The following is a 57,671-nucleotide window of genomic DNA, read 5'->3' as shown; positions in this document are numbered from 1 at the left end:
GCTATCGAAGTTATTGAAAATGGAGCTCCAAAAAGTAATTTTTACTCTTTAGAGACCAATTTAAATAAAATCAATACTCTGGCGCTGAACTGGACGGTTGTACATGAGATCAAAGAAGATTCACCATTCTACGGATTTTCTGAAGATGATTTTAAGAATACAGATATTGAAATAATAGTGCAGATCCGCGCATTTGATGAGGTTTTCTCCAATACTGTGGTTCAAAGATCATCCTATGTTTCGGCGGAAATTGTTTATGGGGCAAAATTTACCCCGATGTATTATGCGAACAATAATGACCTTACAACGATATTGGACCTTGATAAAATTAATGAATATCAAAAAGCTGATCTTCCGGCTATAGCTGAGGATAATGAATAAATGAATTTAGACCTTTATAAAAAGCAGGCTTTACAGAAGCAGAAAGAACATAAAAAATTCCTGGACGGGCTGAAAAAAAAACCGCCCAAAAATCTGGATTATGTAGTTCAGGAGACTCATGATGAAGTTTTTAATGAAGTAGACTGTCTTCAGTGTGCCAATTGCTGTAAAACAACCGGACCTTTATATACTGAAAAAGATATTGAACGTATCTCAAAACATTTGCGGATGAAACAGGCTGATTTTGAAGCCAAATTTTTAAGAGTGGATGAAGACAATGACAAAGTACTCCAAAATCTTCCCTGTTTTTTCCTTAATAATGACAATACCTGCTCCATTTATGAAGTAAGACCGAAAGCCTGCCGGGAATACCCACATACAGACCGTAAAAAGATCTATCAGATCAATAATTTAATGCTGAAAAACACAATCATATGCCCTGCTGCCTATGAATTTGTGGAAAGAATGATGAAGAATATTTCGAAATAAACCTACTTTGTAAAATATCTTAAATAATTATAAAGTACGTTAAATAAGACCGTTACGCATAATTTAATAAAAAGAGTGTCGTTTAAGTTAAACAATCATTTAAAATATTACATTATGAAAAAGTTAGTTTTAACAGCAGCGTTTACTTTAGTCGGCGTAATCGCAGTATCGGCTCAGACACAGACACAGCAGCAGAAGCCTGCCGATACATCTAATAACCAGACCACTCAAATTCAACAGAGCACACAGACGAGCACTTCTACAGATGCAAGCGCTCAAAAACAAAATACCACAGCAACTGCTACGGTAGATGCAGCAGCTCCGGTTGCAGCAACTGAAGCTACAGCAACAGTAAGCGCAGAGGCTACAACAGATGCTGCAAAACCTGCAGAGGCAACCAAAGAAGAAAGAAAAGCTAAGAAAAAAGCAAAGTCCTCTAAGTAAATATTAAACAAAGTAGAAAGGGAATCCTGGGGTGTAATGTCTCAGGATTTTTTCTGATCTATCTCCTGAGCTCTGAACTGTACTATTTTTTTCACAAGTTCAACAGGCATATTCTGGTCCACCGGAAACTGAACTGCTCCTTTTGAAAATTTGTAGTGATTTTTCTCAAAATCTTTTTCAAAAGCCCTTATACCTTCAGCTCCCGGATAAAATCCTATGTGTTTTTTGTATCCGGCAAAGTAAACCAGAGGTTTCCCTTTATACCTGAATGCAGGCATCTGGTAGCCAATGTATTCTTCCAGTTCCGGAATTTCGGCATGAATGGCCTCTCTTAATTCAATAAGCTTCTGCTGAACTTCATCAGGAAACAAAAGAATATACTCATTACTGTTTTTGAAGGTGTTTTTCATCTTATAAAAATAAAAAAAGCGCTGTACAAATACAGCGCTTTCTCCTTTCACTTTTTACTTTTTTCCCATTATCCCGGGAACAGGCTATATCAAAAAAGGCTGGGAATTTTCCCAACCTTTGTTTATTTTTATACTACTCCCTGAGCCAGCATTGCTTCTGCAACTTTCACGAATCCGGCAATATTTGCCCCTTTCACGTAGTTTACATAGCCATCTTCGTCTTTTCCGTAGTCTCTACAAGCTTTGTGGATGCCGATCATAATCTCTTTTAGTCTTGCATCAACCTCTTCAGAAGTCCAGTTAAGACGAATAGAGTTCTGTGTCATCTCAAGACCTGAAGTAGCAACACCTCCGGCATTGGAAGCTTTACCTGGTGAGAATAATACTTTATTATCTAAGAAATAGTTGATGGCATCTAGTGTAGAAGGCATATTTGCAGCTTCAGTAACACAGATACATCCGTTTTCCACCAAAATTTTAGCATCTTCAAGATCTAGTTCATTCTGGGTTGCAGATGGGAATGCTACATCACATTTTACACTCCAAGGACGTTTTCCTGCGTGGAATTCTGCAGAAGGATATTTTTTAGCATAATCTTCAGCTCTGTTGTTTCCTGAAGATCTTAATTCCAATAAATAATCAATCTTTTCGCCGCTGATACCGTCTTTATCATAGATATATCCATCAGGACCGGAAATGGTTACAACTTTAGCACCAAGCTCAGTTGCCTTTTTAATAACTCCCCAGGCTACGTTTCCGAAACCTGATACTGTTACTGTTTTTCCTTTAAAATCCTGTCCGATTGATTTAAGCATCTGCTCGGCGAAGTATACTACACCATATCCTGTAGCTTCAGGACGGATCAGTGATCCTCCGTATGCAAGACCTTTTCCTGTAAGTACCCCTGTAAATTCGTTTCTGATTTTTTTGTACTGGCCGAAAAGATATCCGATCTCTCTGGCTCCAACACCAATGTCTCCTGCAGGTACGTCTGTTTCAGGACCGATATGTTTACATAATTCAGTCATGAAAGCCTGGCAGAAACGCATCACTTCCATATCAGATTTACCTTGCGGGTCAAAATCTGAACCACCTTTTCCTCCACCCATCGGAAGAGTTGTCAGTGAGTTTTTAAATACCTGCTCGAAAGCTAAGAATTTAAGAACGGAAAGGTTTACTGTAGGATGGAAACGGATTCCTCCTTTGTATGGTCCAATCGCAGAATTCATCTGGATTCTGAAACCTCTGTTTACCTGGATCTCTCCTTTATCATCAACCCATGGAACTCTGAAAATGATAATTCTTTCAGCTTCAGCCATTCTCTCAAGAAGTTTCATTCCTGTATATTCCTTCTTTGTCATAATAAACGGAATTACAGTCACAGCTACTTCTTTTACGGCTTGTAAAAATTCTGGTTCATTAGGATTTTTTGCTTCAATCTTGGCAATAAACTCCTGGATTTTCTGGTCAATATTATATTGTTCCATATATTAGGGTTGAATATTATTGTCAACAAATTTAATTTTTTTTTCAAGATTCACAATACTGTATTTCAACATTGCTGAAAATTAAATAATAATGTGTCGAAATATTATTAAATTGATAATTTGTGTGTAAATTTTGTTAAAAATTAAAAGTTAGGTCTCAAATAATGCAATATTAAGAAATCGTTAATTCTCAAATTGTCACGAATTGCCTCCCGGAAAATGATTTTACTTTCCCCAAAAGCTCCAATTCCAAAATTATGGGAAGAATTTTATATGAAGGTACCGAAATCATCTGGGCAAGATCGTCCAGAGATACCTGAGGATGGGCTTTGATCGATTGAAATACGGTTTCCTGAGTGTCAGTAAGTTGTACATCTGTCTCGTCATAAGGAAACAGTTCTGCAACTTTTTCTTTTGAAAGATTGAAGCCGAGAGAATCTATAAGATCTTTAACAGAGGAAATAGCCGCTGCTTTATTCTGGAAAACCAGCTGGTTGCATCCCTGGCTATATGGATCTGTTATCTTTCCGGGAAGGGCAAATACTTCCCGATTATAGTCATTGGCGAAAGATGCAGTGCTTATTGAGCCACCTCCAAATCCAGTTTCTACCACAATTGTTGAAGGAGAAATTCCTGCTATGATCCTGTTTCTTTGTATGAAATTTTCCCGGTCCGGTTTTCGGGAAGAATTGAATTCTGTAAACAATGTTCCGCCTTCCTCCAGAATTCTTTCGGACAGCTTTTTATTTTTTGAAGGATACAGCGTGTGAAATCCATGGGCAAGAACAGCTGCCGTTGGAATTTTATACTGAATAGACTGTTCATGGACCTCCTTGTCAATGCCAAGAGCTAATCCGCTGACAGATATGTATTTAGAAAGCTTTGCCGCTTCAAAGAAATCTCCAATGAATTGTTTGCCATATGAAGTCATATTTCGGGTTCCTACAATGCTGATTTTCTGTAAATTGTCATCAAAATTTCCTTTCTGATAAAGAATAGCGGGAGCATCATCACATTCGCTAAGTAGAAAAGGAAGTTCTTTAAGGTGTCGCAGATTAATCCGGATACTGTTCTTTTCACAGAATTTTATTTCTTTTTCTGCAAATTTCAGATATTCCTCGTTTCCAATATCGCTTACAGTTTTTCGGCCTATACCTTCTGTTCCTGAATATTCTTTTTTTGCTTTTTTCCATGCTTCTTGAGCACTTCCGAAATTTCGTATAAGTTTTTGAAAATTAATATCGCCGATCAGGCTGCATTCGCGCAGAGCAATTGCATAGAGGTGTTCTTCAGTGATCATGTGTGTTTTTTTTCAAATGTAATGAAATAAGATTTATCTTTTTCTTAATTCATCCAAATGATCCCAGATGTCATCACTTTTTTTGTAAGGTAGCTCCAGAAAGTCTTCGGGGTGATTTTCTTTGTATTCCTGCCAAAGTTTATCATCTTTTTCGCTGTAATAGTTTGGAAATTCCCAGATATATTTCTTTTTCCTGTCACCCACGTTCTTAAAAGCAAAAGCAATAATACTTCCTACAACTGCCCCCGAAAGATGAGCCTGCCATGAAATTTTACTCGGTTCCTGAAGGTTGTAAAATAATTCCTCGGGAAACATGCCCCAAACCAAACTGCCATAATACAGAACAACAAGCATTGATATGGTTAGCAGCTTCATATTCCATTTAAAAACTCCGCTGAAGAACAGGAAAAATGCAAGAACATATACCACTCCGCTCGCCCCAATGGTACAGGTATACATATAATCGCCGGTGAGAATGTCTATAGGAGGTAAAAGCCAGACCAGCAGTCCTGTAGCCAGCCAACCGATAATAAAGACCTTGTTGGCAACCAATGGGTAAAACTGGTACAAAAGAAACAGAAGAACCGCTACCGGAATAGAGTTGCTTATGATATGATCGATATTTCCATGCAGAAGAGGAGAGGTGATGATTCCCAGTAAGCCTTCCGGCAACAGAGGTATGATAGCCCCAAAACAGCTTTGGAAAAAACCCTGCATCTGCAGAAAGTAGCCGAGCCACATTGCGGAAAGCATCAGCAAGGGCATTATAACAGCTCTTTTGGAAATTATATTTTTAAACATGTTGATCTTACGTCAAATCAAAAGCCAATGATAAATTTCGGAAAATTTGTCGATGTATTGAAAGGAGAGGAGTGTATTTTAAGACAAAAGGTTTCAATTTTAGTCTTTTAAGCTTAATATTTTGAAAGAGAATGTATTAAAGTGACCTGTTTTTATCTGTTTTAAGAAAATTTATCCTGTTTTTAAGGCTTTTTATAAGTCAATATTCGCTTAAAAAAAATTATATTAATATTTTTGCAGTGAAAATCATGTGAAGTAATGAAGAAGTTTTTATTGATTCTTTCCTTTTCTATAGGGATTTTTGCAAGCGGACAAGAAGAATTGAAAAAAGATTCAGTAGTTGTAGATACTATAAAATACTGGTCGGTATTAGGGAAAAATACGCTGATGATTAATCAGGCCTCCTTTTCAAACTGGGTAGGTGGAGGAGCCAACAATGTAGGATGGCTCGCCGGGGTAAATTATAATCTTACCTATGAAAAAGACAATGACCTTTGGGAGAATATTATCGTTCTGGATTATGGTCAAAATGATACCAAAGGACTTGGTGTAAGAAAAACACAGGATGTAATCAATGTTTCAACCAACTACGGGCGGAAATTTTCAAAAAGCTGGTATTTCTCTTTAGGCGCAGGTTTGCAATCGCAGTTTGCTGCCGGATATGAGGACGGAAATAATCCCGCTGCAAAAAAGATCTCCAATTTTATGGCTCCCGGTTATCTGAATCTTGGTATGGGTATCACGTACAGACCAAATGACAATCTGACGGTAACATTACGTCCTACCAACGCCAGATGGACTTTTGTTCTGGATAAAGAGCTGCAGCTTGCCGGAAATTATGGTTTAAAGAATGATGGGGACAGATCGCTTATACAGTTTGGTTTTTTGGGAACGGCTTTATACAAAGTAAAATTGATGGAGAATGTTCACATAACCAATACTGCATCTGTATTCTCCAATTATCTTGATCATCCGGAAAGACTGGTTCTTGCTTATGGGGCAGTTTTAAACTTTAAAGTCAATAAATTTATATCATCCAATGTTACTTTAGACCTGCTTTATGATCATAATCAGATCCAGAAAACGCAGCTGAAACAGACGCTTGGGATAGGATTTGCCTATACATTGAATAATGGAGTAAAACGTTCTGACCGTAAAGACAGTCAGTGGTGGATTAAAAAATAGACTGTATTATTCGGTCAACAGAATAAAAGCGCTTCAATATGAGGTGCTTTTTTATGAAAAAACGGTAAAATTTTAAGTAGGGATAAGTTCATTCAGCCTGTTTTTTCAATGTATTTTCCAGTCTTTTAATGTATTAAATAACAATTTAATATTTCAAATGAGGGTGATTAGTTTTTTAACAAAAATTATATGTATATTTTTGTACCGAAAATCCTTTACTTATGAAAAAACTTTTATTGGCTGCTTTCATTTCTTTTGGAATCAGCGCAATGGCTCAGGAAGCCAAAACTGATGCTGTCGCTACAGATACCGTAAAAGCATGGTCTATCCAGGGCCAGAATACCTTAATGCTTAACCAGGCTGCATTCTCTAACTGGGTTGGCGGTGGAGCCAATAATGTTGGGTGGCTTGCCGGAGTTAATTATAATCTTACTTATGAAAAAGGTAAAGATCTGTGGGAAAATATCATTATCCTTGGATACGGGCAAAATAATACAAAAGGTATCGGAACAAGAAAAACACAGGATGTAATTAACCTGTCCACCAATTACGGGCGTGAATTCGCCAAGAACTGGTATATTTCCGGCGGAGCAAGCTTGCAGACCCAGTTTGCAGGTGGCTACGAAGACGGAAACAATCCGGATGCGAAAAAAATCTCCAATTTTATGGCTCCGGGATATCTTAATATCGGCGCAGGGGTTACTTACCGTCCGAATGATAACTTTACAATGACGCTTCGTCCTGCTAATGCGAGATGGACATTTGTTCTCGATGAAGATCTGCAAACTGCAGGAACTTATGGACTTAAAAATGATGGAGATTCTTCCCTGTTCCAGTTCGGTTTCTTGGGAACGGCTATCTATAAAATCAAGATTATGGAGAATATCAACCTGACGAATACAGCTTCGGTATTTTCAAACTATCTTGACCATCCTGACCATTTGGTGCTTGCATACAGCGGAATCCTTAATATGAAGATTAATAAGTTTATTTCAACGAATATTACACTGGACCTGCTGTATGATCACAATCAAATTCAAAAGACCCAGCTTAAACAGACTTTGGGAGTAGGATTTGCTTATAATATCGATAACGGGAAAAAACGTTCTGATAAGAAAGAAAACCAGTCCTGGATGAAATAATTCACGAGAGACTATCAAAATAAAAAAAGCACTTCAATTTGAAGTGCTTTTTTGGTATCAATTTATATTAGTCTTAAAATTCTATATCAACCTGAAGCTTTTCAGCTAAAAGTTTTGAGATTTTTTCTTTAAGCGGTTCAATATCAATGTTCTGCATTGCATCATTGGCAAAAGCATATAAAAGTAGCGCCTGAGCTTCTTTTTTGGAGATACCCCTTGCTCTTAGATAGAACAGGGCGTCTTCATTAAGCTGGCCTACTGTACAGCCGTGAGAGCATTTTACATCATCAGCAAAGATCTCCAACTGAGGTTTTGTATCAATAGTAGCTCCTTCGCTTAGCAATACGTTGTTGTTCTGCTGATAAGCATTGGTTTTCTGGGCAACTTTATCTACGAAAACCTTCCCGTTGAAAATACCGTGAGCATTTCCGTCAAAAATACCTTTGTAATTCTGATAGCTTTCACAGTTCGGGAAATTGTGGTGAACTGCTGTATGGTGGTCTACCAACTGATCTTTACCAATAATGGTGATCCCGTTCATAAATGAATTGATATTGCTTCCGTTATGAATGAAATCCAGATTATTTCTTATCAGTTTTCCTCCGAAAGAGAAAGTATTCACAGTCGTTAAGCTGTCTTTTTCCTGTCTGGCGAAAGTACTGTCGATAAGATATGACGTGTTGTTGTCATTCTGAAGTTTGTGCCAGTCTGCTTTTGCATTCGGATAAGTAAAGATCTCCGTCACAGAATTTGTCAGCACATAAGTACTGTCGAAATTGTGGTGGCTTTCTATAACCTCTACTTTTGCTCCTTCTTCCACAATCAGTAAGTTTCTTGTATTGTAGAAGGTATTTTCTTCCTGATTCTGGGAAATGTAGAAAATGTGGATCGGTTTTTCGATCACAACATTTTTAGGAACCTTCAAAAAGAAACCATATTTGCAGTAAGCAAGATTTAGGTTTGTAAAAGCAGCATCTTTGGAAGCGATAGTATTAAAATACTTATCAAATACTTCCTTATGCTTCTCATCATTCAAAGCATAGTTGAATGAAAGAAACTCTACATTTTCGATAGAAACCTTTGAAAGTTCTTTATGAAGTTTACCGTTCACAAAAACGATCCAGTCAAAATTTTCTTCACCCAGATGCAGCTGGTCCAGCTGTTCTTTGGTAATATTATGACTTTCTTTAGGGAAAAAATTATAGTTTTTCTCTGTGATCTCTTTTAGGCTGGTATATTTATATTCTTCGTCTTTTTTTGTCGGAAAACCTAAGTTTTCGAAGTTCTGAAGAGCAGATTTTCTTTCTTCATCCAGAAATCTGTGACGAAGGCTCTCCAAAAATTCACCGTGATTGTCAATAATCTGATCGTATAAAGCCATTACTGATATTTCGGCCATCACACCTTATTTTATATATTTAAAAATAGTAATTACTGCGGGTTTTCCGCAACTTCAGAAAAGATTGATAAAATCCTCCTGAAAAAAAATCTTCTTAGTTAAGAAGCCAGTCGTAACCCTTTTCTTCAAGTTCCAGGGCAAGAGATTTATCACCGGTTTTGATGATTTTCCCATTAGCAAGAACGTGAACAAAGTCAGGCTGGATATAGTTAAGCAATCTCTGATAGTGAGTAATCAGAAGAACTGCATTCCCTTCGTTTTTAAAAGCATTTACACCGTCTGCAACGATTCTTAACGCATCAATGTCCAGTCCTGAATCTGTTTCATCAAGAATGGCCAGTTTAGGGTTAAGCATCATCATCTGGAAAATCTCGTTTCTTTTCTTTTCACCTCCGGAAAAACCTTCGTTCAGTGATCTTGAAAGGAAATCTTTTTTTATACCCAATTGCTCGGATTTTTCACGGATAAGAGCAAGCATTTCTTTAGCCGGCATTTCTTCCAGCCCGTTTGCTTTTCTTGTCTCGTTTAAAGCAGCCTTAATGAAGTTCGTTACAGAAACCCCCGGAATTTCCACAGGATACTGGAAAGAAAGGAAGATTCCTTTGTGAGCTCTGTCTTCAGGAGCATCTTCAATGATATTTTCACCACCAAAAATGATTTCTCCGTCCGTTACCTCATAATCCTCTTTTCCTGCAATTACGGAAGAAAGAGTAGATTTTCCAGCTCCGTTAGGACCCATGATCGCATGAACTTCCCCCGGTTTTATTTCAAGATTAATACCTTTTAAAATTTCTGCGCCGTCTTCAATTTTGGCGTGCAAGTTTTTTATTTCTAACATTTTTATTTGCTAAACAAATTATTTTTGAATTCTATATACTAAACTGTCAGGTTGACCAGGAACATCATGAAGAGTTCCGATTTGCGTCATTCCCGCCTTTTCCAAAACTTTAATAGAAGCTATATTATCAGGACGAACAACTCCGAATATTTCTTCTTTACCAATATTGTTAAATCCCAGATCTACAGCTTTCCTTGTAAATTCTGTCGCATATCCCTTTCCCCATGCTTCCACTGCAAAGCGATATCCAAGATTTAGTTTTTCTTCATCTCCGTACATTTTATAGCTCAGACCTCCAAAGCCGATAATGCTTTTATTTTCTTTTGCTATAATGGTCCACCCTCCAAAATTATATTGTTCCCAGTGGTTCAGCATTCTTTTGAATGTGTTTTCTGCTTTCGCAAAATCCATTGGCCCGCCTGGATTATACAGGTTCGTCTGCGGATCCTTATTAATTTCAAAAAACCTTTCAAAATCTTCTTTTTCAGGTCTTCTTAGAATTAAATTTTCTGTGGTTTCCATAACCGGATTATCCTACAGAGCCTTCAAGAGAGATCTCCAGTAATTTCTGAGCTTCGATGGCAAATTCCATAGGAAGCTTATTCAGTACTTCTTTGCTGAAACCATTTACAATCAGGGCGATAGCTCTTTCTGTATCAATACCTCTCTGGTTGCAGTAGAAGATCTGATCTTCTCCGATTTTCGAAGTGGTGGCTTCGTGCTCCAGTTGTGCAGTAGGATCTTTGATTTCAATGTATGGGAAAGTATGTGCACCACATTCATTGCCCATAAGAAGAGAATCGCACTGGGAGAAGTTTCTTGCCCCTTTTGCAGAAGGCATTACTTTTACCAGTCCTCTGTAGGAATTGTTGGATTTCCCTGCAGAAATACCTTTTGAAATAATCGTTGATCTGGAATTCTTTCCGATGTGGATCATTTTTGTTCCGGTATCTGCATATTGGTGGTTATTCGTTACAGCAATAGAGTAGAACTCCCCGATAGAATTATCTCCTTTCAATATACAAGAAGGATATTTCCATGTTACAGCAGAACCTGTTTCCACCTGCGTCCATGAAATTTTTGCATTTTTTTCGCAAAGTCCTCTTTTCGTCACAAAGTTGAATACCCCTCCTTTCCCTTCTTCATTCCCCGGGTACCAGTTTTGAACGGTAGAGTATTTAATTTCTGCATTATCCATTGCAATCAGTTCCACAACCGCGGCGTGAAGCTGGTTTTCATCCCTTGACGGAGCTGTACAGCCTTCAAGATAAGAAACGTAGCTTCCTTCATCAGCAATCACAAGTGTTCTTTCAAACTGACCTGTTCCTGCCTGATTGATACGGAAATATGTGGAAAGTTCCATTGGACATCTTACGCCTTTTGGAATATAGCAGAAGCTTCCGTCAGAAAATACTGCGGAATTCAGTGCTGAATAAAAATTATCTCCTCTCGGAACTACTTTTCCAAGATATTTTCTTACTAAATCAGGATGGTTTTTAATAGCTTCAGAAATAGAACAGAAAATAATTCCTTTTTCCATTAGAGTTTCCTGGAAAGTGGTCTTTACAGAAACTGAATCTATTACAATATCTACAGCAACTCCTGAAAGTCTCTTTTGTTCCTCGATATTGATTCCTAATTTCTCAAAAGTTTTCAGTAATTCAGGATCTACCTGATCAAGGCTTTCCAGTTCAGGTTTTGCCTTTGGCGCAGCATAATAACGAATTGCCTGAAAATCAGGTTTTTCGTATTTGATGTTGGCCCAGGTAGGTTCTGCCATTTTCAGCCAGATTCTGAAAGACTCCAAACGCCATTCTGTCATCCATTCAGGCTCTTCTTTTTTTGCAGAGATAGCACGGACGATATCTTCGTTTAATCCGGTAGGAAAGTCCTCATAATCGATCTTCGTTTCCCAGCCGAATTCATATTTTTTATTTTCTAGATCGACTCTTAAATCGTCTTCAGTGTATTTACTCATTATTTTTTTTGATTTCAGAATGTAGATTTTTCAGATTCAGAACGCGTCTGATGTCTGATATCTAGTATCTAATGTCTTTTTATAAAGAAAAACTCTCTCCGCATCCACATGTTCTGGATGCGTTAGGATTGTTAAAAACAAATCCTTTCCCGTTTAAACCTCCTGAGTATTCAAGAGTTGTTCCTGCTAAATAGAGGATAGATTTTTTATCTACAACAATTTTGATTTCATTATCTTCAAAAACCTGATCTGCATCTGTTTTTTTATTATCGAAACCCAAAACATATTCTAAACCAGAGCATCCTCCACTTTTCACCCCTACTCTTATATAATCCTCAGCAGCATTGAAACCATCCTCTGTCATCAGCTGAATGGCTTTTGCTTTTGCTTGATCTGATACTTTTATCATTGTATTTATTTAGAATGATTTAATGATGCAAAAATACGAACTAATTTCCGCAATCTCAAATTGATGGTGTCTATTTTCATGATTTTATATGTCTGCTGAAATCCAAGTGTTAAAAATTAGCCAATATATCTTTTAAAAATAAGATGATTCTGTTTTAGATTTAACTTTGAACCCTATTTTTTATCCTAATGAAACAACCGCAAGAAGTAGTAATGAAGAATAAATTAGTGGTCTTTTTTTTGTTGCTTTTAGTAACAGCTACCTACGGCCAGACCATAAGATATGTCTATGAGACTTCAGTAAATCCGGATTCGATTAATCTGGTAAGTATGAAACATGAAAGAACGTTTCTGGATGTAAAAGGAGATAAGTCTTTGTTTATCAGTGAGAATGAGCTAATTAAAGATTCTTTGCATACAGCTTTCAAGGCGGAAGACAAGGAGGATCATAAAAAACGGGAAAAGGATTTTAAAAATATGAGTATGAAGAAAGAGCTTGCACCTGCTTTTTTTGAAAATTATATTGTTAAAAATATTCCTCAGCAAAAAGTCTATTATTACGATAAAGTGGCCGGAAGGGAAATTTACTATGAGGAAGACAGGTCTTTGAAATGGGAAATAACTGATGTTAAAGAGAAGCAGAACGGATATCCTGCACAAAAAGCGATCACCAGTTTTGGAGGAAGAGTCTGGACGGCGTGGTTCACCAAAGATATCAGTATTTCTGACGGGCCGTACAAATTCTCCGGACTTCCGGGACTGATTGTAAAACTTGAAGATGAAAACGGAGACTATAAATTTGATCTTACCAAAAAAATCAAGATTCAGAATGCGTTTGAAAAGCCTGATGATCCTAATGCAAAACAGAGCACAAGGATTGCTTTCAACGGAGATAAAGCGGCATTACTGCTTGAAGCAGGTAAAAACAGAAGGCTGCCGGAAGGAGGTGAAAAAGGCGGAATGAATTTTGGAGGTAATGAACATGGCGGAATGAGAGGCGGCGGAATGGGCAAAATGGGTGGAGGAAGAGGAATGCATCAGGGCAGAAGTACTGAAGGTGGAACTTTTCCAGTACGTGATGCAGGTTTTGGAGGTAGTCCCTTAAAAAATAATGAAAGTCAAAATCCAATTGAATTAAAATAAAAATCCAGAAATGAAAAAAATAGGAATTCTTGCTTTAGCGTTGTTTATGCAGCATATTTCTGCACAGAACAACCGGTTTGTATATCAGGTAACAATGAAGCCGGATGCAGAAAACAAAAGCGATATTAAAACTGAAAATGCATATTTAGATATTTCTGCTGAAAAATCTCTTTTCTACTCTGAAAACAGGTATAAGAGAGACTCTGTCATGCAGAAGGCTTTCCAGAGTGGAGGAGGAAGAGGCTCTGTCAATAGAGATCAGATGGAGGGGATGAGAACCAATATCAATTATTCCGTTGAAAAAGATAAGGCGAGTCAAAAGACCTACTTTAAGGACAGAATAGGGAGAGATCTTTATTCTTATGAAGAAGACCGTCCTTTGAACTGGAAAATGTCTTCTGAAACAACAAAGATAGGAGAATATAAAGTACAAAAGGCAACAACTGATTTTGCCGGAAGAAAGTGGACTGCCTGGTTTACAACGGATTTACCTTACCAGGATGGACCTTATAAATTCGGTGGGCTCCCAGGATTGATCGTGAAAGTGGAAGATGATCAGGGCGATTATTCTTTTGATTTAATGAAGAACTATAAAATTGGTGAAATTGCCACCTTGAATCAGTTCGGAAATACTTTAAAGGTAAAAAGAGCAGATTACCTGAAGCAGCAGGACAAATTTAAAGCAGATCCTATATCATTCATGCAGAATAGCGGCGGAGGTGGCGGAGGATTTCCGGCGGCACCCAGATCCAACAGAGGAGGAGGGAATCAGAATCCTGCAGATATGAGAAAACGAATGGAAGAAAGAGTGAAAGAGGAAGCTAAGAAAAACAGCAATCCGATTGAGCTGCAATAAAAAAATTAAGCCATTCTTTTTAAGAATGGCTTAATTGAATTAGTCAATACACTTAATCTGACGGTTGTCATCAAATTAATAACTTTAAAATAAATTAAGTATTATGACCACAAAACACAACAAGAAAATAATCACTTTATACTGATTTTCTTTATTTTAAATATAGATCTGGAGATTCTGCCGTAGTAATGGCAAATGATGTATATCCTGAATTGGAACCTCCTAATAATTTCACACTTTTAACTAGTCCGTCATTATCCACCAATCCTTCCATCCTTAAAGATAAAGTAAACGTTTCGCCTGCCTTTCCGGAAATAAAGAGTGTGCTCGCCGGACGGGAAAAAAAGTCATTACCAGATATTGCAGAAAAAGGGCGGATATAAAACGAATTTCTAAAATAATCAAACACTGTAGTAACATTGTTCAAATTGGTTTTGTTAACTACAAACTGGATATTTAAATATGCATTCGAGGTTGCTTTAGTTGCAATACTATTATAATTCACCTCAAATACAGGCCTTACCAAAATGGAATAAATACCATCTTTAGGCAATGTGATTTTTGTAGAATGTATTGGGTTTACGAAGCCTTTAAGCTCAATAGTTTTATATGTATATAAAGGAATTGTGGGACTGTAAATTACATATTGATCAGTATTTCCTGCTGCTTCATATGCCATCATATAAGCAGGATTCGTTAAAACCTCATCGGTTTTTTTTGTATTGGTAGTCATATCCCATTTAGGGTTTGATGGCGTTCCTACATTTACGTACAGGCCTTCTTCTATGTTTGTGGAAGATGGCTTGTATATCATCAATCCTTTTGCAGGATTGGGAATAGTAACTGCATCTGTGAAAGAAGTAATTTCAACTCTTGGGAAAAGAGTTCCTTTGTTATTGGAATAAATATCCAGGGCAGAGCTTGGGTCTGGAGTTGCCGTATTGATACCAACCTGGCTGAACATTAGATTGCAAATTAATGTGCTCGAAATAATAAATAATTTTTTCATTGTTTTTTCTTTCATGTTAAATTGTTCGATTTTTTAACTTGCTTTGGGATGGGAATAAATTTTTTTTCATCATAGATTTTATAGCTCTTAAAATATTTTCCTCATAATCTATTATTAAGTTTTTTCTTTCATGTTAAATTGTTTGACTTTCTAACTTGCTTTTGGGATGGGAATAAATTTTTTTTCATCATAGATTTTTATAGCTTTTAAAATATTCTCTTCGCAATGCATCATTAAGAGTTTTGTTTAAATATTTTAATTGGGATTTTATCAGCCGTATTGTCTTGATTTCTGAGGCAAAATTACTTTCAACGTCGTTTTATGGCAAATAATATATTGATAATATTCTGGAATACTATCGATAACAAATACGTAAAGTGTTGATAATTAGCTGTTTGATTTATCGTGTGAGTGTGGCTGCTTTTTTAAAGAAGAAATAAATTTCGAAGGAGAAAGACCTGTTTCCTGCATAAAGATTTTAGCAAAATATCCACTGGAAGAAAAGCCTGCCAAATCTGAAAAGTGTTGGATTTTATATTTCAAATGTACAGGATTTTCATAGATATACTCTAAAATATAACGAATTTTCAGGCCATTGATATAATCGCTAAAGTTTTTTTCCCGATACTTTTTTATGAGATAATTAGTATATTTTGTATTGGTATTGAGGAAATGGGCAAGATCGCTCAGAGTAAAGTTTTTTACGGTAAACTCTTTTCCTTTTTCAAATTCATTCAGATTTTGTAAAAGCTCAGCTTCCTTTTGTTCAGACATTATTCTTGAGTCTGTTTTGTTGCTTATTTCGTTTACTGGCAAAATGTTCACAGGATGATTCGGTATGTCTGCAAAATCTTTCTTTTTTTTGAGGCTTTCTTCTAATTTTTTAATAATGTCATTAAACTTTTTCCTGTTTTTTTTTTCCTTTTTCCTGTAAAAAAAGACCAATGTAAAAATACCAAATGTCAGTAGGCCAACTACGGTTAACAAAATATTTTTAGATTTTCGTACAGATTCGGTTTTTTTATTTTGTATAGTACTTTCCAGAGAGATTGTTTGGGTTGCCTGTTCTTTTAAGCTATCTTTCAATTGTACAAAATGATCAAAAAGCTTATTCTTTTCTTCATTGTTATCAATACGGGCTTTCAGTCGCTGCTCTAGTATGAGGAGATGTATAGATTTATATTTGCGTTCTTCTGCAGCATTTTCTGCTTTGTCAAAATTTGCTTTTGCATTACTTATCCTATTTTCTTTAGCATCGATTAATGCCTTAGATAAAAAATACAGCTCAAATTTTTCCTCAAGGTAAGGCTTAGTATCTTCATCTTCATACATTTTTTCATAATATAGAATCTGCTCTTTAGCCGATATAAAATCTCCACAGGCAATAAATTCAAACGAGAGATAGGCTCTCTGTTTTGAAAGAATCATATGCATCGCAGTGAGAATGTTTTTTGGCTCTTTATTTTTCTTAGCATTTTCAATATTGCTAAGATAGTCTTTAATGATATTCTTTCTTATCGGTATATCTTCGCAGTATTTCTTATCATCAAATAAAAGTAGCGATTCGAAAAGTAAAACTTTAGAATAATAATCTGACTTATTAAACTGTCTTGTCATTTCCTTTAGCTTTGCCAGTTGCTCATAGGCTTGAGGCATTAATCCCGTTTTTTTATAACCAAGCCCTATAAGATAATTCATTGAAAAACGTTCTTTTTCTATATTTAGCTTTTGGAGTATAGAATCCGATTTCTTTGCAAAAAAAATAGCTTTTGCAAAATCTTCTTTTCTTCCGTATCCGCTGGCTATGTTAAAATAACCCACAGAAAAGTCATATTCGTTCTTTGAAACTTTAAGTATTTGTTCTCCCACAATAATCATTCTATCTGGATTTGAAAGTCTTTCTTGATTTAAATTAAAAACGTCTTTACTTAAAAATTTAGAATATGATTGTGCAAAACAAAAAATAGTAGACAAACAAACTAATAAGGTAATAATTTTTTTCATGATATAATCTTCCTTGGTTTGGAAACACTTAAAATAGAACTTTTTCGTTAATAATTTATTGTTATTGTGCTGGTTTTGTTGAAATATGAAAAATTTGGCTTCTGTTTTGGGAAATTGCCTAACGAACAAATTAACATCTAAACTTACGGTCTGCCTAACGCTAAATCACTAATATTCCGGAATATCATTTAACTGTAAAAGAAAATAACTGAAATCAATCCTCTTAAAAATCAAACAATAGAATTGGGACTTTTAAAAGAAAATATATTATGAATGAGGGAAGTCGGAAACAAAAATTGACTTATTCTACAAGCCTTTCGATTCGTTTCATTTATGCGACTAGTGTATCAAAGTGTAAATTACAGAGCTAGATTAAGCAAATCTGGGAATTTAATGAGATAGTAGGTAAACTGGGACGAGCCACTAAATAATGAATATTTTGGTATAGGTAAGAAATTCTGATTGATAGAAAAAAATTCACTTTTATTAGTATAAGCTAATGAATAGTCAAATTAAAAGGCTCGGATTACAAAATCCAAGCCTTATTTTTTTAATTACCCGCTTTATGGGCTTAAAAACCTCATACATGTATATTTGAGACAGTTTTTTATTTTATTTCAAGAGCTGGTTGAAAGTATCTCCCTGCTTAATGTCGCCTGTATTGTAGCCTTTCATAAACCATTCTTTACGCTGGGCAGATGAGCCATGGGTAAAGCTTTCCTGGTTTACATAACCCTGAGATCTTTTCTGAATATTGTCATCCCCTACAGCTTCAGCTGCTTCTATAGCGGATTCGATGTCGCCCGGTTCCAGAATATGTTCTCTGTTATCAGTCTGTTTAGCCCAAACACCGGCATAGAAATCTGCCTGCAGTTCTGTCGCTACAGAAACCCTATTCAGATCTGCTTCAGAATATCTTCCGCTTCTTCTTAACGCATCTACCTTTTGGGTAGTTCCCAAAAGAGTCTGTACATGGTGACCCATTTCGTGAGCCATTACATAAGCAATGGAAAATTCTGTAACCTGTGCACCAAATCTCTGCTGAAGCTCTTTAAAAAAGCTCATGTCCATATAAACCTTCTGATCTGCCGGACAGTAGAAAGGTCCCATGGCAGCTTCAGCTGTTCCGCAGCCTGATTGTGTGGTACTTTCAAATAAAACAACTATAGCAGGTTGGTATTGCATACCGTTCTCAGCAAAAATTTTAGTCCAGGTCTGCTCATTTTCAGCAGTAACCATTTTTACAAATTCACGGATCTGAAGTTCATTGGAACTTAATTCTCTCTGTTCGGTAGGAGAAGAACTTCCGCCTCCGGAAGAAAGTAAAGATGAAGGATCTCCCCCCAAAAAGAATATAATTGCAGCAATGATCAGGGTTCCCAATCCACCGCCTACAAGAGCGCCACCGCCACCGCCGCCAGATCCGCGTCTGTCGTCTACGTTGTCGCTTCTATCGTCTGTCCATTTCATAAATAAATTTTTTTGCTTTGTAAATTTAAAATAATATCATTACTAAATGACTACTTTTGTGAAAAATTACTATTTACGTGAAAAAAATTAAACTTTCCTTTTTGTTAGTTGGACTAATGGCATTTACAGCCTGTGAAAAAGAAAAAGAAGATGAAGTAAAGAATGTGGATAAAAACGGATCCATTGAAACGGTTCTTTCCGTTGAACATCTGGATGCCGCGGATATTCTTATTACCAAGCACAAAATCTGGAAAAACAAAAAGCTTTTTAAAGAAATCGTTAAAAAAGATACTATTCCGAGTTTAGGAGATACACTTGTAGGTGGAGAAGACAATGATGGTAACAGTCATATTGTGAAAACGAAAAAAGACTATGAATTTTTTATAACGGTTCAATAATGAAAAAGTCCAGTTCTATAAAATTACTTTTTGTAACAGGAGTATTGGCTGCCTGTTCTCAGGAAAAACCCAAGGTTCAAAACGAAAAGAAAGTCTATATGAGGTCTGATACTACGGCTTCTTATACACGGTCACATGGTTTTATGACGGGGCTTCTCCTGTATCATGCATTCAGGCCGTACGGAGCTTACAGCTATGGTGCTTACCAAAAAGCAGGCTATTACAGTGATGCAATAAGCACAAAGTCTAATATCGGAAGAAATAATTTCAAAGGAAATGTGGTAAGGGGACAGCTGGGAAGAAGCGGTTTCAGTGCATCATCGTAGATTATGGAAAGAATTCAGTCACAGTTCAGGAAAAACTGGCAGCATAAGCTTGAGAATTTAGGATTCGGATATCACTCTCTGGATGGTCTTTACTGGGATGAAAGCCATTATTACCAGTTCAGCACAGAAGAAATCAATAAAATAGAAAGTGCAACTGCAGAACTCTGGCAGATGTGCCTGGAAGCGGTAGATTATATTATTGAAAAAAATCTTTGGGATAAATTCAATATTCCTGAATGGTTCCGGAATTACATCATCACAAGCTGGGAGGAAGATCATCCTTCCATTTATGGAAGATTTGATTTCGGTTTTGATGGGAAAAACCTGAAACTGCTGGAATTTAATGCTGATACACCTACATCACTGTATGAAGGTTCGGTTATCCAATGGTACTGGCTTCAGGAGCTGTTTCCGTATAAAGACCAGTTTAATTCAATTCATGAAAAACTGGTGGGTTACTGGAAGCATCTTAAAAATTATATGAATCCGCACCACATCTATTTTGCTTCGCTTACCAATATTGAAGATGTTACCAATGTGGAATATATGCGTGATTGTGCTTCGCAGGCTGGTTTTGATACAGAATTTATTCCTGTTCAGGATATTGGCTGGGCTGAGGATATTTCAGAGTTTGTGGCCGGTGATCAGGCGATCATGGAATATATTTTCAAGCTTTATCCTTATGAATGGATTCTTGCAGACGGTTTCGGAGAGAAACTTGTGAAAAACGGGTTCAGATCTCAATGGATTGAACCGGCATGGAAAATCCTGCTTTCATCCAAAGCTATTCTGCCTGTCCTTTGGGAAATGTACCCCAATCATCCTTATCTGCTGGAATCTTATTTTGAACCTAAGCATCTGAAAGATTTTGCAAAAAAACCGATCTATTCCAGAGAAGGAGCAAACGTGATTCTTCACAAAAACAATATTCCGGTTGAGGAAAATGAGGGTGTGTATGGCAAAGAAGGTTTTATTTACCAGCAATTATTTGATCTTCCGAACTTTGAGGGAAATTATCCGGTCATTGGCAGCTGGGTAATCGGGCAGGAGCCTGCAGGTATCGGGATCAGGGAAAGTGTTCATCTGATCACCAATAACCAGAGCCGTTTTGTTCCCCACCTTATCGGTTAAGCTTCTTTTCTTTAAGCCAGAATGAAGTGGACTGATAGGCGGAAATAGCATCATTCACCAGTTTCTGTTCTGGATTTTTGATCAGATTTTCATCATAATACAGTTTGAATTCAGGAGCAAGACTGCTGGATTCAAGCTGTAAAGAATACTGCTTTACTTTTTTAACAGGTGAAATGATTGTTAAATGGCCGTCCTTTACGAAGCCAAGATCCTGATAAGTTGCGATATAAGCTTTTGGCTGGAATTCTTTTTTGAGAACATCCTGACCCAGGAATTTAGATTGATAACTGAAATTTAATAATCCAAATAAGGTAGGCATTACATCGATCTGAGACATCAGTTTATCAAATTTCTGAGGCTCAATGAAACCTTCCGAGAAGATCATTGCAGGAATTCTGTATTTATCCATCGGAAGCTCTGTTTTTCCGGCGCTGGATGCACAGTGGTCAGCAATGATTACGAAGACTGTATTTGTGTACCAATCCTGTTTTTTAGCCATTTCAAAAAACATTCTGAGTGAATAGTCTGTATATTTTACACCTCCGTCACGAGATTTTGCGGTTCCGGGGATGTCAATTCTTCCATCAGGATAGGTAAAAGGCCTGTGATTGGAAACCGTCATCCAGTGATTGAAAAACGGCTTTCCGGATTTAGCTTCGGCGTTCATGGTCTGGATCGCTTTTTTAGCCATATCTTCATCAGCAACACCCCAAACGTTGGCGAAAGTGATTTCTTCCGGTTTAAAATTATTTCTGTCCACAATATCATAACCGTTTCCGGCGAAAAAGTCCTGCATATTGTCGAAATAACTATACCCTCCATACAGAAATTTCACATCATATCCTTTGGATTTGAATACACTTCCTGTTGTAAATTTATTTTTGTTGTCGTCTCTTTTAATGATACTTTCTCCGGCGGTAGGAGGAATACATAGCGTTAATGCCTCAAGTCCCCTTACGGTTCTGTTTCCGGTAGCGTAAAGATTGGTAAACATCATTGAGCGGTCTGCCAGACTGTCAAGGAATGGAGTTATTTTTTTAGTTCCTCCGTAATGCTCCATGAAATCGGCGGATAAACTTTCAATAGATATTAAGACTACATTTTTCTTAAGTTCCGGCTGGTCGGAGATTACATTTCTTGGTAAGGCAGGGTCTGAATATTGGCTCAAAAAATTCTTTTCAGCTTCATGCTGTCCAATTTTAGGATAGAATTTGAAATAATCCAGTTCATTGTGGGTAAAAGCCCAGTAGAACTTCGGAAGTCCATTGCTTTCTATCTCATCAGCAAAGACATTGTTTGATCTGATCTCCATTAATGAAGATACTCCTAAAAGACTGAGGCTGACCATAACAATAAAAGTTCCCAGCAGTACCATTTTCTGTTTAAAATTTGGCAGATCTAAAAGCTCGTCTTTTGTTTTTTTATAAATAAACCATGTAATGGCTAAAGTGACAATAAGGATGGCGGAAAATAAAGGAACGACAGGATAGCTTTCCATAATGTTTCCGATAACTTCATTCGTATATATCAAATAATCTACAGCTATGAAATTATAGCGTACTCCAAATTCGTTATAGAAGAAATATTCACTTACTGCATTGAAGATAATCAGAAGGACATATAATAACAGTGTGATAAAATACAGCACATTGCGGATTTTGATTCTCCTGGATGGGAGGAAAAGCATCAGGCCAAAGAAAATGGTTTTGATACCTACAAAAGCCAAAGCTATTTCTGAAACAGATCCTCCGTACTGGTTGAAAATATTATTCGGAACAAGCAGAATATAAAGGAAAAACAGTACTAAAGCTCCGAAAATAATATATCCGTAAGGCTTTTGATATTTGGAATCCGACAGAAACAGAAAGTAAACGGCCAGTAGTGTACTGGCTAAAGTAAAAACAAATATGTCATTCAATAAACCAATGGAGAGGACTTTTATCACTTCAAAAAATCCAAAACCGGCTGTTGTAATAGGGTGGAAAAAAAATACAATCCGTATAATCAACGAAATGATAAGATAAAAAATCCCTAAATACAAGAATGGTTTTATTTTACTTGAAAGCATATACGTTATGTATTGATTAATTTTCGCAAAGATAGTTTTTGTATACAACTTTTAGAGGAAAAAAATAAAAACATGATGTTTCTTATATTTTTTTTGAATTATCATTGAATAATTAACTTATTCTATAATCTTGTAAAGTATTGGGAAGATGTTTAAAAGCTGTATAAATAAAAAAGGACTATTAAAAAATAGTCCTGTATATTACTGTTAAGATGTATTAAAATCTAAGAGTGTCCGAAACCGATATTCCCTTTTTTATCTGAAAGTTTCTTTCTGAAATCAATCATTCTCAAGGCTGTTACGGCTGCTTCCACCCCTTTATTCCCCAGATCTCCACCGCTTCTTGCTATGGATTGTTCTTTATTATCATCTGTAAGAACACAGAAGATTGTTGGGGTATCTGTTAGGACATTGCAATCTTTAATTCCCTGTGCTACTGCTGAGCATACAAAATCAAAATGAGGAGTTTCACCACGGATCACACATCCGATGGCAATTACTGCATCATATTTTCTTTCTTTGCATAATTGCATGCTTGCATAGTTCAGCTCAAATGCCCCCGGAACCGGGAAAAGTTTAATGTTTTCTGGTTTTACACCTTCTTTTTCAAGAATTTCCAAAGCTGCATCACGAAGATTGTAAGTTACAAAATCATTCCACTCAGAAAAAACAATGCCGATAGAAAACTCTTCGGCATTTGTTATATGAAGTGGCTTGTAATCGGAAAGATTAACTGTTGCCATGTTTTAATTTAAATATTTAGTCATTTCAATATAAGAATCAGACATTCCGTTGTCGTAGTCCTGATATTTCTCGTCAATTGCAGAGAAGTATTTCTTAGCTTCAGCATTTTTCTTTAATCCTAATGCTACGATACCTGCTTTTCTTGTAAAATAATAAGTTGTATAAGGATCATCAGAAGCAGTTGATGCTTTGTCCAATAAAGACAGAGCCTCGTCATTTTGGTTAAGACCTGATTTTGCATCAGCCATTGCACCATATTTTAACGCTACCAATGTTTTATTATCAGATGAGAATTTATCTAAAAGATCATAGGCTTCCTGGAATTTTCCTTCTTTGAACTTTAATAAACCTGCATTGTAAGCAGAAAGTTCGCCAACCTTTGTTCCTGAATAATCGTTATATGTTCCTACAAAACCCGGATTAGCTGCAGATTTTCCGCCTAAAGCTTCTTTATCTTTACCTTCTGTCTGCTTTTTCTGTGCAGCAAGGAAACTTTTTACAGCTTCAACATTCTTAGGAGCCACTACAAACTGTTTGTAAGCAAAGAATCCTAAAACGCCTAAAACCAATACCCCAAATACAATACCCAATTGTTTTGAATATTTCTCAAGGAATCTTTCAGTGTTTAAAGCCTCTCTGTCAAGGTCTTTAAAGAACTCAACCGTTTCTTTACCTTCTTGCTCATTCGGAGCATTCTTTCCCAATTTTGCCATAAATTCTTAAAAATTGAACTGCAAATTTAATTGTTTCTGAATGATTTACAAAATACTTTGAAGTATTATTGTGAAAATGTTGTGAATTGCCATATACTAATGCCAAAAACGCTTCGACTCCGCTCAGCGTGACATCTTTAATACTAATATTTTTATAGTTCTATTAGCCTTGTCATGCTGAGCGGAGTCGAAGCATTTTTTATATTCCGTGAAATTAAAATTCTAAAATGTGATAGATTTCAGCATTGAACTGTTTCAGTTTCTCATCACCGTTTAATCCCTTTAATGCTGTTAAGAAACTGAACTGGGCTACGGTTGCTCCCTGTTTTTCCACAAGTTTGGCTGCAGCCTCTGTCGTTCCGCCTGTTGCCAGAAGATCATCATGAATCAGTATTCTCTGTTCTTTTTTGATCTGGCCTTCGCGGGTTTCTATTTCTGCGCTTCCATATTCAAGATCGTATTTTTCCGAAACAATTGGTGGGGGAAGTTTTCCTTTTTTACGAACCAAAATGAAAGGAACTTCCAGTGCTACAGCAATGGCAATTCCAAAGAGATATCCGCGGCTTTCAATTCCGCACACGGCATCTACCTTTCCTTTGCTGAAAGCAACAAGATCTGCAATAACTTCCTCATAAAGCTTCGGGTCCAGAAAAATGGGTGAAATATCTTTAAACTGAATTCCCGGAATAGGAAAATCAGGAAAGTTTTCAATAGTTTCTTCCAGTTTTTTAATCAGTTCTTGTGAAGCCATTATGGGTTTATTTTATAGCTGGAAATTTTCCAGTCTCCATTTACATTTTTAAGTCCGAAAGTCACTTTTAAAGAAGTTGTTTTTCCGCTCTTGTCTGTTACATCATAGGTTGCATTTACACTTGCTCCGTTGGCTGTTGTACCGTTGGTAGTGATGTTCTTCACACTTACATTCTTCACAGATCCAAAACCTGAAGTAGGGTTGGAGAATGATTCATAGCTTCCCCAGCTAGGATTGCTGGAAGCATCATATGCAGCTTTAAGGTTTTGAGAGCTTACACTGCTCAGGAATTTGCTTACTGTACTTTTCGGATCTGCTGCCGGTTGCTTGGGAGCAGCTGGAGTAGCAGTAGCCGCGTTAGGATCTGCAGTTGTAGCAGGTGTTGTCGTTGGATTGTTTGGATCAATTACAGCATTAGGATCTTGTGTTACAGCTGTTGAATCCGTTTTTGGAACAACCGGAACTTTCAGAGCTGATGCATTTACATCCAGCCCAATTTTAGACATTTTGAATGTCTTTGCTGTAGTTTTTACCGAAACGGTAATATCAATTTTGCCGTCTACGACTTTAGCAGCAGGAATTGAAGAAAATTTTAAATTAAATCCTTTAAAATTATTATCCTGCATAAGGTTTTTCGCCGTAGAAAGTTTTACTCCATTACTGAATACTTCTAAAGTAGCTTCTAAACCAGCTCCGGTAAATGATACAGGGTTTCCTGCATTATCCACAAGTCTTGGAACCACCTGAATGGCTGTAGGAGCTCCGGTTCCATCATCGCCGGTAGGTCTCGTGATAATGCTCAATGAGTTTGCTTTTACGTCATTGGCATCAGTCTCTTTAGCTTTATCATCACCGAAGATATTCATCTCTCCAAGTGAAGGTGGGGCTGTACTGGCCCATTCAATCCCATTTTTCTGCGCGACTCCGTCAGCCAAAGTAAGAATTTCAGGAACTTTTTTCCCGTCAATAAGCTTTCCAAGGGCTTTTAGTTCTTCCACATCACCATCTGCCTCTACACCGAACGTCTTCAGAATATAAAGCGCTTCGTTGAACTTGATCTGTTTAATTGTTGAAAGACTTGCAGTCATATCATTGATACTTGACTGAAGCGTTTTAGTATTCGTAGCATCTACATGATCCTTCTTGCATGCCGTAAAAAGCAACAGACTGAAAACAAGTAGAAAAGAAAACTTTTTCATTTTTATTTGGTTTGTTGCAAATTTAATAAAACCTTTATTAATAGTAAGTTTTTATTTTTCTTTTGTTGCTTATCAGATCCTATGTCTTTTTCAAATGATATATACTGTTATTATTCTTTAAACTTTTTATCCTGTGAAGTAGAGGTTTAGTTTTTGGCTTTATTTTCCTTTTCTTTCAAATCATCTTTGAAAAATGAACTGAATATCGTCTGCATATTCGGGAAGGAAGGCTCCTGCCAGTATTGGATTTTATAACTGCTGCTGCTTTTATCAAACTTCACTTTCTCTATATCATCATCGTTGCTGAAATTAAGTTCTGTAGGATAAAAGTTATTGTAGAGGATAATCTGGGTATAATCAGGTTCGCTTTTATGCTTAAGCTTTACAAAAGCAACTTCGTTGTATTCAAGAAAATCTTTAAGGCTTTTTTCTGAATTTTTTTCAAAAGACATATTAAGTATCGTTCTTATATCAAAGAATCTGAAACCAAATAAGGAAAATTCTTTCTCCTGAAGAGCAGCACCTGTCACTTCAATCTGATCATTCCGGTCACCTTTAAGTTCTTTAATGGTATTTCTTTTGGTTTTATATTCTTCAGGGTTTCCTACATTTTTCAGTTTTGGCAGTTGTAAAGACTGGCCATAATCCCATGTTGAAGTTTCTTTTTTTTCGTTTTTAAGCTCTAACCTAAAGACTCTGTACTGTTCAACATTTGTGCTTTTCAGCTTTTTGGTTTTGTTATCGAAAATATAGGTTACGATTCCGTCTGCATAGCTGTTCAGTTTACTGTTTACAGTTACGTATGCATTAAAATTACCCTTAATGACAATATATTTTGCAGGCTTTGTATTCTTGATGACTACAGTTTCAATTTCTTTTACCTGGTCATTGATTTTAATGATATCCTGATTAAGCTCTGAATAGGTAAGAAGCGCAACAGGAAAATTGTTGTATACTAATTGGAATTTTTCCTGAGAAGGAGAAATTGTCTGTTTGTCTATCTTACCATCTATATCAGAATAGGCAAGAATGTTTCCGTCTTTTCCGAAGACTGAAACTTTAGGCAGAGGTTTATTGGTTTGCTCAGAAACAAAAGTTATGGTTTGTGCCTGAATTAGGCTAAACAGAAAAACAAACAGGATACAGATCAGATAATTTCTTTTCATAATGATATTTTGTTTTTTGATTTATTTAAATAATTCATCAGTCTTATTATAAAGACACACAAAATTTAAAATGGTTGCCTGAAGAATTTAAATTTTTCACCTGTCTGCATAAAAAAAGACTGATCATTACAATCAGTCTTTTTTATTTTATGTCTGTTACAAGTCCTTAGAAAGGATACTCATAAATTTCAGATTCGTGTAAGAATGGGTTTCCTGTAGGGATCAGCTTTAATTTAGATAATGCTGTTAGTACAGTGAACATAAATAATCCTGCTACAAATAGAACAGCTCCTGCTATTAATAGGAATACTTCAGGATTTTTCCAGTAAGGTCCTACCGTTCCAGGCATTACCATATTGAAATAGTCTAAAAGGTGACCTAAAATAACTACTATAGCCATTATTGTTACTACTTTGTAGTTTCTCTTGATGCTGCTGCTTACCAATACCAATAAAGGTAATAGGAAGTTGATGATCAGCATTGGTAAGAATGTAGGTCCGTAGTGCTGGAATCTTCCGAAGAAGTAGTTAACCTCTTCCGGAACGTTCGCATACCAGTAAAGCATGAACTGAGCAAACCATGTATATGTCCAAAGCATACTTGTAGCGAAAAGGAATACTCCTAAATCGTGTAAGTGGTTGTCGTTGAACTGAGGTAAGAAACCATTTTTCTTAAGGTAAACACTTAGAAGGATAATCACAGCGATACCACTTGAAAGGCAGCTTACCATTGAATACCAGATATACATTGTAGAATACCAGTGAGGGTCAATAGACATCAACCAGTCCCAAGCCCAAGCAGCAGAAGCAAATCCGAAGAATGCAATATATCCTACCGCCCATCTGTAAAGCATCTGATAATCTACTTTAGATTTAGTTTCGTCTACTTTCTTAGACTGAGCTTTAAGTTTCCATGCGAAGAAAGAAGCTCCAATCACATAGATTAAAGTTCTGATAGCATAGAAAGGAATATTTAAGAATCTTTTCTTTTCAAAAAGGATCACATCGAAGTGTGCAGAATTAGGATCTGTCAATTCAGGATCCATCCAGTGGAATAAATGGCCATTGTGCGTGATATTCAATATCATCATAATAACCAGAATAGCACCACCATATGGGATATAAGAAGCAATAGCTTCCATTACTCTTGTAATAATAATAGGCCAACCTGCGTGGGCAGCATGCTGAATACAGTAAAAGAATAATACAGCACAACTAACTCCAAAGAAAAAGACTGCTACAAAGTGCAGTGATGCTAATGGTTGGTTGTGAACCTGAAGCTCTGCATGTTCTAAATGAGAAGCATGATCCTGAGGTCCTACCATTTCACTTGAGTGTGTAGGGGCAGTATGACCGGCAGAATGAACTGCTTCCATCATATGCTCTATTTTCTCAGTAGTCATTCCTTTATTCATAAAGAAACCGATAGCAAATAGAACTAAACCTACAACAAGAAGGATTATAGAAGTTGATTTTAATTTTGGTGAAAAACTATACATTTCTTTTCTTATTTTTTAGTTTCGGTAGTAGTCTCTTTTGCTTCTGCGGCTGGTGTAGCTGCAGGCGTTGCCGCTGCTGCAGGTGCTGCTGCTTTTTTGAAGGCACTCATCACATACATTGCTACTCTCCATCTGTCACCTGCATTAAGCTGGCCAGCATAAGATCCCATTGCATTTCTACCGTTAGTTAATACATAATGAACAGATCCTACAGTAATCTCTCTGTCAGCATAGTTTGGTACACCTGAGAAAGCTCCGCTTTGTACAATTGGACCCTGTCCATCACCACCAGTTCCGTGACATGCTGCACAAGTATGATCAAATAACATTTTTCCTCTTTCAATATCTTTAGCAGCATTTGCCGGATTAAGAGGTGATGTTGTCATTGTCTTGGAGGCATCATAACCTGCATTATATTCATCTACATTTTTAGGAAGAAGGCTTTCTTCGAAAATTCCGTCTTTGTTTTGAGGAACTGATCCTTCTACAGGAGTAAGACCTGTTGCAAAACTATTTTTTACGAAAGCAGGAATTTCATTTTCATGATCTGAATAGGCATCCTGAGCTTTCATCAATGGATCATAAGCTACCGGAAAGTACATATCAGGGAAATATACCAATGGTGTATTTTCTTTTGGTCCGCAAGAATTAAGTAAAACCGTTGTTAAACCTAAAACAGCTGTAATTTTTAATACATTCTTTTTCATTTTAAGCGTCTTTAACAGTTATTTCTTCAACTCCGGTTTCAATCAGCAACTGTTTTACAGACTCTACGTCATCAGTTACAAATTCCATCATGAATTTATCATCAGTAGTTCTCGGGTCTGGGTTCTGAGCAGGAGCTCCAGGATACATTTTATTTCTTACTAAGAAAGTCAATGACATCATGTGAGCAGCACAGAATACCATTAATTCAAACATTGGAACTACGAATGCCGGCATATTATGTGCCCAGTCAAAAGCAGGTTTACCACCAATGTTTTGAGGCCAGTCATGATTCATCACATACCAAGTTACAGTAGCACCGATGGTAACTCCGTAAAGAGCATAGAAGAATGCGGCATCAGAAATTCTGGTTTTCTTTAACCCTAAAGCTTTATCAAGTCCGTGAACCGGGAATGGAGTATAAACTTCGTTTATTGCAATCCCTTTATCGTTGAATGCTTTAACGCCGTTCATTAAATCGTCGTCGTCAGCATAAAGTCCGTATACAATTTTAGTGGTGCTCATCTCCTTCTTTTGCTTTATAAGTTTCACCTGAAATTTTCAGAATCGATTTTAATTCAGCCTGTGCAATTACAGGGAATGTTCTTGCGTATAATAAGAATAATACAGAGAAGAATCCGATTGTTCCTAAGTATACACCCACATCAATGATCGTTGGCTTAAACATAGTCCAAGATCCTGGTAAGTAATCTCTTGAAAGGTTGATAACGATGATATCAAAACGCTCGAACCACATACCGATGTTGATGATCAATGCAACGATGAAAGTCCAGATAATGTTTGTTCTTAGTCTCTTGAACCAGAATGAAGCCGGAACAACAAGGTTACAGATGATCAATGACCAGAATGCCCACCAGTAAGGTCCTACAGCAGCACCTGGAGAAAGATATGTAAAGTCCTCGAATCTTGAACCTGAATACCATCCGATAAAATATTCAGTAGCATAAGCTACAGTTACCATACCACCTGTTAAGATGATTACGATGTTCATGATCTCGATATGATACATCGTGATGTATTCTTCAAGGTGACATACTTTTCTTGCTACAAGCAATAGGGTCTGTACCATTGCGAATCCAGAGAAGATCGCACCGGCAACGAAGTAAGGAGGGTAGATTGTAGAGTGCCATCCTTTAATAACCGAAGTTGCGAAGTCAAAAGATACCGTGGTGTGTACCGAGAATACAAGTGGAGTAGCCAAACCTGCAAGAACCAAAGAAAGTTCTTCGAATCTCTGCCAGTGTTTTGCTTTACCACCCCATCCGAATGCAAGGAATGTATAAATTTTTCTAGTCCAAGGAGTTTTAGCTCTGTCTCTGATCATTGCAAAGTCAGGGATTAGTCCCATGAACCAGAATACTGTTGATACTGAGAAATACGTAGAGATTGCAAATACGTCCCAAAGTAGAGGAGAGTTAAAGTTCCCCCAAAGAGAACCGAACTGGTTTGGTAAAGGGAATACCCAATATCCTACCCAAACTCTACCCATGTGGATTACAGGGAAGATAGCTGCCTGTACAACCGCAAAGATCGTCATCGCCTCTGCAGATCTGTTTACAGACATTCTCCAACGCTGTCTAAATAATAATAATACTGCGGAGATTAGGGTCCCGGCGTGACCGATACCTACCCACCATACGAAGTTGGTAATATCCCAACCCCAGTTAATAGTTCTGTTAAGCCCCCATGCTCCAATACCTGTTCCGATAGTGTAAGCGATACAGCCAAATCCGTAGATGAATAGAACTAAGGCAGCATATAGTGAAATCCACCATAGTTTACCTGCTCTTTCTTCGATAGGTCGTGCAATATCTTCTGTGATATCGTGATAAGTTTTGTGACCAATAATTAGAGGTTCCCTTATCGGAGCTTCGTAATGTCCTGACATTTTTTACCTATTTATTATTTAAACTTTATTTTTCTACTCTGTTTCTTACTTTAGTGTGATAGAACACATTTGGTTTTGTTCCGATCTCCTCTAGTAAATAATATCTTCTGTTGCTGGAGTACAATTCTCTCACTTCAGATTCTTTGTCATTCATGTCTCCGAACGTCATTGCTCCGGTAGAACAAGCAGCAGCACAAGCACAAGAGTTCTTGAACTCATTATCTGTTACTTTTCTGTTCTCTCTCTTAGCTGCCAAGATAGTAGCCTGAGTTTCCTGGATACACATTGAACATTTCTCCATTACCCCTCTTGTTCTTACAACTACGTCAGGGTTCAGTACCATTCTTCCTAAATCATTGTTCATGTTGAAGTCGAACTTATCATTCAGGTTATAAGTAAACCAGTTGAAACGTCTTACTTTGTACGGACAGTTGTTTGCACAATATCTTGTACCGATACATCTGTTGTAAGCCATATGGTTCTGACCTTGCTTACCATGTGAAGTAGCCGCTACCGGACATACAGTTTCACAAGGAGCGTGGTTACAGTGCTGACACATTACCGGCTGGAAGATTACGTCCGGATTGTCTGCAGGGTGGTTTAACGCACCTCCGTCTCCGAATGCAGTACCGTATAATTCTGGTACAGCCATTCCTTCTTTCAATCCTTCGTATACTTCTACTTTCTGTCTTGAAGAATAGTAACGGTCAATTCTTAACCAATACATATCTCTGGACATTCTGATTTCTTTTTTACCTACAACAGGAACGTTGTTTTCTGCCTGACATGCAATGATACATGCTCCACAACCTGTACAAGAGTTCAGGTCGATTGACAGGTTAAAGTGAGGACCGTCCGTATCATCGAAAGCATCCCAAAGGTCAATCTTTCTTGCCGGAAGGGCTCCACTGATTGTATGATATTCCAAAGGCTTGTTCCAACCTTTGTGCTCATCGTCAAATGCTACATTCAGGAAATCTGCCAAAGGAACTTCTTTAGCGATTTCGTAACGTCCCATTAATGTATTCTGAAGCTGGATACCTGCAAATTCGTGATCTTCTCCTGTTTTTTCGATCTTAACTCCTGAAACAGTTAAGTTAGAACCATCAAATAAAGGATAAGCATTTACTCCGGTATCGGCAGTAGCTCCTGAGTCTTTTTTACCGTATCCAAGCGCAAGACCTACAGATCCTTCTGCCTGTCCCGGCTGTATGAATACAGGAACATCTTTTATTGTTACTCCGTTTACAGTAAGGTTTACGATAGAACCATCCAGCTGCATTCTTGCATTAAGATCGTTATCGATGGCAAACTTTTCTGCATCTTTCGGAGAAATTGTCAGATAATTATCCCAAGACATTCTTGTGATAGGATCCGGTAATTCCTGAAGCCAAGGGTTGTTGGCCTGAGTACCGTCACCCATTGAAGGCTTGGTGTATAAAACTAATTCTAATTCAGAAGGCTTGAAGCTTCCTAATTCAGCAACAGCCTGAGCTGCATTACCTCCTGCATATGCTAATGAAGTTGCATTGCTTGAAGTAGTGAAACCGTTATATAAAGCTTTGTTGAAAGAAGTACCTCCTAAAATGGAAGCAGAACTAGCTTTTAAATAATCATAATAATTGTTAGCAGCATTGTTTTTACCATTTTTCCAAACCAATAGGGATTCTTCGATCTGTCTTGATTTGTAGATTTTCTGGATCGTTGGCTGCATTAATGAATATACTCCTGTCTGAGGCTCAATATCACCCCAAGACTCTAGCCAGTTAGCTACCGGAATTACAGCTTTTGCTGCTTTGTACATTTCATTTTTCTTATCAGCAACGGCAACTACAAGGTCTACTTTTTTAGCTGCAAGAGCTTTTTTGAAGTCTTCTCCTTTTGGATGAGAGTAGATAGGGTCTACATTGTTTGCGATCAATACGCCAACCTGACCTGCATTTACCCATCCTAAGAATTCCTGGTATCTTGCTTTGTCGAAATCTTTCAGAAGATTTGCTTTACCTGTGAAAGCAACTGATCCTAATTTCTGGTTGATTAAGTGTGCTAAAACCTGTGCACCTTTAGAACCGTCAGCAAAAACAACAGCTTTGCTGCCTTTTGCTTTAAGCTCTGCTGCAATTTCAGAAGCAGTCTTATCTGAAGTACCGCCACCTACAATTGCATTGTAAACTTCAATTAAAGTTTTGTTTACAGCACTTGGCTTTAATCTGTATCTTGAGTCAGCATTAGCACCTGTTAATGACATGTTGGATTCCACCTGAATGTGTCTCAACATGCTTGCTCCCGGCTTTCTTGCTGCTGCGTAAGAAGTTTCTAAGCTTGCTGCATTATAATCTCCTAAGAAATCTGCCTGGAAAGAAACTACCAATTCTGAACCTTTAAGGTCATAAACCGGTAATGCTCTCTGTCCGAATACTTCCTGAGCTGCATCTAAAGCTGCAGAATGAGGATAAGCATCATAAGTTACAAGTTCAGCTGTAGGATATTTAGCTTTGAATTCAGCAAATAGCTTTTTGAAAGTAGGGGAAGGTAAAGAGTGTGATAAAAGCACTATCTTTTTACCTGCTGTGTTTGCATCTGCCAAACCTGTAAGGATAACACTGTCTACTTTATCGAAAGTTTCGTCTTTACCATCCAGTTTAGGCTGCTTTACTTTATCATTGTCATAAAGAGAAAGCACACTTGCCTGAGCTCTTGCATTCGTTTTTCCTAAATCTCCCGCTGCCGGGTTCGGATCTATTTTGATAGGTCTTCCTTCACGGGTCTTTACTAAAACGCTGGCGAAGTCGAATCCGTCAAAATATGTTGAAGCGTAATAATTCGGAACCCCCGGAATAATGTCATGCGGTTTTACCACATAAGGAATCGTTTTGATTACCGGTGCTTCACAGGCAGCCAATGTTACTGCTGCTGTAGAGAATCCTAATATTTTTAAGAAATCTCTTCTTGAAGTACTGGATCCGTTCTGTTCAGCATCTCCAAGGAAATCTTCTACCGGAATTTCTTCCTGAAACTCTTTCTGAGCCAGCTTATTGTTCAAAGCCGGATCTTTAAGTTCATGAATACTTCTAAATTGTATTTTGTTTGAAGCCATTTATACTTCTAATTTTTTAGTTATTAATAATGACATTTACCACACTCAAGACCTCCAATTGCATCTACAGTGATCTTACCGCCATCCTGAGGATATTGTTTTTTCAACTTGTCATGTAGATTCTTGAAGTATTCTTTATTATAACCGTTGTTCATATCAACCTCAGTAGTTCTGTGGCACTCGATACACCATCCCATAGTGAAGTCATTAGCCATCTGAACAACATTCATTGTGTCAATTTTTCCGTGACAAGCTTTACATACAACATCAATTTTGTTGTTAGGATTCTTTTTGTTGAAAGAATTGATGATCGCCTGCTCACCTGCTACTACGTGCTGAGAGTGGTTGAAGTACACGAAATCTGGCATATTGTGGATTCTTGTCCATTCAACTGGCTGTGTTTTTCCAGTGTATTGCTGTTTTGCAGGATCCCAGCCTGTTGCTGCATAGATCTTCTGGATTTCACCATCGTAGAATGCTTTATCTTTTCCTGGCTCCATGTAGTGATCTGCATTGTACTCAGAAATAGTTCTGTGACAGTTCATACAAACGTTCATAGAAGGGATTTCAGATACTTTTCCATATTTTGCACTGGAGTGACATAACTGACAGTCAATTTTTTGCTCTCCAGCGTGGATTTTGTGAGAGAAGTAGATAGGCTGTTCCGGCTTATATCCTTTGTAAACCCCGATCCACATGATCCAGTTCCAAACTCCATAAGCAGCAAGAAGAGCAAGGATACCCAATAATGCTTTACCTATATAGTGGTATTTCTCGTAGATTTCGCTGAAAGATTTAACTCTGGTTTCGTTAAGTCCGGCTAAGTCTTCAGACTGACCTAATTTAACTAATTGTCTTAGTTTAATTAAGATCCAAACTAACAGACCTGCGATTGCGATAAGTGAAATAATAACAACGCTTGTTGTTGTGTTGTTAGCCGGTGCTGCCGATGCTGCTCCTGCTCCTGCAGTTGCTTTATCGTCAGTTTTGGCTGGCTCGGGAGCCGGAGGATTAGTTGTAAATGCTAAGATGTCATCAATATCCTTATCTGTAAGATTAGGAAACTGAAGCATTTCAGTTTTATTAAATTTTTCGAAAATCTCATTGGCGTATTTGTCCCCAGAAGCTCTAAGAGCTTTGTTGTCTTTGATCCACTTGTGAAGCCAATCTTTGTCTACACCACCTTCTGTCTTTACTCGTTCTACAACCCCTTTCAAAGGAGGTCCTATTACTTGTTTGTCCAGCGCGTGACATGCAGTACAATTCGCTTTGAAAAGTTTTTCGCCGTTTTTAGGATCGCCGTCTTGCCCGTAAATTGAAGCACTGGTTGATAGCAATAAGCCTATCGCGATCAACGTTTGTTTATAATGCTTTCTCCAACTAATCATTTAAATTATCTTATGTTAGTAAAATATTGAACCAATCAATTCCGCAAAAATAATATTTTTAACAGGAATTTAACGGTATATGGAAAAGGGAAAATATCATTTACGTTTAATTTGTATTGATTCTAAATAGTGTAGTTTGGTATAATTTTTTAATTTGTATAAATTTGCGGAAACAAGTTTAAATGAGAAATTTAATCAAAATATTTTCAATAATATCTTTATTTGGGTTTTATAGTGTTGAAGCCCAGCAGGTTGTTCAGAAAGATACCCTATCGGGAACAGAACTGATAATGACTATGGATCCCAAAGTAAGTGCTGCTTTGGAAGGGATCGAAGGTAAATGTTCCAAAACAACCGGCAGTAATGTGGTAAGAGAAAATAATACAGACAGTGGAATTGTGAGTCCACCAAAACCTACGAAAATTTATGTTCCAAGCAGAGAACTGACTAATGCAGAAATCTGTCGTAAGAACCCAAGGATTTTAGGATTCAAAATCCAGATAACAACTGTAAAAAGCAATGAAGAAGCTAATGAAGTGAAGTCTTATTTCAGAAAAAGATTCCCGAATCTGAAGGTGGAAACGGATGCTTCTTTAAGACCTAATTATAAAATTCTGGCAGGAAGTTATTTCACAAAACAGAGTGCATCTGCAGATCTGTCAAGAATCAGAGAGTACTTTAAATCGGCAATTGCCGTACAGTACAGAATTTTCTGCGCCGAAGCAAAATAATAATTACTAAAAATATAAAAAGTAAAGCTGAGAATTTTCTCAGCTTTTTTTATTGGTAATAAGTCTCCAGAAACCGGAAGAATTCTGACATTCTGAATATATTGTTGACCAGCAGAAAGACAAATAAAATACATGTTGTCCCGATCAGGAATGATAAGATCTTCGGCTTCGATCTGTAGGCGTAAAACAGCCAGCCCAAAAGTAGCGGATAGACAAAAACAAAATGTCCTCCATAGATATATGAAGTATGAAGCCCGAATCTCATGATGCAGTGAATGACAATGTCTATAAAGAAAGAAATGGCAATAACCTGAACCAGTTTATTTCTGAAATTTTTTAAATAACACCATAAAATAAGCACTAATAATATTGTAACAAAAGCATAACAGAAAAGGGATGAATAAGGTTCCATGAGAAGCCCTTTAAAATCAAATCCCTTCATATTATGCTTATCCACTGTCATGAAACTTGGAAACAAAATACTGCCTCCAAAAAAATAAGAAAGCATCATATCCCAGTCGGGAATTGATTCTACACTGGAGAATTTTTCATACTGCTGATTGGTCTTCGAGAGGATATTTTCATATTTAAAATCAATCCGGAGCAAATAAAGAAATGCAAAACATATTATGGTAAGCGCTACCCTGAAAGCAGTGTTCCCGAGTTTTTTCCAATTTTTAAAAATATCTTTTTCGAAGGCTACAGGAATAAAAACTTTAGCCAGATTGGTAATAGTAATTCCTCCAATCGTAATTCCGGCAAAGACCAGAGCTGATGCTGGTATTTTTTCGTCTTCTTTAAGCTTTGTGGCTGTGTAATAATTATAAATGCTGAGCAAGAGCAGGGTATAGGTGAAATTTTCCGGAGTAAAAGAAAGGATAATGGTCGTGGAAAAAGTTCCGAAAAATAAAATAAGTAATAAGGCAATACTTAAGGGCAGTCTGATAATATTCTTAAGATATTTGAAAATCTGTACAATACACAAAGTTATAGCAATATTACTGAGCCAGGCAAGGGTAAGTCTGAATGTGGCATCCATTTTTCCGCCTGAAATGAAAAGAGAAAACTCTCTGATCCAGTTAAAAAAATAATAGGCTAAAGGATGTCTCTCAAAGCTGCCGCCACTCATTACAATTGCTTTATTATCAAAGCTGAAATAGGCGTCCCAGGGAATCCGGCTGTCAAAAATGATGCGATAGTTAAGAGCAATGAAGGAACCCAGTATTCCGTAGCAAATCAGAAAGAACAGAAAAACTGCCAGTTCTGTATAGGACCAGGGAAATATCTGTTTTAAAAAGGCTATGAGTTTTGTTTTAATGAAAGACACAGATCAATTTTTTACAAAAATAGAATAAAAAAACTCACCACGTCCGGTGAGTTTTAAGATTGTGATTGCTGTTTTATTTCTAAGAACTGCAGGATAATGTAGAGCAGCCTGTAGTATCATCATAGGTTGAAGGTCTTTTTGCAGAAAATTCAGGATATAATTCTTCGTAAGGATTTTCTAAAGCCCGGGTTAATTTTTCCAGCATTTCGGTTTTTCCTGTGCTGATCTCCTCAATACATTGGTAAAGAAGATAATTCCTCAGGGTAAATTTCGGGTTGGAATTTCTCATCAGGGACAATGATTCTTCTTTTGAAATCTCATTTGATGATAATCTTACTTCATATTTTTTTGCAAAATCTTCCAGTTTTTTCACTTTTTCATCATTCAATACCGAATAAGAAATATTTTCAAAAAGAGAGCTGATATTGCTGTCTGGATTTAATTTTTCAAGCCGGTTGAAAAACAAAGTGTAATCCAGGTGAAGTTCCTGCATCAGCCCCTGCCAGTTGGTAAAGAATTCTTCATCACTTTCCCTCAGTTCATCAAAGCCAAATTTCCTGCACAGCATTTTGTCATGGGCCTCCCAGAAATAAGTTCCGTAATGGTTTAAAGTATCTTCTAAAAATTTTTCATCTTTGATGAGCGGGTGGAGGGCATTTGCAAGCTGCCAAAGATTCCACTGTGAGATCTGGCCCTGTTTTCCGAAGGCATATCTTCTTCCCGGAAGGTCTGTAGTATTCGGGGTAAAATTCAGATCATATTCATCCATCATCGAATAAGGTCCGTAATCTATGGTTAAACCTAAAGCAGACATATTATCAGTATTCATCACACCATGCACAAATCCAACCCTAAACCATTCTGTCATGAGATCTGCCGTTCTGGTGCATATATTTTCAAAGAAATCCTTGTATTTCTGGACACCGTCTGAAACAATTTCCGGATAGTAGTTTTCAATGGTGAAATCGGCAAGGTCTTGTAAAGTATTATATTCTCCCTGGGCAGACATCAGTTCAAAATGTCCGAAACGTAAGAAACTTTCCGCCGTTCTGATTACTGCAGCTCCTTTTTCCAACTGGGGATTTCCGTTGTACATCATATCCCTTACCACATCTTCGCCGGTGAAAGCAAGGCTTAAGGCTCTGGTTGTAGGAACTCCCAGGTGGTACATAGCCTCACTCATCAGGTATTCACGTACGGAGGACCTCAGCACAGCTCTCCCGTCCGCATGTCTGGAATAGGGGGTTGCTCCGGCACCTTTCCACTGTATTTCTGTTTTTTTTCCAAGCTGACTGGTAATTTCTCCGGCAAGTATGGCTCTTCCGTCTCCAAGCTGTCCTGCCCAGTTTCCAAACTGGTGTCCTGCGTAGGCAGTAGCATAGGTTTTTACATTTTCAGGAAGCTTGTTTCCTACGAGGAAATCCAGATCTTTTTCATCATACTTTCCCAGTCCAATCTCTTCGGACAGGGCTTCATTAAAAGCAATTAGTTTTGGGGTACTAAAGCCTGCCGGATCTATTGTTGCAAATAAAACTTTTGGAGTGTTTCTCTGCATCGGGTTGCCGGAAAGATCCCCAGGAAATATATCGGTAAAAGGTTGTCTGATCTGTTCAATATTCATAGGTCAAAGGTATTAATTATAAAAGAAAAGACCTTCCAGATTATTGAAAGGTCTTGTGTATTTCTAAAAGAGAATTTATTTATTGAAATCTACCTCATCGGTGGAGTGAAGATTTTCATTAATATTTTCTTCTTTCTTTTCTGTACTTTTTTTAGGGGTTGGATCTACCGGTTTTGGATTTTTGATCTCATCAATGGTCTGAAGTCCGCCATCATCTCCATATCCTTCACCGAGGCCTTTCAGATTTGAACATCCGTCTTTCCAGTCTGATGGTCTGGTAAACTTATCGTCAGGAGTAATTCCCAGAGATTTGTCTGCCCATACTTTCTTCATGAAGATAGCCCAAATTGGCAATGCCATTTTCGCACCCTGACCTTCCCCGGTTCCGAAGAAGTGGGTTGCCCTGTCTTCCCATCCTACCCAGGCTCCTGTTGCCAGTTTTGGAGTAATACCCATAAACCAACCGTCAGAGTTATTCTGCGTAGTACCTGTTTTACCTGCAATTTCAACTGCTTTGGAAATTCCTTTTCTTCCCAGCTCTCCTGAAGCGGTACCGAATTGTGCAACACCTTTCATCAGTTCAATCATGGTGTAAGCATACATTGGGTTCATTACTTCTTTTGGCTCTACATTTACTTCTTTAATTACCCTTCCATTGGCATCTTCAATTCTCCAGATCATTTCAGGTTTATTGTAGTTTCCATAGTTGGCAAAAGTACTGTAGGCACCAAGCATCTCATAAATTGTAATATCTGATGAACCTAAAGCAATGGTATTGTTTCTAGGAATGTCTTCAGTAACTCCTAAGTCTCTTGCTGTCTGGATAACGGCATCTACACCTGTCATTTCAATGAGACGCGCAGCTACCGGGTTTTGAGAGTGTGCAAGTGCATCTTTTAAGGTCAGCATTCCGCCTCTTCCCGGAACATGCCATCCTTTGTGGTCATAAGTACCGTTAGAAACTGCTGAACAAGGTGTCATGCCAAGTTTCATAATAGCAGTAGCGTATACGAAAGGCTTGAATGTAGATCCTACCTGTCTTTTACCTTGTTTGATATGGTCATACTGGAAATGCTGCCAGTCTATACCACCTACCCATGCCTTGATCTCACCACTTCCCGGAACCATAGACATTAAGCCTGCCTGTGCAATTTGCTTGTGGTATCTGATAGAGTCCCAAGGTGACATTTCAACTTCTTCTTCACCAGCCCATGTGAACCTTGAAGTTTTGATTGGCTTATGGAATTCCAGTAAAATGGAATCTTCAGAAACCCCTGCTGCTTTCAATTGCTTGTAACGGCCGGTTCTCTTCATTGCCTGAGTCATTACACTGTTGACCTGTTTATCCGTTAAATAATAGAAAGGTCTGTTTTTTCTGCCTCTTTGCTCAGCATCAAATCTTTTTTGAAGATCAGTTAAGTGTTCCTTGATTGATTCTTCTGCATATTTCTGCATTTTTGAATCAAGAGTTACATATATCTTTAAACCATCTTTATAAAGGTTAAGTTTCTTTCCGGTTTCCTTTTCGTAGCCTTCAAGATATTTATCAATTTCCTTTCTTAAATAAAATTTGTAATAAGCAGAGTAGTCATCATTAATATTTTTGATAGGATGATAGTCTACCTCAACAGGTGTATTGATAGCTTTATCATAAGTTGGCTGATCCAGATAACCTGTTTCATACATTTGCTGTAAAACAACATCTCTTCTTCGTTTTGCCCGTTCCGGATTTCTCATCGGGTTATTGGCAATCGGAGCTTCCAGCATAGCTACAAAAACGGCTGCTTCAGGAAGGGTAAGTTCTGAGGTTGTTTTATTAAAATAAATCTTGGAAGCCATTTCAATACCGTTCGCATTGTATGTAAAATCGAACTTATTGAAATATAATGTAATGATCTCTTCTTTGGTATAGCGCTTTTCTAAACTTACGGCAACGGACCATTCTTTTAATTTCTGGATAACCCTTTTGATCGGGTTTTTAGATGGTTCTTTGGTAAATAATAGTTTAGCCAGCTGTTGGGTGATGGTAGAGCCCCCACCTCTGTCTCCTCCGTATCTGACAGCTCTCAGGATAGATTTTAAATCAATTCCCGAGTGTTCTTTAAAACGCTCATCTTCCTTTGCCTGTAAAGCATAGATAAGATAAGGAGGTAACTGTTTGTAGGTAATCGGCTGCGTTTTTTCCTTCTCAAATTTTCCAAGCAAAACACCGTCCGATGAAATGATTTCAGAAGCTACATAGATATCAGGATTTTCAAGTTCCTTTACATCCGGCATTTCTCCAAGAAATCCCTGGGAAACAGCAAAGAAAAGTCCTGAAATACCTAAAACTACTGCAATGAGTCCGATCCAGATGAATCTGACCCATTTCTTCCAAGACGTATCTTTCTTTTTTTTGGGAGGAAGCGGGAAAGTCTTTCCCTTGTTTCCTGCATTTTGTCTGTTGTCTTCCATTTATGGTTACGGTTTAGCCGTTTCTACTTTTACTCCAATGTCTTCAATTCCCGGAAGGTTGTCATTTCTCATCGCCTGGATCAGGCTGATTTCATATTTTCCCTTTCCCGGAAATTGGTAGTTCATTTTATACTGAAATAATGCTTCCTTCGTATCACCAAAACCTGTACCAAGCCATTCTCCGTTTGGTTTTGCCAGTACATAATTAAGGGTATCTGTTTCCTTCTTTTTGTTCTGGAGATTGGTGAAGTTTACAATAAATCTTATATTGCTGTAAGGATATGTATTGTTATTTCTTACGACAAATATAATATTTTTAGGATTCTGCGGATCTGAAACTTCAAGATTAAATTTTTGCTCACTTTTCTTATTCCATTTATTGTTAACAGAATTCATAATGACATTCTCCCCGGAGGAAGACTGGCAGCTTAAGAAAAGGATAAGAGGTAATAATCCTAAAATTTTACGCATTTTTATCTTTTTTTGGAGGATATTTCTTTTTAAAATTTTTCTTGTTCGGGTTCTGCTGTTTTTTTTCAGGATCAGAAGAAGCATCAGTTTTTTCCGTTTGTGCTTTTGGCTGCGGTTTAGGCTGTGGCTTTTGCTGTTGTCTCTGCTGATTTCCGGCATTGGCATTAGGATTTTCTGATCTGTCCGGTCTTTCAGTCCTTTCCGGTCTGTTTTTCCTTGGTCCCTGTCCTTGTCCTTGCTGTCCCTGAGTCTGTCCGTTGTTGTTTGGCCTGTTTTGGTTTCTGTTCCTGTTGTTGCCTCTGTTCTTTTTTTCGAATCGGTCTACATTGTTTTCCTGGATCAGGTCAATGGTCTGAATAGAGGTTTCAGGCTGTTTCAGATCTTCCAGAGGAAGAATTTTTTCACCTCTTTTGTTTTTGGCAATCAGTTTTTTAATAAGGTCAATGTCAAAATCATACCATGCCATAGAACTGTCTACATAAGCAAACCACATTTTCTTCTTGAAAACGTCAATTTTAATGCAGAATGCTCTTCCTTTTTCTGTGTCTAAAGTGGTAGAAGAAGAAGGGAAGTTGCTCAAAGCATCAAGATAACTGTCCAGTTCATAGTTCAGACAGCATTTTAGCTTTCCGCACTGGCCTGCAAGTTTTTGAGGATTAATACTTAACTGCTGATATCTGGCTACATTTGTATTAACAGATCTGAAATCCGTAAGCCACGTTGAACAGCATAGTTCTCTTCCGCAAGATCCGATACCTCCGACTTTTGCCGCTTCCTGTCTGAAACCGATCTGTTTCATGTCGATCTTTGTTCTGAAAGCACCAGCGTATTCCTTTATCAACTGTCTGAAATCCACTCGGTTATCAGCTGTATAATAGAAGGTGATCTTTGAAGCATCACCCTGATATTCCACATCGGTTACCTTCATTTCAAGGCCTATTCTGTGAGCGATTTTTCTCGCTTCAAGCTTTACGCTGTCCTCTTTTTTTCGGGCTTCCTGCCAAACCTCAAGGTCTTTCTGGTTAGCCTGTCTGTATATTTTAAGTATTGATTCTTCAGAAGTTTTTTTCTTTTTCATCTGAATCTTTACTAATTCTCCGGTAAGGCTTACAACGCCTACATCGTGTCCCGGGCTTGATTCTACTGTTACTACGCTACCTATATGTAAAGGAATATTGTTTACATTTTTATAAAACGATTTTCTATCATTTTTAAATCTAACTTCCACTAAATCACACCTGTTTGTTGCAGGATTGTTGATGTTGGAAAGCCAGTCGAAAACACTTAATTTATAACTATTACCACAGGTATTTACATTTTCACAGCCACTCGCGGTTTTTTTCGGTCCGCATGAATGGGAAGAATCGCCGGATGTTTTGCATCCACAACTCATATAACTATTTTTTATAATCTTGCAAATTTATGTAAATTTATCTTTATGCAATTCTAAAATAATTAAATATTCAATATCGCTGTTGTTTAACATTAAACGTGAAAAATATATATGCTTTTAAAAGTTGATAAGTAACTATATCAGATATATTTATATTAAAATATTTTCAAAATGCTATTTTAAACATAATTTTCTTTTGGGATATCGTTTAAAATATTAAGAAATATTAACAGGTGTATCCAAAATAATTTTATATTTGGGTTATATAATAACAGTCTATGAAAAAAATATTAGTATCAACTGCTTTATTGGCGGGTGTTTTATCTTACGCAGGAGGCTTCAGGGTATCTCTGCAGGGAGTGAAACAATTGGCAATGGCGCATACTAGTGCTCATGCCGAAGATGCAAGTGTGGCATTCTTTAACCCGGCGGGTATGTCCTTCATTCCTTCCAAACTGAGTATAGTGGCAGGAGGTTTCGGTGCAAGTAATAAAATTACTTTTCAAAACATGAATACCTTACAGAGTACAGAAACAGATAATCCTATGGGGACTCCGTTATATGCTGCGGTTGCTTATAGACCGATAGAAAACCTGTCTGTAGGTTTCAGTTTTACAACACCTTTCGGAAGTACTATTCAGTGGCCAAGCGACTGGGAAGGGAAAGAGATGGTGCAGAAGCTGGAGCTTAAGAGCTTCTATTTTCAGCCTATGGTCTCTGTGAAACTGGCTCCTTGGGTGTCTTTCGGGGCAAGCTATATTTATGCAAAAGGTAAAGTAGACTGGGATAAGGCTGTAACACAATTTGGTGGTGAGCTGAATATTAAAGATGATAAGGCAAGTGGACACGGTTATGGGTTCGGATTCTATTTCAGACCTGATCCGAAATTAGATGTGAGTATTGCTTACCGTTCACCGATAGATATGAAAGCTAAAAAAGGAACAGCTACATTCAAGTTCCCTTCTGCAGCTATTTATCCGCTATTGGGACTTGATCCTAGCACAGGACAGGACAAATTTACAGCAACTCTTCCTTTGGTAGAAGAATATACAATAGGTTTAACATATAAGATAACACCAAAATGGTTGGTTTCAGCTGACTTTAATTATCACGGATGGGAAAGATACAGTAAGCTGACTTTGGATTTTGCTAATGCCCCGGTTGGGAATCAGGCGGATCCTACAGTATTGGTGGCTCCTAAAAACTTCAGAAACTCAAAAACATTCAGATTGGGTACACAGTATGCATTCACAGATATGATTTTTGGACGTTTAGGTGCTTATTATGATGAATCTCCATATACTGACGAAAACTTTATTCCGGAAACACCTTCATTCAATACTTATGTAATTACCGGAGGTTTAGGCTTTAAACTAAAGCAGTTTGGAGTTGATATAGCAGGAGGATATGCACTTCCTCAGGCCAGAGATGTAAAAAATGCTACCCTTGGTTTCAACGGACAGGCAAAAGCCAGAGCATTCTACTTTGGTTTAGGTTTATCGTACAACCCTTTTTAATTGAAAGACTATGAAAAAAATTATAATATCAACACTTGCTGTTTCCGCACTTCTTTTTACAACAAGCTGTGAGAATGATTTCGATACTGATGTAAAAGATATTCAGGTGACTAAAGGAGATGCAGATTTCTCCAAGTATATTTCCCTGGGTAATTCCCTGACTTCAGGTTACAGAGACGGAGCGCTTTACAGCAGCGGACAAAGTGAATCTTATCCAAGTATAATTGCAGCTCAGATGCAGCTTGCAGGCGGTGGAGCGTTTAAACAGCCCATGATGCCAAACGATGTGGGAGGATTTATAGGATTGCCTGGCTTTCCTGGAAAATTGACTCTTCAGGTAGCTGCCAATGGAAGCTTAAGCCCTGTTGCAAGCAGTCCTGCTGCTGCATTGGACAACGTAGCTGCAGGCGGACCTTATCAAAATATGGGAGTTCCCGGAGCAAAATCGTTCCACTTGGTTGCGCCAGGTTACGGAAGTGCTGCTAACCTTGCTATAGGAGCTGCCAATCCATATTTTGTGAGATTTGCCACTTCAACAACTACCACTGTTTTAGCAGATGCAATGGCTCAGAAGCCAACATTCTTCTCTCTTTGGATCGGTAATAACGATGTATTGTCTTATGCTACCAATGGAGGAACCAACTCTCAGACTGTAGGTGGTGTTACTACTTATACTCCTGCAACTGTGCAAACCAATAATGTAAATCCTGCGACTTATAAATCCAATGATATTTCTGACCCTAATCTTGTAGCAGGTTCTATTAAAGCTGTACTGGATGGTCTTAAAAGTGTAGGGACAACAAAAGGAGTTATTGGAAATATTCCTTATGTTACAACTATTCCTTTCTTCACGACGGTTCCTTACAACCCTTTAACGCCAACAACTTTAGGAGCAAATTTAGCGGCACTTAACACAAGTTTGTATGGACCATTAAAGCAGGCGCTTACTGCTTTTGGAGCCGGGGATAGAATTAATTTACTTTCTTCCACTTCTGCAAATCCTGTTTTGATAAAAGACGTTGCTCTTACAGATTTGTCTGTTCAGCTTACTGCTGCCTTGACTCCTTCTTTAGGAGCACCTACAGCAGCAGCTTTTGGTCAAATCTTCGGTCAGGCAAGACAGGCTACTTCGGATGATTATATCCTTCTTACAACAAGTTCTTTAATTGGAACTAATGCACCAGGGGCACCGTCTCCTGTAAATGTTTACGGAATATCTTATCCGCTGCAAAATCAGCATGTATTAACAAAAACAGAAGCTTCTTACGTAAAAACAGCAGTAGATGCTTATAATAACTCTATAAAATCACTTGCTGATTCTTATGGACTGGCTTTTGTAGATGGTAATTCTAAAATGAGTGAGCTTAACGGAAAATCAGGTATTATTTACGATGGTGTAAGATATACTGCGAAATTCGTGACCGGAGGAGCTTTCTCTCTTGATGGAGTTCACCTTACAGGAAGAGGTTATGCAGTTATTGCCAACGAATTTATCAAATCTATCAATGCAAAGTACAATTCTACTTTACCACAGGTAGATCCTAATAAATATTCAGGAGTAAAATTTCCGTAATAATACAGGAAAATAAAAACTTAGAAACCACAAGAGTAATTCTTGTGGTTTTTTTTTAAATTTGCAAAATCTTTAAAAAGTAAAAATGGCCGATCAGTTAAGTTATCTATTTTGTACAAGAACCAGTAAGGACTTGGCAGAAAAAATTGCCCAATATTATGGGAAAGAATTAGGGAAAATCAACTTTCAGGAGTTCAGCGACGGGGAATTTGAACCTGTTTTGGATGAATCTGTAAGAGGAGGAAGAGTTTTCCTGATTGGATCTACCTTCCCGCCAGCAGACAATCTTTTAGAGCTTCTATTGATGATTGATGCTGCGAAAAGAGCTTCCGCAAAAAGCATTACTGTTGTAATTCCTTATTTCGGGCTTGCAAGACAGGACAGAAAAGACAAGCCAAGAGCTCCGATAGGTGCAAAACTGGTTGCTAATCTGTTAACAGCTGCAGGAGCAACAAGAGTGATGACCATGGATCTTCACGCTGATCAGATTCAGGGATTCTTCGAAATTCCTGTGGATCACCTTTATGCCTCTACTATTTTTGTAGATCATATCAAATCTCTGAATTTAGATAATCTTACAATTGCTTCTCCGGATATGGGAGGTGCAAAAAGAGCAAAGAACTATGCAGGACACCTGGGTGCAGAAGTAGTAATTGCTTACAAAGAAAGAAAAAAAGCAAACGTTGTTGAGGAAATGTTCCTTATCGGGGATGTAGCAGGCAAAAACGTAATCCTTATCGATGATATGATTGATACGGCAGGTACTCTTTGCAAAGCTGCAGAAATCCTGATGGAAAAAGGAGCAAAATCTGTAAGAGCTATGGCAACTCACGGGGTACTTTCCGGAAAGGCCTATGAGAATATTGAGAATTCCAAATTATTGGAAGTTATTGTAACTGACTCAATTCCTGTTAAAAATAATTTGTCATCTAAAATAAAAGTGCTATCTTGCGCCCCGTTATTTGCGGACGTTATGAAGATGGTTCATGAGCATCAATCAATTAGTAGTAAGTTTGTTATTTAATTGATTTTTAGCGGATTGCAAAATTAAACTGAACAATTTTTTAAATTTTTTATAAATGAAATCTATTACAATTCAAGGTACAAAAAGAGAAAGCGTGGGCAAAAAGTCTACAAAAGCTTTACGTGATGCTGAATTAGTTCCTTGTGTTGTTTATGGAGGTGAAGCACCTTTAAACTTCTCTGCTGAAGAGAGAGCTTTCAAAGGTTTAGTATACACTCCTGAAGCACACACGGTATCTATTGAGCTAGATGGAAAAACAATTCCAGCAGTTCTTCAGGATATTCAGTTCCACCCGATTACGGACAAAATTTTACATGCAGACTTCTACCAGTTATCTGACAATAAGCCGGTAATTATGGAAGTTCCTGTAAGAATTACTGGACGTTCTAAAGGTGTTGTGGCTGGTGGTGTTTTACGTCAGTCTTTCAGAAAACTAAAAGTAAAGGCTATCCCTGCAAACTTACCGGATGAGATCGTTGTTGACGTTACTCCGTTAAGAATCGGTAACAAGCTTTATGTAGGAGGAATCAAAACAGAAGGATATTCTTTCGTTCACCCTGACAATGCAGTTGTAGTGGCTGTTAAGATGTCTAGAAATGCAATGAAAGGTGCAGCAGCAGCTGAAGATGACGAAGAGGAAGAAGTTGCAGCTGAAGGAGCAGCTCCTGCAGCAGAAGAAACTGCAGCAGAATAATATTTGCTTATTCACAAACAATATAAAACCTGTCAATACATTGACAGGTTTTTTTATTTTATCATCGAATCTTTCTATCAACTGACAAGTATCAGCCTTTAATGCAATACGTTCTTTCAGAAAAAAAGACGTAAATTTGAAGTGTTCTAAATAAGAGCGATCTAATTTAAAAATTTAATAAATGTTTGACATTCAGGAAATAAGAAGTCAGTTTACTATATTAAACCGCGAAGTGAATGGTAAGCCTCTGGTTTACTTAGATAATGCAGCAACATCTCAGAAACCGGATTCTGTTTTGAAGATTTGGAATGAATATTATACACAGCTTAATGCCAATGTTCATAGAGGAATCCATACATTAAGTCAGTTAGCGACTGAAGAAATGGAGCTTTCAAGAAGAAAAATCCAGAAATTCATCAATGCGAAGCATGACTTTGAAGTTATTTTTACAAAAGGAACAACAGAAGGTCTGAACCTCATCGCTTATATTTTAACACAAAAGCTTAAAAAAGACGATGAGATCATTATCTCCTACCTGGAACATCATTCTAACATTGTTCCATGGCAGCTGCTTTGTGAAAGAACCGGAGCAAAACTCAGAGTGATTCCGATTGATGAAAATGGTATTCTTCAATTAAACTATCTGGATGAATTTTTAAGCGAAAAGACAAAGATAGTTTCTGTAAATCAGGTTTCCAATGCTCTGGGGATTGTGAATCCTATAGAAGAGATTATAACCAAAACAAGGAAAAATTCAGATGCTTACATTGTAATTGATGGGGCACAGTCTGCTCCTCACTTTGGGATTGACGTACAAAAGATGGATTGTGATTTCTTCGTGTTTTCAGGCCATAAAATGTATGCACCAATGGGAACCGGAATTCTTTACGGGAAACAGGAAATTCTGGAAGAGCTTCCGCCGTTTCATGGAGGAGGAGAGATGATTGCAACATGTTCTTTCGATGGAACTACTTATGCCGGACTTCCTTTTAAATATGAAGCAGGAACACCAAACGTAGGCGGAAATATTGCATTGGGTGCTGCTGTTGATTTTATTGAAAAAACCGGAAGACAGAATATTCAGAATCATGAAAATGCATTGCTGGAATATGCCCAGAGAAAACTTTTAGAGCTTGAAAACATCAAGATTTATGGTGAGAAGGCCAAAAGAACCGGTGTTGTTTCCTTTAACCTGGAAGGAGTGGGGATTTCTTCCGATGTAGGAATGATCCTAGACAAAATGGGTATTGCAGTAAGAACAGGACATCACTGTACACAGCCTATCATGGACTTTTTCAATATTGCCGGAACCGTAAGAGCCAGTTTTGCTGTCTACAATACTTTTGATGAAATTGACAAGCTTGTAGAGGGAGTAAAGAAAGCCCAGAAAATGCTCGGATAAAATATAAAAAGCAGTTGTTTATCAACTGCTTTTTTACTACTTAACTCTATTGAAAATTGTATTGTAGTTATTCCAATGGAAGACAGTCGCATTTTCCGTCGATAATAACCTGATAATATCCAATAGCACATTCAAGGCAGATTTCACCTCCTGCTACAATTGTTTTCAGTTTTTCTTTGCTTAATTTTTTCATATTGTTGATTTTAAAGAGTTGGTAATCAAATGTAAATATAATTCTTAAAAGAAAAAGCTTTTAGAAAATTTCCAGTTTTTGAGGCTTTTTGATTTGGGTAAAAATTATCCGGGCAGGTTATAAACAATAGATTCTTCCAATCTTTCAAATAGCAATTTTTGTCATCCATTGTTCTTATTCTTGGATTAATTTTACATGGTCTAAATTTAACTTAATGGAATTAATTGAAAAATTGAACTGGAGATTTGCTACAAAAGCAATGAACGGTCAGAAAGTACCACAGGAAAAAGTGGATAAAATATTGGAAGCCGCAAGACTGGCACCTACGTCCAGCGGACTTCAGCCTTTTGAAATCATTGTGATTACCAATCAGGAGGTGAAGGAACAGATTAAGCCTCACGCATGGAACCAGCCACAGGTTACAGACTGCTCACACCTTTTGGTATTTGCTGCGTGGGATAATTATACGGAAGAAAGAATCAATAAGATGTTTGATCTTACCAACGAAATCAGAGGATTTAAAAATGAAGGCTGGGAAAACTACAGACAGATGTTATTGGGAACTTATCCTCAGAGATCTGCTGAAGAAAACTTTACCCATGCTGCAAAACAGGCTTATATTTCATTCGGGGCTGCGATTATTGCGGCAGCTTTTGAAGAAGTGGATTCTACACCGATGGAAGGTTTCTCTCCTGAAGCAGTGGATGAAGTGTTAAATCTGAAAGAAAAGGGACTTAAAAGCGTACTGTTATTGCCAATAGGTTACAGAGATGCTTCAAACGACTGGCTGGTTAATCTTACGAAAGTAAGAAAACCTAAAGAAGCCTTCATTACCGAAGTGAATTAATTACTAATTTTTTCTCATAGAAAAAGCCCGTTCAATTATTTTGAACAGGCTTTTATTTTATAATAACCAATAGGATTAGGGTTACATGTTCGGTTTCCAGTCAACAACAGCTCTGATGAACGCTTCTGCATTTTCTACAGGAATATTCGGCAGAATTCCATGTCCTAGATTTGCGATGTATCTGTCTTTTCCGAAACGGTTGATCATTTCAGTCACCATCTTTTTAATCGTTTCCGGAGTAGAATGAAGTCTTGCAGGATCGAAATTTCCCTGAAGCGTCATCGTATGGTTCGTTAATGTTCTTGCAAATTCAGGAGTGATGGTCCAGTCAACACCCAAAGCAGATGCTTTAGACATTGTCATATCTTCAAGGGCAAACCAGCATCCTTTTCCAAATACCACAACGTGGGTAAGAGGACTTAATGCCTCAACAATCTGGTTGATATACTGCCATGAAAATTCCTGGTAATCGGTAGGAGAAAGCATTCCTCCCCATGAATCGAAAACCTGAACGGCAGAAACACCTTTTTCAACTTTTCTTTTTAAATAAGCAATCGTAGTATCTGTAATCTTCTGAAGCAGTAAATGAGCCGCTTCCGGCTGCTGGAAACAGAAAGATTTTGCAATATCAAATGCTTTGCTTCCTTTGCCTTCCACACAATAGCACAAGATCGTCCACGGAGAACCGGCAAAACCGATCAACGGAATTTCATTGTCCAGTTTCTGAAGAGTCAGTTCAATAGCATCAAAAACATAACCTAATGTATCATTTACATCAGGGACTTCAATATTCTGCACCTGTTCTGCTGTTCTGATCGGATTATCCAACCATGGGCCAACTGATTCCTTCATTTTGAAATCAATTCCCATCGCTTGAGGAACAACTAAAATATCAGAGAACAGGATCGCAGCATCCAGGGGAAATCTTCTGATTGGCTGTAGAGTGATTTCAGCGGCCAGCTCAGGAGTCTGACATCTTGTGAAGAAGTCATATTTATCCCGGAGAGAAATGAATTCCGGCAGATATCTTCCTGCCTGTCTCATCATCCATACCGGCGGTCTTTCTACAGTTTCTCCGCGGAGTGCTTTTAAATATAAGTCGTTTTTAATCATAATTTATTTAAACTGATATGGCCGTTCCCGGCACTTATTATTTTTACCAGCCTGTCAGCTGTTTAAAGTTCTTTTTTAATCAATCCAAAAATAGAAGCCAGATTATTGTCCTCTGATGTAAAGATCTCTTCTGCAGTGTATTTTCTCAGTTCACCTGAGGTGGTTGCACCAATTGAAAAAATCTTCATTCCTTCTAAAGAGTTGAGTTTTGCAAAACTACGAACTCCGCTTGGACTAAAAAAAACTGCAGCATGATATTTTTCAGGTACGGAAGGGTAGAGCTCCTCTGTTTTATAGATTGTGATCTTTTTGTAACTGATATTCTGTAAAGGAAGGTCCTTGTCCAATACATCGATGGCAAGATTACCGCAGAAATGAAGAAATTGCTCCTGCTGGCAGTTTCCAATGATAAACCTCGAAAGCGCTTCTGCATTTTTCAGAACTTTGAATGTTCCGAATCCGTGTTTTCTCAGTTCACGTTTCGTTTTTTCACCAACACAGTATATTTTATTGAAATTTTTTGCTGTAAAATCTTCGTTGGGCTTAAACTGATTTTCAAAAAATGATTTTACTCCATTCACACTTGTGAAAATCAATGAGTAGCTTTTTAAATCAAATACAGCTATTTTAATAGGTTCCGTCCTGATTACCTCAATACATTCAGCCGAGATATCCGATCCTAATTCTTTGGATAATAATGCGGCATCTATGGTTTTGGTAAACAGGATTTTCATCAGGGCTTGTCTTTTAAATTTAAATCAGTCACAAAAAGTCTTACTTTTTTCATGAAATCTTTTCCGGGATCATCTTTTCCGGTGAAATAATTCGGATCCGTTTCTTTCCAGAGCTTAGAGCCTCTGAAGGCACCATATTCGGAATGACCTATAAGATATTCGATATTATATTTTTTAGTTAAATGTCTCACCAGCTGAGCATTGGCCAAAACCTGCTTTTCTGTAAGCGGCTGACTTTTACTTCCTATATTTTCAATACCTATTGCACAATAATTGAGCCCTATGGTATGTCTTGCAAACATATTGGGCTCCATAAGCTGATAAATAGTGCCGTCCCGGTCTACAATGAATTGCGAAGAAACATTTAAAGTGCTTTGCTTTTTTAAAACATTTCTGGCAGACTCAAGATAGGTTTTATTGAAATATTTATAATTGGTTTCTACAGTTCCGCCTGCAGTATAATGCAGCACAATTATTTTGGGCGAAATAGTAGGAGACTTTTGTACAATATTATAATGATCTTTAAGATATTCTAAACTTAAGCGCACTCTCTCCTGAGAATAATCAATAGGTTTACTGATCGTTTTGAATTCATTGGTCTGGGCTTTTGTACAGAATGATATCAATACAAATACAGCATAGATAAGATTTTTCATAAAAGCAGCCTATTTTTGATATTGATAATGTCCTGTAATGGTATATTTAAAGAGACAGTCTTCCAAAACCTGTCCGCCTCCTATATTATGCACAACCATAAATCTTTTTCCGTCCTCAGATTTTTTATTGACTACAATCCCAATATGAGTAAGGTTTCCGGGTAGAATCCAGGTAACAATATCTCCCGGAAGATATAACTCGGGATTGGTTTCAGTAGATTTTGTTTTTCCAAATTTAGAAAAAAATACGGCAAGATTGGGAACCCTTCTATGGTCAATATTGCTGTCGGGCTTTTTCAGTCCCCAGGTTTTCGGGTATTTTGAAAAATTTTTCGACATATCTTCATGTACCTCTTTCTGCAGGTCAATGCCTAATTTTCTGTAAGCTCTGATAATAACATCCGTACAGACTCCTTTGTCAGCCGGAACATCTCCGTTAGGATATTTAAGTACAAAATAGGTAGGATCATACTTAATTGTATTATCTATCAGGCTTAATGCAGAATCAGAAAGTCTTAACGCAAATTGACTTTGGGCTAAAAATAAAGTAGTACAAAATATGAATACAAAGGCAAATGTTTTTTTTATCATTTAAAAATTAAAAAGCATTTATATTTTTTAATAAGTATAACTTCATCAGTTAACGATAAGAGTTACTATTAGTGATAACATGGATAATATTAATCCTGCTATTAAAACCGCAGAAATTGAGCTGTTTCTTTTTTTGTTGTCGGATTTAATCTTTATCCATATTAAAAAACTGATAAGACCTAAAGGATATGCAAAAATGAGTGCAAAAAAATAAGCCCATGCCATACCGTAAATCAAAAATAAAACAGCTAAAATGAAAGAAATGTAGAATAAAACTGCATTTTTATCATTGCTCATGTTTTTTAAATTTTACAATTGATTTTTAATTTCCGCCATTAATTCTTTTCCGCCATTTTCAAGAACTATTTTTGCAAATTTCTCACCGAAATTTTCGTTTTCGTTGTATTCGAAGTTCTCGTCGGTCGCAATACAGTTTTTACCATCTAATGAACAAAGTGCAGCCTTGAAACGGATCTGGTTTTCTATGATCTCTGCAAAAGCTCCGATTGGGGCAGTACATCCGCCTTCCAGAGTGCTCAGGAAATTTCTTTCAATCTCTACACAGATCTGGGTTTTCTTATGATTGATCTGGCCCAGAATTTCATTAATCTCCGGTTTATCAGAATGTCCGGCAACGGCAATTACTCCCTGGGAAGCTGCCGGGATCATCAATGGAAGCATCTCATAATCAATGTCCATTTTCATTCTCTTGATTCCTGCAAGAGACAGGATAGTAGCATCAAAATCCCCTTCTTCAAGTTTCTGAAGACGCGTCTGGATATTTCCGCGTATATCCGAAAATTGGGCATTAGGGTAATTCTTCAGCCAGAATGCCCTTCTTCTTAAACTGCTTGTTGCCAGTTTAAGTTCGTGAAATTCTTTATTTTGTGCAGATTCCTTTCTTATGAGTACATCCTGAGGGAAATCTCTTTCCAGGTAAGCCACAATTTCGATATTTTGAGGAAGCTGTGTAGGGACATCTTTTAAAGAGTGTACCGCAATATCAATCTCATCATTCAGCAGGGCTACATCAAGGTCTCTTGTAAAAACCCCGGTGATTCCTAAAGAATAAAGCGGTTGATTTAAGTTCTTATCGCCGGAAGAGACGATAGGAACAATGTCCGTTAAATAATTACGGTTTTGAAGGTGCCTCGCAACCTCTCTTGCCTGCCAAAGTGCCAATGCGGAATTTCTTGTTCCGATTCTAATGCTTTTCATTGAATTCGTTGTTTGGTTGTTCAACTAATATTTCGTGCATTAATTTACTAATTTCTTCGGCTTTTAAAGGATTATCGATGATAAATTTTGCAAAACGGTTGGTAATTTTCTGGATCATTTTGTCAGAAAGCTCCATATCCGTGATGTTTATGTATTTATTTTTCTTGTAAAAATTATGCATTTCATTGCGTTCCATATTCTTCAGGACTGCTTTGAAATGGTGAATATTGGGTGCAAGCTTTCTCTTTTTTTCCCATTCCAGGAAGTCTTTCATCAGTTCTTTGATGATTTTTTCAGCCTTCGGAATTTCTTTTTCTCTTTGCTGAATAGTTTCCTGGATCTGTTTTGAAAGCTCATCTACATCAATCAATGTTACATTTTCATTATCCGTAACGTCCTTTTCAACGTTATGCGGAATAGAAAGATCTATAACAAGGGTTTCTTTTCCGTTCGGGAAATGAGATTTATTGATGATAGGATGCTTGGCTCCCGTTGCTACAATCAGAATATCAGTGTTTTTTAATTCCTGGTCAACGTCAGAATAATCAACATGGGGAATATTATACTTCTGGGAAATCTTTTCAGCTTTCTCCTGAGTTCTGTTGGCTATTTTAATTTTTGGCTGATAAACATGTTTTACCAAATTTTCAACCGTATTTTGCCCGATTTCACCAACTCCTAAAAGAAGAATGTTTTTTTCGGTAATTTTCTTCTGGCTGTTTAAAATATAATGAACCGCGGCATAAGATACGGAAGCAGCTCCGTTGGAAATGCCGGTTTCATTCTTAATTCTTTTCGAAATCTGGATAGCGGCATTAATTGCTCTTTCAAGGTACGGGTTGGAATTCTGTCTTTCCTTTTTAAAGCGGCTGTAAGCTTTTTTGATCTGTCCGATGATCTCAAAATCCCCAATAATCTGGCTTTCAAGCCCTGCTGCCACTCTGAACAGATGGATAAGTGCTTCTTCCTTCGTAAGGATATTGGCAAACTGAAGAAAATCTGTAAGCTGTACCCCGATTGTTTTACAGTATTCCTCTGCTACCAGAAGATAATTGGGTGAAGTGGTATAGATTTCGGTTCTGTTACAAGTGGAAACCACAAATGCATCCCCTAAATCCACACTGTGAATCCTGGTGACGAAGTTTTTGATATTCTCATCAAAGAATGCAAATTTCCCTCTCGTTTCTACATCGGCCTTTTCGTAGCTGATGGAAAGCACAGCAAAATTCGACGTTTGATGAATGTTGGAATATTGTAACATAAGCAGTCGCAAATTTACGGATTTTTTAATTAATTGACCTCTGATAATGTATATGATAATTATCGTGAAAAACTATTGTCGTAAAGAAGGGAAACTTAAGTAGGGAAAGGGACTGAGGGCGATTTTATGAGGTGAAAAATGTTTTATAATCAATATTTTATCTGTTTTTAATGAAATCTTTTTGCTGTTTTTAATGAAAAGATTTGCTTTTTACATCTTCTTTCTCTTATCCACTTAATTTTAGTTTAAATCAGGCTCCGTAAATGGCTAAATCAAAAGTTAATAAACAATTGTGAATTTTAATAAAATTTTAACCAAATTATGTGCATGTTAAATTTCTTTAGTAGTGTTAAATTTATATCTTTGTAAACTTAAAATCAGAAGAAAAATATGAGTTTATTTGACATGTTTACGCAAGAAATTGCGATAGACCTTGGTACTGCCAATACCCTTATTATCCATAATAACAAAATTGTTATTGATCAGCCGTCAATTGTTGCAATTGAACGTTCTACGGGTAGACCGATCGCCGTCGGTGAGCAGGCTAAGCATATGCAGGGTAAAACTCACGAAGATATCAAGACCATCCGACCGCTGAAAGATGGAGTAATTGCGGATTTCCATGCTTCCGAGCACATGATCAAGGAATTTATCAAAAAAATTCCGGGCATTAAAGGCAGATTTATTCAGCCGGCGCTAAGAATCGTTATCTGTATCCCTTCAGGTATTACTGAAGTTGAAAAAAGAGCGGTAAGAGATTCTGCCCAGAAAGTAAATGCAAAAGAAGTAAGACTGATTTATGAACCAATGGCAGCTGCAATAGGAGTTGGAATTGATGTTCAGAAACCAGAAGGAAATATGATCATCGACATAGGTGGTGGTACTACGGAAATTGCTGTTGTGGCTTTAGGAGGTATCGTATGCGACAAATCTGTAAAAATTGCAGGTGACGTATTCACAAACGATATTGCTTATTACCTGAGAACTCATCATAACCTTTACATCGGAGAAAGA

Annotated in this window: 55 protein-coding genes (2 of these 55 cut by a window edge); 18 read left to right on the top strand and 37 right to left on the bottom strand. The window is 37.4% G+C overall.

Translation table 11 applies throughout. The annotated features are described in order from the left end of the window. The 3 genes from ACQWU4_RS09640 to ACQWU4_RS09630 form a co-directional block, all read left to right on the top strand. Window positions 1-381, top strand: the 3' end of a protein-coding gene (locus ACQWU4_RS09640) for an ion channel (protein WP_429935552.1). The gene continues 591 nt to the left of window position 1, outside the view; only the last 381 of its 972 coding nucleotides appear in the window; its start codon lies off the left edge, out of view; the stop codon is at window positions 379-381. Beyond that, complete coding sequence (locus ACQWU4_RS09635) at window positions 382-870, top strand: YkgJ family cysteine cluster protein (RefSeq protein ID WP_429935551.1); 489 nt, start codon at window positions 382-384, stop codon at window positions 868-870. It begins immediately after the preceding gene. Window positions 871-984: 114 nt separating this feature from the next. Further along, window positions 985-1,314: a hypothetical protein gene (locus tag ACQWU4_RS09630; RefSeq protein WP_429935550.1), complete on the top strand. Its 330-nt coding sequence runs from the start codon at window positions 985-987 to the stop codon at window positions 1,312-1,314. Window positions 1,315-1,355: 41 nt separating this feature from the next. Here the strand turns inward: ACQWU4_RS09630 and ACQWU4_RS09625 are convergent, their stop codons facing one another. From ACQWU4_RS09625 to ACQWU4_RS09610, 4 genes are all read right to left on the bottom strand, one after another. Then, window positions 1,356-1,724 carry an iron chaperone gene (locus ACQWU4_RS09625; RefSeq protein WP_429935549.1) on the bottom strand — a complete coding sequence of 123 codons (369 nt, stop codon included), beginning with the start codon at window positions 1,722-1,724 and terminating at the stop codon, window positions 1,356-1,358. A gap of 128 nt (window positions 1,725-1,852) precedes the next feature. Then, window positions 1,853-3,211 (bottom strand): NADP-specific glutamate dehydrogenase, encoded by a 1,359-nt coding sequence (gene gdhA / locus ACQWU4_RS09620; RefSeq protein ID WP_429935548.1) that lies wholly within the window; start codon window positions 3,209-3,211, stop codon window positions 1,853-1,855. A 190-nt stretch (window positions 3,212-3,401) separates the two neighbouring features. Beyond that, a complete protein-coding gene (dprA, locus tag ACQWU4_RS09615; protein ID WP_429935547.1) occupies window positions 3,402-4,511 on the bottom strand; it encodes a DNA-processing protein DprA in 1,110 nt (369 codons plus the stop codon). A 33-nt stretch (window positions 4,512-4,544) separates the two neighbouring features. Continuing rightward, entirely contained in the window at window positions 4,545-5,312 is a 768-nt protein-coding gene (locus ACQWU4_RS09610; RefSeq protein WP_429935546.1) for a rhomboid family intramembrane serine protease, read from the bottom strand. A gap of 258 nt (window positions 5,313-5,570) precedes the next feature. On the opposite strand from ACQWU4_RS09610, the gene ACQWU4_RS09605 reads away from it, so the two are divergent. Next, on the top strand, window positions 5,571-6,497 hold the full coding sequence (locus ACQWU4_RS09605) for a DUF3078 domain-containing protein (RefSeq protein WP_429935545.1): 927 nt from the start codon (window positions 5,571-5,573) through the stop codon (window positions 6,495-6,497). 221 nt (window positions 6,498-6,718) lie between these two features. Further along, complete coding sequence (locus tag ACQWU4_RS09600) at window positions 6,719-7,639, top strand: DUF3078 domain-containing protein (RefSeq protein WP_429935544.1); 921 nt, start codon at window positions 6,719-6,721, stop codon at window positions 7,637-7,639. Between the two features lie 73 nt (window positions 7,640-7,712). Here the strand turns inward: ACQWU4_RS09600 and sufD are convergent, their stop codons facing one another. From sufD to ACQWU4_RS09575, 5 genes are all read right to left on the bottom strand, one after another. Next, complete coding sequence (gene sufD / locus ACQWU4_RS09595) at window positions 7,713-9,020, bottom strand: Fe-S cluster assembly protein SufD (RefSeq protein ID WP_429936043.1); 1,308 nt, start codon at window positions 9,018-9,020, stop codon at window positions 7,713-7,715. A gap of 112 nt (window positions 9,021-9,132) precedes the next feature. After that, complete coding sequence (sufC, locus tag ACQWU4_RS09590) at window positions 9,133-9,876, bottom strand: Fe-S cluster assembly ATPase SufC (RefSeq protein ID WP_429935543.1); 744 nt, start codon at window positions 9,874-9,876, stop codon at window positions 9,133-9,135. An 18-nt stretch (window positions 9,877-9,894) separates the two neighbouring features. Beyond that, entirely contained in the window at window positions 9,895-10,398 is a 504-nt protein-coding gene (locus ACQWU4_RS09585) for a GNAT family N-acetyltransferase (RefSeq protein WP_429935542.1), read from the bottom strand. A 7-nt stretch (window positions 10,399-10,405) separates the two neighbouring features. Beyond that, on the bottom strand, window positions 10,406-11,854 hold the full coding sequence (gene sufB, locus ACQWU4_RS09580; RefSeq protein WP_429935541.1) for a Fe-S cluster assembly protein SufB: 1,449 nt from the start codon (window positions 11,852-11,854) through the stop codon (window positions 10,406-10,408). A gap of 79 nt (window positions 11,855-11,933) precedes the next feature. Further along, on the bottom strand, window positions 11,934-12,263 hold the full coding sequence (locus tag ACQWU4_RS09575) for a HesB/IscA family protein (RefSeq protein WP_111954251.1): 330 nt from the start codon (window positions 12,261-12,263) through the stop codon (window positions 11,934-11,936). A gap of 212 nt (window positions 12,264-12,475) precedes the next feature. On the opposite strand from ACQWU4_RS09575, the gene ACQWU4_RS09570 reads away from it, so the two are divergent. Both ACQWU4_RS09570 and ACQWU4_RS09565 read left to right on the top strand, forming a co-directional pair. Then, a complete protein-coding gene (locus ACQWU4_RS09570) occupies window positions 12,476-13,405 on the top strand; it encodes a GLPGLI family protein (protein ID WP_429935540.1) in 930 nt (309 codons plus the stop codon). A 10-nt stretch (window positions 13,406-13,415) separates the two neighbouring features. Continuing rightward, a complete protein-coding gene (locus tag ACQWU4_RS09565; protein ID WP_429935539.1) occupies window positions 13,416-14,261 on the top strand; it encodes a GLPGLI family protein in 846 nt (281 codons plus the stop codon). A 151-nt stretch (window positions 14,262-14,412) separates the two neighbouring features. Here the strand turns inward: ACQWU4_RS09565 and ACQWU4_RS09560 are convergent, their stop codons facing one another. From ACQWU4_RS09560 to ypfJ, 3 genes are all read right to left on the bottom strand, one after another. Continuing rightward, window positions 14,413-15,270 carry a hypothetical protein gene (locus ACQWU4_RS09560; RefSeq protein WP_429935538.1) on the bottom strand — a complete coding sequence of 286 codons (858 nt, stop codon included), beginning with the start codon at window positions 15,268-15,270 and terminating at the stop codon, window positions 14,413-14,415. Window positions 15,271-15,657: 387 nt separating this feature from the next. Next, window positions 15,658-17,274, bottom strand: coding sequence for a helix-turn-helix domain-containing protein (locus ACQWU4_RS09555; RefSeq protein WP_429935537.1), 1,617 nt, complete (start codon window positions 17,272-17,274; stop codon window positions 15,658-15,660). 612 nt (window positions 17,275-17,886) lie between these two features. Beyond that, window positions 17,887-18,744 carry a KPN_02809 family neutral zinc metallopeptidase gene (gene ypfJ, locus ACQWU4_RS09550; protein ID WP_429935536.1) on the bottom strand — a complete coding sequence of 286 codons (858 nt, stop codon included), beginning with the start codon at window positions 18,742-18,744 and terminating at the stop codon, window positions 17,887-17,889. A gap of 77 nt (window positions 18,745-18,821) precedes the next feature. Between ypfJ and ACQWU4_RS09545 the strand changes: the two genes are divergently transcribed. Genes ACQWU4_RS09545 through ACQWU4_RS09535 form a run of 3 tightly spaced genes read left to right on the top strand, consistent with a single transcriptional unit; the run spans window position 18,822 to window position 20,599 of the window. Next, a complete protein-coding gene (locus ACQWU4_RS09545; RefSeq protein WP_429935535.1) occupies window positions 18,822-19,142 on the top strand; it encodes a hypothetical protein in 321 nt (106 codons plus the stop codon). Then, window positions 19,142-19,468 carry a hypothetical protein gene (locus tag ACQWU4_RS09540; RefSeq protein ID WP_429935534.1) on the top strand — a complete coding sequence of 109 codons (327 nt, stop codon included), beginning with the start codon at window positions 19,142-19,144 and terminating at the stop codon, window positions 19,466-19,468. The genes ACQWU4_RS09545 and ACQWU4_RS09540 overlap by 1 nt, the downstream gene beginning before the upstream one ends. A 3-nt stretch (window positions 19,469-19,471) precedes the next feature. Then, window positions 19,472-20,599, top strand: a complete 1,128-nt coding sequence (locus ACQWU4_RS09535; RefSeq protein ID WP_429935533.1) for a glutathionylspermidine synthase family protein — start codon at window positions 19,472-19,474, stop codon at window positions 20,597-20,599. Here ACQWU4_RS09535 and ACQWU4_RS09530 read toward each other — a convergent pair. The 12 genes from ACQWU4_RS09530 to ACQWU4_RS09475 all read right to left on the bottom strand — a co-directional run bounded on the left by ACQWU4_RS09530 (window position 20,589) and on the right by ACQWU4_RS09475 (window position 35,837). Beyond that, entirely contained in the window at window positions 20,589-22,667 is a 2,079-nt protein-coding gene (locus ACQWU4_RS09530) for an LTA synthase family protein (protein ID WP_429935532.1), read from the bottom strand. The two genes, ACQWU4_RS09535 and ACQWU4_RS09530, sit on opposite strands and share 11 nt — an antisense overlap. Before the next feature lie 224 nt (window positions 22,668-22,891). Continuing rightward, window positions 22,892-23,410: a 6,7-dimethyl-8-ribityllumazine synthase gene (gene ribH, locus ACQWU4_RS09525; protein ID WP_429935531.1), complete on the bottom strand. Its 519-nt coding sequence runs from the start codon at window positions 23,408-23,410 to the stop codon at window positions 22,892-22,894. Between the two features lie 3 nt (window positions 23,411-23,413). After that, complete coding sequence (locus ACQWU4_RS09520) at window positions 23,414-24,124, bottom strand: tetratricopeptide repeat protein (protein WP_429935530.1); 711 nt, start codon at window positions 24,122-24,124, stop codon at window positions 23,414-23,416. A gap of 214 nt (window positions 24,125-24,338) precedes the next feature. After that, window positions 24,339-24,875: an adenine phosphoribosyltransferase gene (locus tag ACQWU4_RS09515; protein ID WP_429935529.1), complete on the bottom strand. Its 537-nt coding sequence runs from the start codon at window positions 24,873-24,875 to the stop codon at window positions 24,339-24,341. Further along, the gene (locus ACQWU4_RS09510; RefSeq protein WP_429935528.1) at window positions 24,875-26,074 is read right to left on the bottom strand and encodes a hypothetical protein; all 1,200 of its coding nucleotides are present in this window, start codon (window positions 26,072-26,074) and stop codon (window positions 24,875-24,877) included. The genes ACQWU4_RS09515 and ACQWU4_RS09510 overlap by 1 nt, the downstream gene beginning before the upstream one ends. A 146-nt stretch (window positions 26,075-26,220) precedes the next feature. Next, on the bottom strand, window positions 26,221-27,240 hold the full coding sequence (locus tag ACQWU4_RS09505) for a hypothetical protein (RefSeq protein ID WP_429935527.1): 1,020 nt from the start codon (window positions 27,238-27,240) through the stop codon (window positions 26,221-26,223). A gap of 166 nt (window positions 27,241-27,406) precedes the next feature. Further along, window positions 27,407-28,738 (bottom strand): quinol:cytochrome C oxidoreductase, encoded by a 1,332-nt coding sequence (locus tag ACQWU4_RS09500; RefSeq protein ID WP_429935526.1) that lies wholly within the window; start codon window positions 28,736-28,738, stop codon window positions 27,407-27,409. Between the two features lie 8 nt (window positions 28,739-28,746). Continuing rightward, window positions 28,747-29,445, bottom strand: a complete 699-nt coding sequence (locus ACQWU4_RS09495) for a c-type cytochrome (RefSeq protein ID WP_429935525.1) — start codon at window positions 29,443-29,445, stop codon at window positions 28,747-28,749. Between the two features lies 1 nt (window position 29,446). Beyond that, window positions 29,447-29,968, bottom strand: a complete 522-nt coding sequence (locus tag ACQWU4_RS09490) for a DUF3341 domain-containing protein (protein WP_184163928.1) — start codon at window positions 29,966-29,968, stop codon at window positions 29,447-29,449. Next, a complete protein-coding gene (gene nrfD, locus ACQWU4_RS09485) occupies window positions 29,955-31,352 on the bottom strand; it encodes an NrfD/PsrC family molybdoenzyme membrane anchor subunit (protein WP_040993281.1) in 1,398 nt (465 codons plus the stop codon). Before nrfD ends, ACQWU4_RS09490 begins: the two co-directional genes overlap by 14 nt. Window positions 31,353-31,377: 25 nt before the next feature. Beyond that, window positions 31,378-34,449, bottom strand: coding sequence for a TAT-variant-translocated molybdopterin oxidoreductase (locus ACQWU4_RS09480; protein WP_429935524.1), 3,072 nt, complete (start codon window positions 34,447-34,449; stop codon window positions 31,378-31,380). 23 nt (window positions 34,450-34,472) lie between these two features. Further along, window positions 34,473-35,837 carry a c-type cytochrome gene (locus ACQWU4_RS09475; RefSeq protein ID WP_429935523.1) on the bottom strand — a complete coding sequence of 455 codons (1,365 nt, stop codon included), beginning with the start codon at window positions 35,835-35,837 and terminating at the stop codon, window positions 34,473-34,475. Window positions 35,838-36,019: 182 nt separating this feature from the next. On the opposite strand from ACQWU4_RS09475, the gene ACQWU4_RS09470 reads away from it, so the two are divergent. Further along, complete coding sequence (locus ACQWU4_RS09470; protein ID WP_429935522.1) at window positions 36,020-36,568, top strand: SPOR domain-containing protein; 549 nt, start codon at window positions 36,020-36,022, stop codon at window positions 36,566-36,568. A 49-nt stretch (window positions 36,569-36,617) separates the two neighbouring features. Here the strand turns inward: ACQWU4_RS09470 and ACQWU4_RS09465 are convergent, their stop codons facing one another. From ACQWU4_RS09465 to ACQWU4_RS09445, 5 genes are all read right to left on the bottom strand, one after another. Beyond that, window positions 36,618-37,895 (bottom strand): DUF6080 domain-containing protein, encoded by a 1,278-nt coding sequence (locus tag ACQWU4_RS09465; protein WP_429935521.1) that lies wholly within the window; start codon window positions 37,893-37,895, stop codon window positions 36,618-36,620. A 79-nt stretch (window positions 37,896-37,974) separates the two neighbouring features. Then, window positions 37,975-39,516, bottom strand: a complete 1,542-nt coding sequence (locus tag ACQWU4_RS09460) for a protein adenylyltransferase SelO (RefSeq protein WP_429935520.1) — start codon at window positions 39,514-39,516, stop codon at window positions 37,975-37,977. Between the two features lie 75 nt (window positions 39,517-39,591). After that, window positions 39,592-41,970, bottom strand: a complete 2,379-nt coding sequence (locus ACQWU4_RS09455; RefSeq protein WP_429935519.1) for a penicillin-binding protein 1A — start codon at window positions 41,968-41,970, stop codon at window positions 39,592-39,594. 6 nt (window positions 41,971-41,976) lie between these two features. Continuing rightward, on the bottom strand, window positions 41,977-42,441 hold the full coding sequence (locus ACQWU4_RS09450) for a gliding motility lipoprotein GldH (protein WP_429935518.1): 465 nt from the start codon (window positions 42,439-42,441) through the stop codon (window positions 41,977-41,979). Further along, on the bottom strand, window positions 42,434-43,834 hold the full coding sequence (locus ACQWU4_RS09445; RefSeq protein WP_429935517.1) for a PSP1 domain-containing protein: 1,401 nt from the start codon (window positions 43,832-43,834) through the stop codon (window positions 42,434-42,436). Before ACQWU4_RS09445 ends, ACQWU4_RS09450 begins: the two co-directional genes overlap by 8 nt. 278 nt (window positions 43,835-44,112) lie before the next feature. Between ACQWU4_RS09445 and ACQWU4_RS09440 the strand changes: the two genes are divergently transcribed. The 5 genes from ACQWU4_RS09440 (at window position 44,113) to ACQWU4_RS09420 (ending at window position 50,044) form a co-directional block, all read left to right on the top strand. Next, window positions 44,113-45,351: an OmpP1/FadL family transporter gene (locus tag ACQWU4_RS09440; RefSeq protein WP_429935516.1), complete on the top strand. Its 1,239-nt coding sequence runs from the start codon at window positions 44,113-44,115 to the stop codon at window positions 45,349-45,351. A gap of 10 nt (window positions 45,352-45,361) precedes the next feature. Then, window positions 45,362-46,924, top strand: coding sequence for a G-D-S-L family lipolytic protein (locus ACQWU4_RS09435; RefSeq protein WP_429935515.1), 1,563 nt, complete (start codon window positions 45,362-45,364; stop codon window positions 46,922-46,924). Between the two features lie 85 nt (window positions 46,925-47,009). Next, window positions 47,010-47,948 carry a ribose-phosphate pyrophosphokinase gene (locus tag ACQWU4_RS09430; RefSeq protein ID WP_429935514.1) on the top strand — a complete coding sequence of 313 codons (939 nt, stop codon included), beginning with the start codon at window positions 47,010-47,012 and terminating at the stop codon, window positions 47,946-47,948. A 55-nt stretch (window positions 47,949-48,003) separates the two neighbouring features. After that, window positions 48,004-48,642: a 50S ribosomal protein L25/general stress protein Ctc gene (locus ACQWU4_RS09425; protein WP_429935513.1), complete on the top strand. Its 639-nt coding sequence runs from the start codon at window positions 48,004-48,006 to the stop codon at window positions 48,640-48,642. 181 nt (window positions 48,643-48,823) lie between these two features. Continuing rightward, window positions 48,824-50,044, top strand: coding sequence for a cysteine desulfurase (locus tag ACQWU4_RS09420; RefSeq protein WP_429935512.1), 1,221 nt, complete (start codon window positions 48,824-48,826; stop codon window positions 50,042-50,044). Between the two features lie 67 nt (window positions 50,045-50,111). On the opposite strand, the gene ACQWU4_RS09415 is transcribed toward ACQWU4_RS09420, so the two are convergent. Then, window positions 50,112-50,237: a GNAT family acetyltransferase gene (locus tag ACQWU4_RS09415; RefSeq protein WP_429935511.1), complete on the bottom strand. Its 126-nt coding sequence runs from the start codon at window positions 50,235-50,237 to the stop codon at window positions 50,112-50,114. A gap of 214 nt (window positions 50,238-50,451) precedes the next feature. Here ACQWU4_RS09415 and ACQWU4_RS09410 point away from each other — a divergent pair, with 214 nt between their 5' ends. Beyond that, window positions 50,452-51,084 (top strand): NAD(P)H-dependent oxidoreductase, encoded by a 633-nt coding sequence (locus tag ACQWU4_RS09410; protein WP_429935510.1) that lies wholly within the window; start codon window positions 50,452-50,454, stop codon window positions 51,082-51,084. Window positions 51,085-51,165: 81 nt separating this feature from the next. Here ACQWU4_RS09410 and hemE read toward each other — a convergent pair whose 3' ends face one another. The 7 genes from hemE to hemA form a co-directional block, all read right to left on the bottom strand. Further along, window positions 51,166-52,197: a uroporphyrinogen decarboxylase gene (hemE, locus tag ACQWU4_RS09405; protein WP_429935509.1), complete on the bottom strand. Its 1,032-nt coding sequence runs from the start codon at window positions 52,195-52,197 to the stop codon at window positions 51,166-51,168. 62 nt (window positions 52,198-52,259) lie between these two features. Continuing rightward, a complete protein-coding gene (locus ACQWU4_RS09400; RefSeq protein ID WP_429935508.1) occupies window positions 52,260-52,931 on the bottom strand; it encodes a uroporphyrinogen-III synthase in 672 nt (223 codons plus the stop codon). After that, window positions 52,931-53,587, bottom strand: a complete 657-nt coding sequence (locus ACQWU4_RS09395) for a peptidoglycan recognition protein family protein (protein ID WP_429935507.1) — start codon at window positions 53,585-53,587, stop codon at window positions 52,931-52,933. The genes ACQWU4_RS09400 and ACQWU4_RS09395 overlap by 1 nt, the downstream gene beginning before the upstream one ends. A 9-nt stretch (window positions 53,588-53,596) precedes the next feature. Then, window positions 53,597-54,175 carry a DUF1287 domain-containing protein gene (locus tag ACQWU4_RS09390; protein ID WP_429936042.1) on the bottom strand — a complete coding sequence of 193 codons (579 nt, stop codon included), beginning with the start codon at window positions 54,173-54,175 and terminating at the stop codon, window positions 53,597-53,599. A 48-nt stretch (window positions 54,176-54,223) separates the two neighbouring features. Beyond that, on the bottom strand, window positions 54,224-54,475 hold the full coding sequence (locus tag ACQWU4_RS09385) for a hypothetical protein (protein ID WP_429935506.1): 252 nt from the start codon (window positions 54,473-54,475) through the stop codon (window positions 54,224-54,226). A 12-nt stretch (window positions 54,476-54,487) separates the two neighbouring features. Further along, window positions 54,488-55,396, bottom strand: a complete 909-nt coding sequence (gene hemC / locus ACQWU4_RS09380; protein ID WP_429935505.1) for a hydroxymethylbilane synthase — start codon at window positions 55,394-55,396, stop codon at window positions 54,488-54,490. Then, window positions 55,383-56,657 (bottom strand): glutamyl-tRNA reductase, encoded by a 1,275-nt coding sequence (hemA, locus tag ACQWU4_RS09375; protein ID WP_429935504.1) that lies wholly within the window; start codon window positions 56,655-56,657, stop codon window positions 55,383-55,385. Before hemA ends, hemC begins: the two co-directional genes overlap by 14 nt. A 390-nt stretch (window positions 56,658-57,047) precedes the next feature. On the opposite strand from hemA, the gene ACQWU4_RS09370 reads away from it, so the two are divergent. Further along, on the top strand, window positions 57,048-57,671 hold the 5' portion of the coding sequence (locus ACQWU4_RS09370) for a rod shape-determining protein (protein WP_034700899.1). Its footprint extends 402 nt past the window's final position; only the first 624 of its 1,026 coding nucleotides appear in the window; the start codon lies at window positions 57,048-57,050; the stop codon falls past the right edge of the window.

It is taken from the genome of Chryseobacterium sp. MIQD13 (assembly GCF_050496705.1).
Lineage (GTDB): Bacteria > Bacteroidota > Bacteroidia > Flavobacteriales > Weeksellaceae > Chryseobacterium.
The sequence above is the reverse complement of the archived record's forward strand: the minus strand, read 5'-3'. Positions and strand labels throughout refer to the sequence as shown.

Coding starts and splice junctions, on each gene's coding strand:
- ACQWU4_RS09560 (WP_429935538.1), bottom strand. CDS start 15,270: ATGAAAAAATTATTTATTATTTCGAGCACATTAATTTGCAATCTAATG.
- ypfJ (WP_429935536.1), bottom strand. CDS start 18,744: ATGAAATGGACAGACGATAGAAGCGACAACGTAGACGACAGACGCGGA.
- ACQWU4_RS09625 (WP_429935549.1), bottom strand. CDS start 1,724: ATGAAAAACACCTTCAAAAACAGTAATGAGTATATTCTTTTGTTTCCT.
- gdhA (WP_429935548.1), bottom strand. CDS start 3,211: ATGGAACAATATAATATTGACCAGAAAATCCAGGAGTTTATTGCCAAG.
- ACQWU4_RS09410 (WP_429935510.1), top strand. CDS start 50,452: ATGGAATTAATTGAAAAATTGAACTGGAGATTTGCTACAAAAGCAATG.
- ACQWU4_RS09565 (WP_429935539.1), top strand. CDS start 13,416: ATGAAAAAAATAGGAATTCTTGCTTTAGCGTTGTTTATGCAGCATATT.
- hemE (WP_429935509.1), bottom strand. CDS start 52,197: ATGATTAAAAACGACTTATATTTAAAAGCACTCCGCGGAGAAACTGTA.
- ACQWU4_RS09460 (WP_429935520.1), bottom strand. CDS start 39,516: ATGAATATTGAACAGATCAGACAACCTTTTACCGATATATTTCCTGGG.
- ACQWU4_RS09505 (WP_429935527.1), bottom strand. CDS start 27,240: ATGAAAAGAAATTATCTGATCTGTATCCTGTTTGTTTTTCTGTTTAGC.
- sufB (WP_429935541.1), bottom strand. CDS start 11,854: ATGAGTAAATACACTGAAGACGATTTAAGAGTCGATCTAGAAAATAAA.
- hemA (WP_429935504.1), bottom strand. CDS start 56,657: ATGTTACAATATTCCAACATTCATCAAACGTCGAATTTTGCTGTGCTT.
- ACQWU4_RS09400 (WP_429935508.1), bottom strand. CDS start 52,931: ATGAAAATCCTGTTTACCAAAACCATAGATGCCGCATTATTATCCAAA.
- ACQWU4_RS09585 (WP_429935542.1), bottom strand. CDS start 10,398: ATGGAAACCACAGAAAATTTAATTCTAAGAAGACCTGAAAAAGAAGAT.
- ACQWU4_RS09420 (WP_429935512.1), top strand. CDS start 48,824: ATGTTTGACATTCAGGAAATAAGAAGTCAGTTTACTATATTAAACCGC.
- ACQWU4_RS09610 (WP_429935546.1), bottom strand. CDS start 5,312: ATGTTTAAAAATATAATTTCCAAAAGAGCTGTTATAATGCCCTTGCTG.
- ACQWU4_RS09515 (WP_429935529.1), bottom strand. CDS start 24,875: ATGGCTTCACAAGAACTGATTAAAAAACTGGAAGAAACTATTGAAAAC.
- ACQWU4_RS09440 (WP_429935516.1), top strand. CDS start 44,113: ATGAAAAAAATATTAGTATCAACTGCTTTATTGGCGGGTGTTTTATCT.
- ACQWU4_RS09500 (WP_429935526.1), bottom strand. CDS start 28,738: ATGTATAGTTTTTCACCAAAATTAAAATCAACTTCTATAATCCTTCTT.
- ACQWU4_RS09635 (WP_429935551.1), top strand. CDS start 382: ATGAATTTAGACCTTTATAAAAAGCAGGCTTTACAGAAGCAGAAAGAA.
- ACQWU4_RS09600 (WP_429935544.1), top strand. CDS start 6,719: ATGAAAAAACTTTTATTGGCTGCTTTCATTTCTTTTGGAATCAGCGCA.
- ACQWU4_RS09425 (WP_429935513.1), top strand. CDS start 48,004: ATGAAATCTATTACAATTCAAGGTACAAAAAGAGAAAGCGTGGGCAAA.
- ACQWU4_RS09435 (WP_429935515.1), top strand. CDS start 45,362: ATGAAAAAAATTATAATATCAACACTTGCTGTTTCCGCACTTCTTTTT.
- ACQWU4_RS09490 (WP_184163928.1), bottom strand. CDS start 29,968: ATGAGCACCACTAAAATTGTATACGGACTTTATGCTGACGACGACGAT.
- ACQWU4_RS09605 (WP_429935545.1), top strand. CDS start 5,571: ATGAAGAAGTTTTTATTGATTCTTTCCTTTTCTATAGGGATTTTTGCA.
- ACQWU4_RS09630 (WP_429935550.1), top strand. CDS start 985: ATGAAAAAGTTAGTTTTAACAGCAGCGTTTACTTTAGTCGGCGTAATC.
- ACQWU4_RS09450 (WP_429935518.1), bottom strand. CDS start 42,441: ATGCGTAAAATTTTAGGATTATTACCTCTTATCCTTTTCTTAAGCTGC.
- ACQWU4_RS09520 (WP_429935530.1), bottom strand. CDS start 24,124: ATGGCAAAATTGGGAAAGAATGCTCCGAATGAGCAAGAAGGTAAAGAA.
- ACQWU4_RS09415 (WP_429935511.1), bottom strand. CDS start 50,237: ATGAAAAAATTAAGCAAAGAAAAACTGAAAACAATTGTAGCAGGAGGT.
- ACQWU4_RS09510 (WP_429935528.1), bottom strand. CDS start 26,074: ATGAAAAAGTTTTCTTTTCTACTTGTTTTCAGTCTGTTGCTTTTTACG.
- ribH (WP_429935531.1), bottom strand. CDS start 23,410: ATGGCAACAGTTAATCTTTCCGATTACAAGCCACTTCATATAACAAAT.
- sufC (WP_429935543.1), bottom strand. CDS start 9,876: ATGTTAGAAATAAAAAACTTGCACGCCAAAATTGAAGACGGCGCAGAA.
- dprA (WP_429935547.1), bottom strand. CDS start 4,511: ATGATCACTGAAGAACACCTCTATGCAATTGCTCTGCGCGAATGCAGC.
- ACQWU4_RS09480 (WP_429935524.1), bottom strand. CDS start 34,449: ATGGCTTCAAACAAAATACAATTTAGAAGTATTCATGAACTTAAAGAT.
- ACQWU4_RS09475 (WP_429935523.1), bottom strand. CDS start 35,837: ATGATTAGTTGGAGAAAGCATTATAAACAAACGTTGATCGCGATAGGC.
- ACQWU4_RS09570 (WP_429935540.1), top strand. CDS start 12,476: ATGAAGAATAAATTAGTGGTCTTTTTTTTGTTGCTTTTAGTAACAGCT.
- nrfD (WP_040993281.1), bottom strand. CDS start 31,352: ATGTCAGGACATTACGAAGCTCCGATAAGGGAACCTCTAATTATTGGT.
- hemC (WP_429935505.1), bottom strand. CDS start 55,396: ATGAAAAGCATTAGAATCGGAACAAGAAATTCCGCATTGGCACTTTGG.
- ACQWU4_RS09555 (WP_429935537.1), bottom strand. CDS start 17,274: ATGAAAAAAATTATTACCTTATTAGTTTGTTTGTCTACTATTTTTTGT.
- ACQWU4_RS09530 (WP_429935532.1), bottom strand. CDS start 22,667: ATGCTTTCAAGTAAAATAAAACCATTCTTGTATTTAGGGATTTTTTAT.
- ACQWU4_RS09535 (WP_429935533.1), top strand. CDS start 19,472: ATGGAAAGAATTCAGTCACAGTTCAGGAAAAACTGGCAGCATAAGCTT.
- ACQWU4_RS09540 (WP_429935534.1), top strand. CDS start 19,142: ATGAAAAAGTCCAGTTCTATAAAATTACTTTTTGTAACAGGAGTATTG.
- sufD (WP_429936043.1), bottom strand. CDS start 9,020: ATGGCTTTATACGATCAGATTATTGACAATCACGGTGAATTTTTGGAG.
- ACQWU4_RS09470 (WP_429935522.1), top strand. CDS start 36,020: ATGAGAAATTTAATCAAAATATTTTCAATAATATCTTTATTTGGGTTT.
- ACQWU4_RS09430 (WP_429935514.1), top strand. CDS start 47,010: ATGGCCGATCAGTTAAGTTATCTATTTTGTACAAGAACCAGTAAGGAC.
- ACQWU4_RS09385 (WP_429935506.1), bottom strand. CDS start 54,475: ATGAGCAATGATAAAAATGCAGTTTTATTCTACATTTCTTTCATTTTA.
- ACQWU4_RS09575 (WP_111954251.1), bottom strand. CDS start 12,263: ATGATAAAAGTATCAGATCAAGCAAAAGCAAAAGCCATTCAGCTGATG.
- ACQWU4_RS09455 (WP_429935519.1), bottom strand. CDS start 41,970: ATGGAAGACAACAGACAAAATGCAGGAAACAAGGGAAAGACTTTCCCG.
- ACQWU4_RS09445 (WP_429935517.1), bottom strand. CDS start 43,834: ATGAGTTGTGGATGCAAAACATCCGGCGATTCTTCCCATTCATGCGGA.
- ACQWU4_RS09495 (WP_429935525.1), bottom strand. CDS start 29,445: ATGAAAAAGAATGTATTAAAAATTACAGCTGTTTTAGGTTTAACAACG.
- ACQWU4_RS09395 (WP_429935507.1), bottom strand. CDS start 53,587: ATGAAAAATCTTATCTATGCTGTATTTGTATTGATATCATTCTGTACA.